51 protein-coding genes (2 of these 51 only partly in view) are annotated in these 56,794 nt (G+C 69.8%); 22 read left to right on the top strand and 29 right to left on the bottom strand.

Annotated features, from left to right (window positions below; all coding sequences use genetic code 11):
- The 3 genes in view from cobT to AC07U4_RS14955 are tightly spaced (each overlapping or abutting the next) and all read left to right on the top strand, a layout consistent with a single transcriptional unit that may run on beyond the window.
- Positions 1-574 carry the 3' portion of a nicotinate-nucleotide--dimethylbenzimidazole phosphoribosyltransferase gene (gene cobT, locus AC07U4_RS14965; RefSeq protein WP_495195942.1) on the top strand. The gene continues 443 nt to the left of window position 1, outside the view, so only the last 574 of its 1,017 coding nucleotides appear in the window; its start codon lies beyond the left edge, outside the window; its stop codon occupies positions 572-574.
- On the top strand, positions 574-1,338 hold the full coding sequence (locus AC07U4_RS14960; protein ID WP_495195941.1) for an adenosylcobinamide-GDP ribazoletransferase: 765 nt from the start codon (positions 574-576) through the stop codon (positions 1,336-1,338). The genes cobT and AC07U4_RS14960 overlap by 1 nt, the downstream gene beginning before the upstream one ends.
- A complete protein-coding gene (locus AC07U4_RS14955) occupies positions 1,335-1,904 on the top strand; it encodes a histidine phosphatase family protein (RefSeq protein WP_495195940.1) in 570 nt (189 codons plus the stop codon). Before AC07U4_RS14960 ends, AC07U4_RS14955 begins: the two co-directional genes overlap by 4 nt.
- On the opposite strand, the gene AC07U4_RS14950 is transcribed toward AC07U4_RS14955, so the two are convergent.
- From AC07U4_RS14950 to AC07U4_RS14940, 3 genes are all read right to left on the bottom strand, one after another.
- The gene (locus AC07U4_RS14950; RefSeq protein ID WP_495195939.1) at positions 1,887-3,866 is read right to left on the bottom strand and encodes an ATP-binding protein; all 1,980 of its coding nucleotides are present in this window, start codon (positions 3,864-3,866) and stop codon (positions 1,887-1,889) included. The two genes, AC07U4_RS14955 and AC07U4_RS14950, sit on opposite strands and share 18 nt — an antisense overlap.
- 2 nt (positions 3,867-3,868) lie before the next feature.
- Positions 3,869-5,368, bottom strand: a complete 1,500-nt coding sequence (locus AC07U4_RS14945) for an ATPase domain-containing protein (RefSeq protein ID WP_038665762.1) — start codon at positions 5,366-5,368, stop codon at positions 3,869-3,871.
- Between the two features lie 85 nt (positions 5,369-5,453).
- Positions 5,454-7,067, bottom strand: coding sequence for a M28 family peptidase (locus tag AC07U4_RS14940; protein WP_495195938.1), 1,614 nt, complete (start codon positions 7,065-7,067; stop codon positions 5,454-5,456).
- 270 nt (positions 7,068-7,337) lie between these two features.
- Between AC07U4_RS14940 and AC07U4_RS14935 the strand changes: the two genes are divergently transcribed.
- The gene (locus AC07U4_RS14935; protein WP_495195937.1) at positions 7,338-8,630 is read left to right on the top strand and encodes an Hsp70 family protein; all 1,293 of its coding nucleotides are present in this window, start codon (positions 7,338-7,340) and stop codon (positions 8,628-8,630) included.
- Positions 8,631-8,713: 83 nt separating this feature from the next.
- Positions 8,714-10,627 (top strand): CocE/NonD family hydrolase, encoded by a 1,914-nt coding sequence (locus AC07U4_RS14930; RefSeq protein WP_495195936.1) that lies wholly within the window; start codon positions 8,714-8,716, stop codon positions 10,625-10,627.
- 4 nt (positions 10,628-10,631) lie between these two features.
- Here AC07U4_RS14930 and AC07U4_RS14925 read toward each other — a convergent pair whose 3' ends face one another.
- From AC07U4_RS14925 to AC07U4_RS14910, 4 genes are all read right to left on the bottom strand, one after another.
- Entirely contained in the window at positions 10,632-12,179 is a 1,548-nt protein-coding gene (locus AC07U4_RS14925) for a sensor histidine kinase (protein WP_495195935.1), read from the bottom strand.
- Positions 12,176-12,889, bottom strand: coding sequence for a response regulator transcription factor (locus AC07U4_RS14920; protein WP_137899428.1), 714 nt, complete (start codon positions 12,887-12,889; stop codon positions 12,176-12,178). The genes AC07U4_RS14925 and AC07U4_RS14920 overlap by 4 nt, the downstream gene beginning before the upstream one ends.
- Positions 12,886-14,373, bottom strand: a complete 1,488-nt coding sequence (locus tag AC07U4_RS14915) for a DUF4153 domain-containing protein (protein ID WP_495195934.1) — start codon at positions 14,371-14,373, stop codon at positions 12,886-12,888. The genes AC07U4_RS14920 and AC07U4_RS14915 overlap by 4 nt, the downstream gene beginning before the upstream one ends.
- 103 nt (positions 14,374-14,476) lie before the next feature.
- Complete coding sequence (locus AC07U4_RS14910) at positions 14,477-15,337, bottom strand: oxygenase MpaB family protein (protein WP_495195933.1); 861 nt, start codon at positions 15,335-15,337, stop codon at positions 14,477-14,479.
- Between the two features lie 53 nt (positions 15,338-15,390).
- Here AC07U4_RS14910 and AC07U4_RS14905 point away from each other — a divergent pair, with 53 nt between their 5' ends.
- Positions 15,391-16,134, top strand: coding sequence for a class I SAM-dependent methyltransferase (locus tag AC07U4_RS14905; RefSeq protein WP_495181637.1), 744 nt, complete (start codon positions 15,391-15,393; stop codon positions 16,132-16,134).
- Between the two features lie 284 nt (positions 16,135-16,418).
- Complete coding sequence (locus tag AC07U4_RS14900) at positions 16,419-16,895, top strand: DUF1440 domain-containing protein (RefSeq protein WP_495195932.1); 477 nt, start codon at positions 16,419-16,421, stop codon at positions 16,893-16,895.
- Between the two features lie 272 nt (positions 16,896-17,167).
- Here the strand turns inward: AC07U4_RS14900 and AC07U4_RS14895 are convergent, their stop codons facing one another.
- From AC07U4_RS14895 to AC07U4_RS14860, 8 genes are all read right to left on the bottom strand, one after another.
- Positions 17,168-18,208 carry a sensor histidine kinase gene (locus AC07U4_RS14895; protein WP_495196181.1) on the bottom strand — a complete coding sequence of 347 codons (1,041 nt, stop codon included), beginning with the start codon at positions 18,206-18,208 and terminating at the stop codon, positions 17,168-17,170.
- A gap of 1 nt (position 18,209) precedes the next feature.
- Entirely contained in the window at positions 18,210-18,656 is a 447-nt protein-coding gene (locus AC07U4_RS14890; protein WP_137899422.1) for a response regulator, read from the bottom strand.
- Entirely contained in the window at positions 18,653-20,164 is a 1,512-nt protein-coding gene (locus AC07U4_RS14885) for a sensor histidine kinase (RefSeq protein WP_495195931.1), read from the bottom strand. Before AC07U4_RS14885 ends, AC07U4_RS14890 begins: the two co-directional genes overlap by 4 nt.
- A 186-nt stretch (positions 20,165-20,350) precedes the next feature.
- Entirely contained in the window at positions 20,351-21,109 is a 759-nt protein-coding gene (locus AC07U4_RS14880; protein ID WP_137899420.1) for an exonuclease domain-containing protein, read from the bottom strand.
- 91 nt (positions 21,110-21,200) lie between these two features.
- Positions 21,201-21,665: a PH domain-containing protein gene (locus AC07U4_RS14875; protein ID WP_495195930.1), complete on the bottom strand. Its 465-nt coding sequence runs from the start codon at positions 21,663-21,665 to the stop codon at positions 21,201-21,203.
- A 30-nt stretch (positions 21,666-21,695) separates the two neighbouring features.
- Entirely contained in the window at positions 21,696-23,063 is a 1,368-nt protein-coding gene (pgmG, locus tag AC07U4_RS14870; RefSeq protein ID WP_495195929.1) for a phosphoglucomutase/phosphomannomutase PgmG, read from the bottom strand.
- Positions 23,060-23,323, bottom strand: a complete 264-nt coding sequence (locus AC07U4_RS14865; RefSeq protein ID WP_137899417.1) for a J domain-containing protein — start codon at positions 23,321-23,323, stop codon at positions 23,060-23,062. The genes pgmG and AC07U4_RS14865 overlap by 4 nt, the downstream gene beginning before the upstream one ends.
- Positions 23,320-24,108: a division plane positioning ATPase MipZ gene (locus AC07U4_RS14860; RefSeq protein WP_038667853.1), complete on the bottom strand. Its 789-nt coding sequence runs from the start codon at positions 24,106-24,108 to the stop codon at positions 23,320-23,322. Before AC07U4_RS14860 ends, AC07U4_RS14865 begins: the two co-directional genes overlap by 4 nt.
- Positions 24,109-24,194: 86 nt before the next feature.
- On the opposite strand from AC07U4_RS14860, the gene panC reads away from it, so the two are divergent.
- From panC to AC07U4_RS14840, 4 genes are all read left to right on the top strand, one after another.
- A complete protein-coding gene (gene panC, locus AC07U4_RS14855; protein WP_495195928.1) occupies positions 24,195-25,040 on the top strand; it encodes a pantoate--beta-alanine ligase in 846 nt (281 codons plus the stop codon).
- A 78-nt stretch (positions 25,041-25,118) separates the two neighbouring features.
- A complete protein-coding gene (locus AC07U4_RS14850; RefSeq protein ID WP_038665808.1) occupies positions 25,119-25,415 on the top strand; it encodes an SEL1-like repeat protein in 297 nt (98 codons plus the stop codon).
- A 206-nt stretch (positions 25,416-25,621) separates the two neighbouring features.
- Positions 25,622-26,242 carry an OB-fold-containig protein gene (locus tag AC07U4_RS14845; protein ID WP_495195927.1) on the top strand — a complete coding sequence of 207 codons (621 nt, stop codon included), beginning with the start codon at positions 25,622-25,624 and terminating at the stop codon, positions 26,240-26,242.
- 25 nt (positions 26,243-26,267) lie between these two features.
- Positions 26,268-28,004, top strand: a complete 1,737-nt coding sequence (locus AC07U4_RS14840) for a flotillin family protein (protein WP_495195926.1) — start codon at positions 26,268-26,270, stop codon at positions 28,002-28,004.
- 13 nt (positions 28,005-28,017) lie between these two features.
- Here AC07U4_RS14840 and AC07U4_RS14835 read toward each other — a convergent pair whose 3' ends face one another.
- On the bottom strand, positions 28,018-29,028 hold the full coding sequence (locus tag AC07U4_RS14835) for an amidohydrolase family protein (RefSeq protein WP_137899414.1): 1,011 nt from the start codon (positions 29,026-29,028) through the stop codon (positions 28,018-28,020).
- 29 nt (positions 29,029-29,057) lie between these two features.
- Positions 29,058-30,104, bottom strand: a complete 1,047-nt coding sequence (locus tag AC07U4_RS14830) for a glycoside hydrolase family 5 protein (RefSeq protein WP_495195925.1) — start codon at positions 30,102-30,104, stop codon at positions 29,058-29,060.
- A 155-nt stretch (positions 30,105-30,259) separates the two neighbouring features.
- Here AC07U4_RS14830 and AC07U4_RS14825 point away from each other — a divergent pair, with 155 nt between their 5' ends.
- The gene (locus tag AC07U4_RS14825; protein WP_137899413.1) at positions 30,260-30,709 is read left to right on the top strand and encodes a DUF3617 domain-containing protein; all 450 of its coding nucleotides are present in this window, start codon (positions 30,260-30,262) and stop codon (positions 30,707-30,709) included.
- 43 nt (positions 30,710-30,752) lie between these two features.
- Here AC07U4_RS14825 and AC07U4_RS14820 read toward each other — a convergent pair whose 3' ends face one another.
- The 3 genes from AC07U4_RS14820 to recF form a co-directional block, all read right to left on the bottom strand.
- Complete coding sequence (locus tag AC07U4_RS14820) at positions 30,753-31,028, bottom strand: hypothetical protein (RefSeq protein WP_038665822.1); 276 nt, start codon at positions 31,026-31,028, stop codon at positions 30,753-30,755.
- Positions 31,029-31,319: 291 nt separating this feature from the next.
- Positions 31,320-33,845 carry a DNA topoisomerase (ATP-hydrolyzing) subunit B gene (gene gyrB, locus AC07U4_RS14815; protein WP_495195924.1) on the bottom strand — a complete coding sequence of 842 codons (2,526 nt, stop codon included), beginning with the start codon at positions 33,843-33,845 and terminating at the stop codon, positions 31,320-31,322.
- Positions 33,846-34,057: 212 nt separating this feature from the next.
- The gene (gene recF / locus AC07U4_RS14810; RefSeq protein WP_495195923.1) at positions 34,058-35,113 is read right to left on the bottom strand and encodes a DNA replication/repair protein RecF; all 1,056 of its coding nucleotides are present in this window, start codon (positions 35,111-35,113) and stop codon (positions 34,058-34,060) included.
- A gap of 116 nt (positions 35,114-35,229) precedes the next feature.
- Between recF and AC07U4_RS14805 the strand changes: the two genes are divergently transcribed.
- Positions 35,230-35,646 (top strand): response regulator, encoded by a 417-nt coding sequence (locus AC07U4_RS14805; RefSeq protein ID WP_495195922.1) that lies wholly within the window; start codon positions 35,230-35,232, stop codon positions 35,644-35,646.
- Positions 35,647-35,675: 29 nt separating this feature from the next.
- Positions 35,676-36,128 (top strand): hypothetical protein, encoded by a 453-nt coding sequence (locus AC07U4_RS14800; protein WP_137899539.1) that lies wholly within the window; start codon positions 35,676-35,678, stop codon positions 36,126-36,128.
- A 187-nt stretch (positions 36,129-36,315) separates the two neighbouring features.
- Here the strand turns inward: AC07U4_RS14800 and AC07U4_RS14795 are convergent, their stop codons facing one another.
- Positions 36,316-36,477: a hypothetical protein gene (locus AC07U4_RS14795; RefSeq protein ID WP_495195921.1), complete on the bottom strand. Its 162-nt coding sequence runs from the start codon at positions 36,475-36,477 to the stop codon at positions 36,316-36,318.
- A 131-nt stretch (positions 36,478-36,608) separates the two neighbouring features.
- On the opposite strand from AC07U4_RS14795, the gene AC07U4_RS14790 reads away from it, so the two are divergent.
- Both AC07U4_RS14790 and AC07U4_RS14785 read left to right on the top strand, forming a co-directional pair.
- Positions 36,609-37,010, top strand: coding sequence for a glycine zipper 2TM domain-containing protein (locus AC07U4_RS14790; RefSeq protein ID WP_038665833.1), 402 nt, complete (start codon positions 36,609-36,611; stop codon positions 37,008-37,010).
- Between the two features lie 95 nt (positions 37,011-37,105).
- The gene (locus AC07U4_RS14785) at positions 37,106-39,007 is read left to right on the top strand and encodes a S9 family peptidase (protein ID WP_495195920.1); all 1,902 of its coding nucleotides are present in this window, start codon (positions 37,106-37,108) and stop codon (positions 39,005-39,007) included.
- Positions 39,008-39,030: 23 nt separating this feature from the next.
- Here the strand turns inward: AC07U4_RS14785 and AC07U4_RS14780 are convergent, their stop codons facing one another.
- Together AC07U4_RS14780 and AC07U4_RS14775 are read right to left on the bottom strand one after the other, a co-directional pair.
- Positions 39,031-40,017, bottom strand: coding sequence for a cell wall hydrolase (locus tag AC07U4_RS14780; RefSeq protein WP_495195919.1), 987 nt, complete (start codon positions 40,015-40,017; stop codon positions 39,031-39,033).
- A 239-nt stretch (positions 40,018-40,256) separates the two neighbouring features.
- Entirely contained in the window at positions 40,257-43,094 is a 2,838-nt protein-coding gene (locus AC07U4_RS14775) for a M16 family metallopeptidase (protein ID WP_495195918.1), read from the bottom strand.
- 244 nt (positions 43,095-43,338) lie between these two features.
- Here AC07U4_RS14775 and AC07U4_RS14770 point away from each other — a divergent pair, with 244 nt between their 5' ends.
- From AC07U4_RS14770 to AC07U4_RS14755, 4 genes are all read left to right on the top strand, one after another.
- Entirely contained in the window at positions 43,339-44,616 is a 1,278-nt protein-coding gene (locus AC07U4_RS14770) for an MFS transporter (protein ID WP_495195917.1), read from the top strand.
- Positions 44,613-45,740 (top strand): metallophosphoesterase family protein, encoded by a 1,128-nt coding sequence (locus AC07U4_RS14765; protein ID WP_495195916.1) that lies wholly within the window; start codon positions 44,613-44,615, stop codon positions 45,738-45,740. The genes AC07U4_RS14770 and AC07U4_RS14765 overlap by 4 nt, the downstream gene beginning before the upstream one ends.
- 158 nt (positions 45,741-45,898) lie before the next feature.
- Positions 45,899-46,264: a hypothetical protein gene (locus tag AC07U4_RS14760; protein ID WP_495195915.1), complete on the top strand. Its 366-nt coding sequence runs from the start codon at positions 45,899-45,901 to the stop codon at positions 46,262-46,264.
- Between the two features lie 74 nt (positions 46,265-46,338).
- On the top strand, positions 46,339-47,829 hold the full coding sequence (locus AC07U4_RS14755; protein ID WP_495195914.1) for a PAS domain-containing protein: 1,491 nt from the start codon (positions 46,339-46,341) through the stop codon (positions 47,827-47,829).
- A gap of 27 nt (positions 47,830-47,856) precedes the next feature.
- On the opposite strand, the gene AC07U4_RS14750 is transcribed toward AC07U4_RS14755, so the two are convergent.
- The 5 genes from AC07U4_RS14750 to AC07U4_RS14730 form a co-directional block, all read right to left on the bottom strand.
- Positions 47,857-50,064, bottom strand: a complete 2,208-nt coding sequence (locus AC07U4_RS14750; protein ID WP_495195913.1) for a hybrid sensor histidine kinase/response regulator — start codon at positions 50,062-50,064, stop codon at positions 47,857-47,859.
- Between the two features lie 117 nt (positions 50,065-50,181).
- Positions 50,182-50,655, bottom strand: a complete 474-nt coding sequence (locus tag AC07U4_RS14745) for a hypothetical protein (RefSeq protein ID WP_495195912.1) — start codon at positions 50,653-50,655, stop codon at positions 50,182-50,184.
- A 100-nt stretch (positions 50,656-50,755) separates the two neighbouring features.
- On the bottom strand, positions 50,756-51,865 hold the full coding sequence (locus tag AC07U4_RS14740; RefSeq protein WP_495195911.1) for an acyltransferase family protein: 1,110 nt from the start codon (positions 51,863-51,865) through the stop codon (positions 50,756-50,758).
- Entirely contained in the window at positions 51,862-52,410 is a 549-nt protein-coding gene (locus AC07U4_RS14735; RefSeq protein WP_137899531.1) for a sugar O-acetyltransferase, read from the bottom strand. The genes AC07U4_RS14740 and AC07U4_RS14735 overlap by 4 nt, the downstream gene beginning before the upstream one ends.
- 4 nt (positions 52,411-52,414) lie before the next feature.
- On the bottom strand, positions 52,415-53,104 hold the full coding sequence (locus tag AC07U4_RS14730; protein ID WP_495195910.1) for a DUF1349 domain-containing protein: 690 nt from the start codon (positions 53,102-53,104) through the stop codon (positions 52,415-52,417).
- Between the two features lie 92 nt (positions 53,105-53,196).
- On the opposite strand from AC07U4_RS14730, the gene AC07U4_RS14725 reads away from it, so the two are divergent.
- Complete coding sequence (locus tag AC07U4_RS14725; RefSeq protein WP_212742992.1) at positions 53,197-53,748, top strand: TetR/AcrR family transcriptional regulator; 552 nt, start codon at positions 53,197-53,199, stop codon at positions 53,746-53,748.
- Between the two features lie 77 nt (positions 53,749-53,825).
- Entirely contained in the window at positions 53,826-55,007 is a 1,182-nt protein-coding gene (locus AC07U4_RS14720; protein WP_137899529.1) for an MFS transporter, read from the top strand.
- Here the strand turns inward: AC07U4_RS14720 and AC07U4_RS14715 are convergent.
- Positions 55,004-56,794, bottom strand: the 3' portion of a protein-coding gene (locus AC07U4_RS14715) for a DUF885 domain-containing protein (RefSeq protein ID WP_495195909.1). 45 nt of this gene lie beyond the right edge of the window; only the last 1,791 of its 1,836 coding nucleotides appear in the window; its start codon lies beyond the right edge, outside the window; it ends in the stop codon at positions 55,004-55,006. The two genes, AC07U4_RS14720 and AC07U4_RS14715, sit on opposite strands and share 4 nt — an antisense overlap.

The raw sequence follows: 56,794 nt of genomic DNA, 5'->3' as shown, positions 1-56,794 counted from the left end.
CGCGATCGACGACGGCGCGGCACTGCTGATCGCCGGCGAGATGGGGATCGGCAATACGACGCCCGCCGCGGCGCTCACCGTGCTGCTGACCGGACTTCCCGTGGCGGAGGCGGTCGGGCGGGGTGCCGGCGCCGATGCGGCGATCATCGCCAACAAGACGTGGATCGTCGCCGATGCGGTCGCGCGGGTTGCACCGGGGCTTGCCGGGGACCCGCTAGGGACGATCGCCGCGGTCGCCGGCTATGAGATCGCCGCGATGGCGGGCTTCTTCGCACGCGGCGCCGCACGCGGCGCGACGCTGCTGCTCGACGGCTATGTCGCCACGGCGGCGGCGCTGGTCGCAGAGCGGCTCGCACCCGGCAGCGTGCGCGCGATGATCGCCGGGCATCGCTCCGCCGAGCCGGGTCATGCCGCGGCGCTCGCGCATCTTGGGCTCGACCCGTTGCTCGATTGGGGCATGCGGCTGGGCGAGGGGAGTGGCGCACTCGTCGCGCTGCCGCTGCTTGATGCGGCGGCGGCGGTGCTGTGCGACGTCGCGCGGCTCGATGCGATCGGTGCCGAGCGGGCGGATTGATGGCGCGGGCGCCGCTCTGGGCACCGCCGTTGCTGGCGGTGCAGTTCCTCACCCGGCTGCCCGTACCCGCACTGGCGCGGCTGGACGCGGCGGCGGCGGCGGACGGGTTCGCCCGGGCGATGGCGTGGCTGCCGCTGGTCGGCGCGGTGATCGGGGGAGTGACCGCCGCAGTCTTCGTCGCGGCGCAGGCGGTGTGGCCACCGATGATCGCGGCGCTGCTCGCGCTGGCGGTCGAGGCGCTGCTGACCGGTGCCTTGCACGAGGATGCCGTCGCCGATTTCTGCGACGCCTTCGGCGGCAGCGCGCGCGGCGAGGCCGCGCTCGCGATCATGCGCGACAGCCGGATCGGCAGTTATGGTACGCTCGGCCTGGGGCTGATGGTCGGCTTGCGGCTGGCGGCGATCGTCGCGCTGCTGCCGATGCCGGCGGCGGCGGCGATCGTCGCAGCGGCGGCGGTGGGCCGGTTGTGGGCGGTGCTGCTCGCGGCGATCCTGCCACCGGTGGCGACGGGGACGGCGGCGCGGGCCGGCGGGGTGCCGCCGCGCCGGGCTCTCTCCGCGCTGGCGCTGACCGTGCCGGGCGTGCTGCCGTTGGCGTGGCTGAGCCCGTTGCCGCTGCTGGCCGCTGCCGTGATCGGCGTGGCGGTGCTGGGGTGGCTGGCGTGGTTCCTGCAGCGGCGGATCGGCGGTAGCACCGGCGATTGCCTCGGGTTCGCCGCCTACGCCGGTCAGGTGACGCTGCTGCTCGCGGTGGCGGCGGGATGAGCGCGCAGGTGCTGCTCGTCCGCCATCCGCCGGTGGCGAAGGCATGGGCGGGGCGGTGCTACGGTTGGTCCGACATGGGGTGGAGCCGCGACGGCGCGGCGCTGGCGCGACGACTGGCGACCGAACTCGCCGCCGAACCGTTCGCGACGATCGTCCATTCCGGCGCGATCCGCACGCGGCGGCTCGCCGGAATGGTCGGACGGCTGACGGGGCGGCCGGTACGGGAGGATCCCCGCTGGCTGGAGCGCGATTTCGGAACCTGGGAGGGGCGGCGCTGGGATGCGATCTGGCGCGAGACCGGCGACCTGATGGACCGGATGATGACGCATCCGCGCGACTTCCGCCCCGGTGGCGGCGAGACCGGGCTCGACCTCGCCCGCCGTGCCGGCGCCGCGTGGGACGCGCTGCCGCGCGCGGAGAACGTGCTGGTCATCAGCCATGGCGGACCGATCGCGGCGATCCGGACGCGGCTGGCCGGCCTGCCGCTCGAACGGATGATCGCGGCAGTGCCGCCGTGCGGCGCGATCGTCCGTCTGCCGCGCCTGGGGTCAGCGGACGACGCGTAACCCCTTGGCGGTCTTGGGCGGCTGGTGGAGCAGCGCATCGACGCGCGCGGCGAGATCGACCTGGCGGAACGGCTTGGCGAGCCGCGGCACGTCGCCGGGCACGTCGGCACCGGTCGCGGCATAGCCGGTGATCAGCAGCGCGGGCAGAGGGTGGCCGGTGGCGCGCAATTCGCTGATCAGCGCTGCGCCGGTGATCCCCGGCATCAGATAGTCGGTGACGAGCAGGTCGACGTCGACGCCGCCGCGGATCGCCGCCAGCGCCTGGCTGCCCGACGCTGCCTCGACGACCTGATAGCCGATGTCGCGCAGCATGTCGGCGGTGGCGAAGCGGACGATGTCCTCGTCGTCGACCAGCAGGATCTTGGCCGCGCGACGCGCGGTGACCGGCTCGTTACGGTGGTCGGCGACCACCGCGGGTTCCTCCTGTGTCGCCGGCAGCCATAGTTCGACGCGCGTGCCGCGGCCCGGCTCGCTCGACAGTGTCAGCGTCCCGCCCGATTGCGCGGCGAGGCCGTGGATCATCGAGAGGCCGAGTCCGGTGCCCTTGCCGACGCCCTTGGTCGAGAAGAACGGCTCGGTCGCGCGGGCCAGCGTCGCCTTGTCCATGCCGATGCCGGTATCGCTCGCCAAGATGCGGACGTAGCGGCCGGCGGACAGGCCGATGGCGTTGCGTTCGTCGACCGTGGCGCTGCCGACGGTGATGGTGAGCTGGCCACCGCCCGGCATCGCGTCGCGCGCATTGATTGCGAGGTTGAGCAGGGCGAGTTCGAGCTGGTTGGGATCGACCCGCGCCGACGGCAGATCGTCGGCGACCTCGATCGTCACCTTGATCGTCGGCCCGAGCGAACGGCGGATCAGATCGACCAGCCCCTCGATCAGCGCGCCGACGTCGACCGCCTTCGGCTGCAAGGCCTGACGTCGTGCGAAGGCGAGCAACCGCTGGGTCAGCGTCGCGGCACGCTCGGCCGCCTGCATCGCGCCGCTGACCATCCGTTGCGTGCGCTCGTCGTCCTTGTGCCGCCGCCGGACGAGATCGAGGCTGCCGACGATCGGGGTGAGCAGATTGTTGAAATCGTGCGCGACGCCGCCGGTGAGCTGGCCGATCGCATCCATCTTCTGCGCCTGCGCGAGCTGGGCGTCGGCCTCTTTCCGCGTGGTGATGTCGGCGACGACGCCGGTCAGCCGTTCGGGCGCCCCATCGGCATCGTAGCGCATCCGCCCCTTCTTGCTGATCCAGCGACGGCTGCCGTCGGCACCCTGGATCGCGCATTCGACATCGAGCGAGCCGGTCCGCGCCGCATCGGTCAGCGCTGCGGCGATCTCGTCGCGCTGTGCCGGGTCGACATGGCCGATCAGCCGCTCGACCGACCAATAGGATTGCGGTTCGCCATAGCCGAAGATCTCGTCGTGGCGCGGGCTGCGGCGGATATCGCCGCTGGCGACGTCGAGGTCCCAACTGCCCATGCCCGCCGCCTCGAGCGCGAATTCGAGGCTGTCGCGCGCCGCCTCGAGTTCGGCGGTACGCTGCGCCACCGCCGCCTCCAGCGTCGCGGCGGCGGTACGAAGCTCATATTGCCGCTGCCGCGCCTTGATCGCCGAGCGGACCGCGCCCAGCATCGCCTCGGCATGCAGCGGCCGTTCGAGCATCACGACATTGCCGAGTTCGTCGAGCCGCTGCGCCGCCGCCGCCGAGCGCGGCGCGCGGCCGCCGTTGGCGAGCATCACGAACGGCAGGTCGGACCAGGTCGGCTGCGCCGCGACCCAGGCGGCCAGCGCCGACCGGTCGCCGGCGACCAGCGCCTCCTCGGTGATCAACACCGCGGCGACGCCGCGCGCCAGTTCGGCGACGAGCGTCGCCAGATCGGGCACGATCTCCGCCGGGATCGCGCCACGCCGCAGCAGGTCGGCGGCGACGAACGCATCGCGCCCCCGCGGCGCGAGGATGAGGACGCGATCGTCCATCGTCATCCGCCACCGCCATCGGCCCGCGCGAGCAGCGCCTTGCTTTCGCCCGAGAAGCTCGGCGCGATGCCCAGCACGTTCTGGAACGACGCCAGCGGTTCGCCCAGATGGATGCCGCCGTCGCCGATGCGAAATTCCCTCATCGTACGCTCGTGGCGGGCGGTGCGCGTCTTGATGACCGAAATCGCCTGCCGCACCGCGCCGAACGCCTCGAAATAGCGGAGCTGGACCGCGGTGTCGGCGAGATAGCTGAGATCAATGTCGGCGCGCACGTCGCCGAGGATCCCGTGCATCCCGAGGATCAGCAGCGAGGCGACGCCGCGCTGGCCGAGATAGGTCAGCAGCTCGTGCATCTGGAGCATGAGGAACTGCTCGCTCGGCATCGATTGCAGATAGGCGTTGAGGCTGTCGATGACGATGATCCGTGCCGCATCGTCCTCGACGGCGGTGCGGACCGTCGCGGCGAATTCGCCCGGCGACAGTTCGGCTGGGTCGATCGCGCGCAGCGTCAGCTGGCCGTTGGCGAGATAGGGATGCAGGTCCATCCCCAATGCCTGCGACCGTGCGAGCAGCGTCGGCGTGCGCTCGTCGAACAGGAAATACGCAGCGTTCTCGCCACGGCGAAGCGCCGCGATCATGCATTGCACGGTCGTCGTCGTCTTGCCGACGCCGGCGGGGCCGGTGAACAGCGTCGCCGTGCCGCGGACGAGACCGCCGCCGAGCAGCGCGTCGAACGCCTCCGATCCCGTCGAAACGATCTCGAGGTCGTGCTCGGCCTGATAATCGGCCGCGGTCAGCCGGGTGTAGACCGTCAGGCCGCCACGCTCGATCTCGAAATCGTGATACCCCCCGCGGAAGCGCACGCCGCGCATTTTGACGACGTGCAGCCGTCGCCGCTGCGCACCGAATCCCGAGAGCGTCTGTTCGAGCGCAATCACGCCGTGCGCGATGCTATGCAATTGCAGGTCGTTGCCCGTCCCGCTCTTGTCGTCGAGGACGATCACCGTGCACTGGCGGGTCGAGAAGAAATGCTTCAGCGCCAGAATCTGGCGGCGATAGCGGATCGGACTCTGCGCGAGCAGACGCAGTTCGGACAGGCTGTCGATGACGACGCGCGCCGGGCGCAGTTCGTCGACCTTTGCCATGATCGCGCGCACCGTCTCGCCCAGCTCGACTTCGCTGGGGTGCAGCAGCGTCTGTTCCTGATCGTCGCCCAGACCATCGGCGGGTACCATCTCGAAGACGGTGATCGGATCGAGCGACCAGCCGTGCGTCTCGGCGACGGCGAGCAACTCTACCTTCGTCTCGGCAAGCGTGACGTACAGGCCGGCCTGACCGATCGCGGCGCCGGTGAGCAGGAAGCCGAGCCCCAGCGTCGTCTTGCCCGTTCCGGGCGTGCCCTCGACGAGATAGAGACGCTCGGGCGTCAGGCCGCCGTTGAGGACGTAATCGAGCCCCGAAATGCCGGTGGATGCCTGGGTCGATCGTATAGCCTGTGCCAATCCGGTCTCCGTAAGACGTTTCCGGATGACGACGGTCCCGGTGCTGATTCTCGTTAGGCGTTTCGGCGCCTAGCGCCTAGCCGCGTCACCGTCGTGCCGTATCGGTCTTAGCGCGCTCCGCGGCAAAGGGTTCCGTGGCGTTCCAGCCCGGCCACATCCGCCCGTCGGCGATCTCGCGGCCGAGCGCATAGGCGACGCTGCCTTCCTGCGCCGCACCGGTCATGTCCCAGCGCGCGTCATATTCGTCGCAGGTCTGGTGATAGCAGCGCGCGTTATAGGCGCTGCGCTTCGCCTCGCCCGCCGCCATGCCGCCGGCGAGGATGTCGCGGCCGGCGCGGAAATAGACGCCTGGCACGCCGTTGGCAGCGAAGGCATAATGGTCGGAGCGGTAATACCAGCCCGCTTCGGTATTCTCCTCGGGGTCGACGCGCAGGCCCTGTGCCGCGGCGACGCGGGCAAGATCGGCCTCCAGCGGCGTGCGGCCGACGCCGATCAGCTCGAGATTGCGGGTACGGCCGAGCACGACATGCGGGTCGAGGTTGAACTGCGCCGCGGTGGTCGCGAGCGGCAGCGCCGGGTGATCGGCATACCAGGTGGCGCCGAGCAGGCCCTTTTCCTCGGCGGTCCACAAAGCGAACACCACCGAGCGGCGCGGACGCGGTGCGGCGGCGAAGACGCGGGCGATGTCGAGCAAAGTCGCGGTGCCGGTGCCATTGTCGATCGCGCCGTTGCGGATGCGGTCGGCTGGCGGGTCGAAATCGTTCTCGCCATAGGCGTCCCAATGGGCGCCGTAGAGGATGCTGCCCGCGGCGGGATCGCTGCCGGGCAGGATGCCGACGATATTGTGGCTTTCGGTGCGATCGAGCCGCGTCGTCAGCGTCGCGCTGAACGTCGCACCCGGCAGGACGATGCCGGTGAAGTCGGCGTGCTGCGCGGCGCGCTTGGCGGCGGCATAGTCGAGCCCACCCTGCGCGAGCAGCCGGACGCCGATATCGTTGCGCAGCGTGCCGCGCAGGCCGAAGGCCGGCGGCAGGCTGCCGGTATCGAGCGCATAGCCCGGCACCGCATCGCCGTTCGCCAGTTGCAGCCACGGATAGCTTGACGGGAAGGTGTCGTGGATCTGCACGAAGGCGGCGGCGCCGCGCTTCTGCGCCTCGGCGAGCTTGGTGCGCGCGGCGGGGCTGGAGGCGCGGCCGCCGAAGCCGAGGTCGCGCCCCGCCTCGACATCGGGATCGCCGGCCAGCGCCACCACCAATTTGCCGCGCACGTCGAGGCCGCGATAGGGATCGTAGCCGAGTTTGGGCTCGACCACGCCATAGCCGACGAACACCACGGGTATGCGGTCGAGCCGCGTCTCGCCGACGATGCGCGAACTGGCGGAGATTTCGACGCCGGGCCGCAGGGAGAGGGCGGTGCCGCCGAGGTCGAGCGTCATCTCGGCGCGCTCGCGCGTCCACCGGAACAGGGGTACGCGCTGGCGATAGCCAGAGTCCCCGGCCGGCTTGAGGCCGAGTTTGGCGAAGCGTTTTTCGAGAAAATCGAGCGTGACTGGCTCGCCCGCCTGCGTCGGGCCGCGGCCGTGGAAACCGTCCGCGCCGAGCGTGCGGACGTCAGCCTTGATCCGCTCGGGCGAGAGGATCGGCGGCCGGGGATCGGTCGCGGCGACCAGCAACAGGGCGAGCGGGAGCAGGCGTTTCATGGGGGCGAAGGTGCCGCGCTTCGGGGCGGCGCACAAGCGGGGGTTGCGGAGGTTTCCGGGGTGACGTTCGACTTTCCTGCTCGTCACCCCGGACTCGTTCCGGGGTCCACTCTGCGGCGAGGAGGCCGGCTTGAGGGGATAGCGTGCCCTTGCGGCTGGGTGGACCCCGGAACAAGTCCGGGGTGACGGGTGGGTGGGGAGAGGTCCCGGGGTAACGGGGGTCGTTTCCGTACTTGCGGCCCGCCCGCACGCCATGACAAAGCCGCGCGGATGACCGCTTCGCTCCCCGCCCTCGGCCTCGACTTCGGCACCACCAACTCGGTCGCCGCGGTCGCGCGCGGCGACGCGGCTGAACTCGTCATGCTCGACGCGCCCGACGGCGCGCAGGCGGTGTTCCGCTCGGCGCTGTGCTTCTGGGAGGACGGCGACGTGCGCGGCGGACTCGCATCCGAGGCGGGGCCGTGGGCGATCCGCGAATATCTCGACTTCCCCGAGGGCAGCCGCTTCATCCAGTCGTTCAAGTCGGTCGCCGCCAGCGCCACCTTCGAACATGCCAACGTCTTCGAACGCCGGTTGCGCTTCGAGGATCTCGGGACGCTGTTCGTCGACAAGATGCGGGCCCGCGCGCGCGGCCGGCTCGACGGGCCGATGGCGCGGGTCGTCGTCGGCCGGCCGGTCGCCTATGCTGGCAGCCGCCCCGACGAGGCGCTGGCGCGCAGCCGCTACGATCTGGTGTTCGGCGCGCTCGGTGCCGAGGTCCATTACGTCTACGAGCCGCTCGGCGCCGCGTTCAGCTATGCGGCGCGGCTGACCGAGCGCGCGACGATCCTCGTCGCCGACTTTGGCGGCGGCACCAGCGACTTTTCGGTCGTGCGCGTCGACGTGCCGGGCGCGGCGCGGCGCTGCGTGCCGCTCGGCCATGCCGGCGTCGGCATCGCCGGCGACCGGTTCGACCAGCGGATCGTCGACCGGCTGGTGATGCCCTTGCTCGGCAAGGGCGGATCGTATCGCTCGTTCGACAAGGTGCTCGAGATCCCCGGCGGCTATTTCGCCGATTTCGCCGACTGGTCGCGGCTGGCGCTGATGCGCAACAAGCGCACGCTCGCCGAGCTGGAGAAGCTGCGCCGGTCGGCACTCGACCCCGAGGCGATCGGGCGGATGATCGCGGTGATCGAGCAGGAACTCGGCTACCGGCTCTACGACGCGGTCGGGCAGTTGAAGCGCGCCTTGTCGGAGAAGGACAGCGCGCGCTTCGTGTTCGAGGGCGCCGGACTCGGCATTGAGGCGGAGGTGACGCGCGACCAGTTCGAAGCGTGGATCGCGCCCGACATGCTGCGCATCGACGCCGCGGTCGACAGCGCGCTGGCCAGCGCCGGAGTCGAGGCGGCGGACATCGACCGCGTCTTCCTGACCGGCGGCACCTCGCTCACCCCGCGCATCCGCCGGCTGTTCGACGCGCGGTTCGGCGCCGAGCGGATCGCGACCGGCGGCGAACTCACCTCGATCGCGCACGGCCTCGCGCTGATCGGCCTGCAGGACGACATCGCCGCCTGGGCGAGCTGACGCGAGCCCGCCTGCGATATCGACCCTTGCCGTTCGCGTCCTGTCGCGCCTAGCATAGGTCACCCCTTCTGCCGGAGATTTCCATGCGCGCCATCCTGCTGTCCTCGCTTGCCCTGCTCTCGGTCGGCGTGCAGGCGCAGCAACAGCCGGCGGGCGATATTCCGGCGCAGTTCAAGCTGGTCGACACCGCCAACGATTACATCAAGCGCGAAGTGATGATCCCGATGCGCGACGGGACCAAGCTCTATACCGTGATCGTCATTCCTAGGAACGCGACCAACGCGCCGATCGTGCTGACCCGCACGCCCTATAACGCCAAGGCGCGCGCCAACCGCAGCGACAGCGCGTCGATGTTGGCGACTCTGCCGCTCGCCGACGAGATATTCGTCAAGGGCGGCTACATCCGCGTCTATCAGGACGTCCGCGGCAAATACGGGTCGGAAGGCGACTATGTCGTCACCCGCCCGGTGATCGGCCCGCTCAACCCGACCAAGGTCGATCACGTCACCGACGCCTACGACACGATCGACTGGCTGGTGAACAAGGCGAACCTGCCGCAGTCGAACGGCCGCGTCGGCATGATCGGCTCGTCCTACGAGGGCTTTACCGTGGTGATGGCGCTGCTCGCGCCGCATCCCGCGCTCAAGGTCGCGGCGCCGGAAAGCCCGATGATCGACGGCTGGATGGGCGACGACTGGTTCCATTACGGCGCCTTCCGCCTCGCCAATATTGCCTGGCTCGGCGGGCAGACCGGCTACAAGGGCAACGGCACCGTGCCGCCGACGGGAGGCTGGGACGATTACGACAATTTCCGCGAGGTCGGCTCGGCGGGCGACTGGGCGAAGAAGTCGGGCTACGACCAGCTCCCTTATTGGAAGCGGATGTCGCAGCATGCCGCCTATGACGACTTCTGGCAGGGACAGGCGCTCGACAAATTGCTCGCCGCCAATCCGTCGAACGTCCCCACGCTCTGGGAACAGGGATTGTGGGACCAGGAGGATATGTACGGCGCGATCACCGCTTGGGAGGCGCTGAAGGCGAAGGGCAAGGCGGGCAACAATTTCCTCGTTATGGGGCCGTGGCGGCACAGCCAGGTCAATCGCGATGGCCGCAGCCTCGGGCCGTTCCAGTGGGACGGCGACACCGCCGCGCAGTTCCGCGAGCAGATGGTGCTGCCGCTGTTCGACCAGTATCTCAAGGACGGTCCCGCCGCGAACCTGCCGCAGGCGGCGATCTACAATACCGGCGAGAACCATTGGGATCGCCTCGGCAACTGGCCGCTCGCCTGCGAGAGCGGCTGCGCGGCGCCGCTCAAGCCGATCTACCTCCAGGCGGATGGCGGGCTGGGCTTCGAGAAGGCGGCGGCGGGCGGGGACAGCTATGTCTCCGATCCTGCCAAGCCGGTCCCGCACCTGCCACGCCCGGTCAATTTCAAGGACGGGCGCTGGGGCGACTGGCTGGTCAGCGACCAGCGCGGGTCTGACGGGCGGCCCGACGTGATGACCTATACGACGCCGGTGCTGACCACGGCGATGCGCGTGTCGGGCGCGCCGATCGCCGATCTCTATGCGGCGACGACCGGCACCGACGGCGATTTCGTCGTCAAGGTGATCGACGTCTATCCGGCGGAGAATGCCACCGATCCGAAGATGGGCGGTTACCAGTTGCCGATCAGCCTCGACATCTTCCGTGGTCGCTATCGCGACAGCTTCGCGCAGCCGAGCGCGATTCCGGCCAACAAGGTGCAGCATTACCGCTTCCGCCTGCCGACGGTGAACCACGTGTTTCAGCCAGGACATCGCGTGATGGTGCAGGTGCAGTCGAGCCTGTTCCCGCTCTACGACCGCAACCCGCAGACCTATGTGCCCAACATCTTCTTCGCCAAGCCGGCGGACTACAAGAAGGCGACGGTGACATTGCGCCGCGGCGGTGCGACGCCGAGCGCGGTGCTGTTGCCCGTGGTGCCGGTGGCGCAGGCGCAGGCGCAGGCGCGGTAAGGGATTAGCGGCGCGCAAGCGGCAGCGTCACGACGAACACCGCGGCGGCGCCATCGGCGAGATCGATCGTGCCGCCGCCGGCTTCGAGGAGCGAGCGGGCGATGGCGAGGCCGAGACCGGTGCCGCCCTCGCTGCGGCGGGTGGTGAAGAAGGGTTCGAACAAGCGCGCGGTGTCGCCGGCCGAAACGCCGGGACCGTCGTCCGCCACCCGGAGCAGCACCGCCGCCGAAGTGACGGCGCCCGCCACCAGCGCCACCCCGGCGCCCGCCTGCCGGCTATTTTCGAACAGCGTCACCAGTGCATGCTCGATCGTGCTGGCGGGCAGCGCGACCGGCGGCGGCGCGGCGGCCCAGGTCACGGTGATGGCGAAGCCGTCGCTGCGACAGGCGTCCGCGGTCCGTGCCACCACCGGCACCGGATCGGTCGCTTCGTCGACGGGCGCGGCCATGTCGGCGCGCGCCAGTTCGAGCAGCCGCGTCACCAGCAGCGCCAGCCGCCCGGCATCGGCATCGGCATTGGCGAGGAAGCGATCGCGATCCGCCGGCGCCATCTCCGGATGGTCCTGCATCAGCTCGATCGCGCCGCGGATGCCGGCGAGCGGCGTCTTGAATTCGTGGCTGACCGCATAAGCGAAATCGCGCAGATAGCGCGAGCGGCGTTCGATCGCCGCGTTCATCGCGGCGAAATCGGCATAGAGGCCCTGGATCTCGATCGCCGCGGTCGACGGCACCTCGGGTATCGTGCCGCGCCCGCTCGCCACCGCGCGCGTCGCCTGGCCGAGCCGTTCGATCGGCCGGGTCACGCCGCGCGACAGGATGCCGCTGAGCACCACCAGCAGCGCGAGGATCGCGGCGATGCCGATCGCGATCTTGCCGCGATCCTCGTAGATACCGCGGAACAGCGCGCGCGCCGATCGCGACACCAGCAGCACGCCGACGACGCGACCGTTGACGAGGATCGGCCGGGCATGATGGACGCGGATCGCCGCGGCGCGCGACAGCCATTCGAAGCGATAGACCGCGCGATAGGCGCCGTTCCGCCGCAGCACCGTCGTCGGCCGCCCGGCGAGCGCGGCGGCGACCTCCGGCAGCGCCGCATAGCTGCCGCGCCCGCCCGCCGCGATCCGGCCGCGCTCGTCGAGCAGCAGGATGCCGGCGAGCGTCGTCATCTGCGTCGCGTGCAGGATCGGCAGCAGGCGCGGCACCGCGCGCGTGGCCGCCGCCGCGACCGGACCGGCCGGCGCCGGGGCAGGGCGTTCGGGCAGGATCGGCGTCTGGCTGAGGTCGACGCCGTCGCCCGGCGGCACGATCGTCCGCGGCGACAGCCGGCCGTCGCCGCCCGGCCATAGCGCCGCCGCTGCGGCGGCGAGTGCCGCGCTCTGTGCGACCAGCTCCGCCTCGGTCTGGCGCACCAGCGTGTTTTCGTAGACGCGCAGGAACACTGCGCCGAAACCGGGCAGCGCAGCGACGAGGAACAGCGTCGCGAACACGATGGTGCGCAGCCGCAACCGCGGCCAGCGGCGTTTCGCCCACGCCTTGACCCGGCCGATCACGCCGCCCCGCACGCGCCCAGCCGATAGCCGATGCCGGGGCGCGTCTCGATCAGGTCGGCGCAGCCGAGACGCGCGAATTTGTGGCGCAGGTTGCGGATATGGCTATCGATCGTCCGGTCGGTGATCGCGAAGCCGGGACCGTGCAGCCGGTCGATGATCGCGTCGCGGCTGAACACCTTGGCGGGCATCGAGACGAGCAGACGCAGAATCGAGAATTCGGTGACGGTCAGCGTGACCTCGCGCCCCTCCCACAAGGCGCGCCAGCCGTCGAGATCGAGCCGCAGCCGGCCATGCTCGAGACCGCGCCCGTCCTCGACCGCAGGCGGGCGCGCCGCGGTGCGGCGCAGGATCGCCATCACCCGCGCGACGACCTCGCGCGGCGAAAACGGTTTGACGACATAATCGTCGGCACCGAGTTCGATGCCGAGCACGCGGTCGATCTCATCGTCGCGGCTCGACAGGAACAGGATCGGCACGTCGCCGTCCGCGCGCAGCCGGCGGCAGACCTCAAGCCCGTCCATCCGCGGCATGTTGATGTCGAGGACGACGAGATCGGGGCCGTGCGTGCCGGCGAGCGCGAGTCCCGCCTCGCCGTCGGCTGCCTCGATCGTGTCGAGCCCCGCCTTCTGGAAGGCGAAGACCAGCAATTGGCGGATATGGGGATCGTCGTCGACGATCAGGACGGTGCGCGGCATCGGGCACAGGATCATCGTTGCGGGTCCTTAGTCAATCGGCCGTCGCAGCTTCGCGGCGCATAGTGCCGTGGTGCGTCGATGCCGGCGACCGCGGCGAGGCGGCGCGCGTTGCGGAAGGTCCAGCCGTGCCAGCTCGCCTGTTCCGCCGCGGTGCTCGTCTGGATCGTCCAGCGCAGGGTGGCGAGACGGTCGCGCAATGCCGGCGTGCCGGCGTGGCGTTCGAGCGTCGCCAGTGGCAGCAGCGCCGACGATCCCAACCGTTCGAGATAGCAGAGATCAAGCGGCGGCCCGGCGCGACCTCTGGCGAGCGCGACGCGGACGTTCCAGGCCGCGGCGGTCGCACCGAGGTCGACGACGGTACAGGCGGCGAGCACCAGTGCGGCGGCGAGCGCATTGGCGTTGATGAGCCACGCCGCCGAGCGCGCGGCGAGCAGCCGCCACAGGATCAGCGCCAGCCCGGTCGCGACCAACGCCATCCAGATCAACGCGGCGAGGCGCAGCACGGTCATCCCATAGGCATCGACGTAATCGGTCAACCGCAGCGCGCTCGACGCGACGAGCAGCAGATTTTGCGCGATCCACACACTCACCAGCCGGCGCACCAGCGGATGCGCGGCGCTGGCGCTGCCTGGGCGGAGCGTGACCAGCACGAATAGCGCGGCGAGCAATGCGGTGACGATCAGCGCATAGGCGCCGCGATGCGCATAGTCGGCCATCGTCACGCCGGCGGGCAGTGGCGCGCCGCTCCATAGAAAGGCGATATCGAGCGCGTTCTGGATCGCGAAGATCGCGTTGAACGTCGCCAGCGACAGGATCAGCGTGCCGATGCCGGTCTGCGGCAGGGCGGGGGCGCCGGCAGGCCCGTCCCAGGCGGTGACCGCGGGATGCGGACGCAGCGTCATCCACACCGGCAGCAGCACTGCGACGGCGAGCATGCCGCGCCAGATGACGGTTGCGGCATCGGGCAGCGCGATATCGGCGAAGGCCAGCGCGACGAGGGGATTGGCATTGGCGAAGAGGGCGATGAACAGCGCACCGCCCGCGATCGGCAGGGCCAGCGTCGCGGCGACGGCGCGCAGTTGCACCCCCGGCACGCTGCGGCGGACCTGAGCGCGGCCGACCCAACCGAAATCGCGGAGCGGGCCGACCAGCGCGGTGACGCCCAGCCAGACCAGCCGCACCGCCCAGGTCGCGGCATTGTCGAAGCGCCGCCGCGGCAGCAGCGCCGCGAGCGTGATCGCGACGAGGAACAGCAGCACCGCGAGTGGGCTGGGGTCGTCGATGATCGCAAGCACGAACGCCGCCGCGGCGGCCGCGGCGATGCTGGCGGCGCGGTCGCGGCGGACCGCGGGCCGCATCAGGCAGAGCGCTGCGACCCAGGCCAGCGCGGCGAGCGACAGCAGGATCGAGGCGTCGGCGATCACCGCCTCGACCAGTACGATCAGCGCGGCGGTGGTGGCGATCTTCGCCATGAGGGGGGTCGGTCGTAGTCGCGGCATGTCATCCTCCCGTTCGGAAGGACGGCTTGTCGGGCCGCGCGACGCTCGGGCGATGGTGCGACCGGTGGGCGGTCGGGGGAAAGTCCGTGCAGATCCGGTGCAGTCACCCCTGCGTCGTCGCGCGTTTGGCCGAGCCGTCGCGCAGCGCCCAGCGCAGCACCGAGGCGATGCCGGCGACGCCGGCGCGGACCGCGGGCTTGCCGAGCGGCGGGCGGTCGAGACCGTGCATCCGCGCCGCCCAGTCGGGGAGGAGGTCGATGCCGCCCTCCATCAGCACGGTCTGCGCAGGCGCCATCGCGCGGCTGGCGGGTTGCTGGCGGAGCAGCGCGCGCGAGACTTCGCGGGTGCGGTGGTCGACGCGTAGCTGCGGGCGGATCGCGAGGAGATAGGCGTCGAGCGCGGCGCGCGTCCTGGGTACGCCGGTCGCGCCGAGCCGCTCGGCGACGACGGCATATTCGGCGAGATAGCGGTCCTGCTCCGCGGCCGGGAAGGCGGGGTCGCGGTAGCGGCGGTGCGCGCTGAGGAAGCTCGCGACCTCGGCGACATGGACCCAGGTGAGCAGGTCGGGATCGTTGGCGCTGTAGGGCGTGCCGTCGGGCAGCGTGCCGGCGACGCGGTCGTGGATGCGCCGCACCTTGGCGATCAGCGCCTCGGCGGTGGCGGTCGAGCCGTAGGTGGTGCCGGAGATGAATTGCGCGGTGCGACGCAGCCGGCCGAGCATGTCGCGGCGGAAGTTGGAATGATCCCATACCCCCGCCAGCGCGCCCGGATGGAGCATCTGGAGCAGCAGCGCGGCGACACCGCCCGCCATCATCGCGGTGAAGTCGCCATGGACGACCCAGGCGGCCGAGCCGGGGCCGAACAGGCCGTCGTCGCCGGGCGGGCGGGTGAGATCGACCGCGCCGTCGCCAAAACCGACCAGCCGATGCACCTGAGTCTGGATCGTGTCGCGAAGATCGGCCATGCTGTCTCATCTAGTGCGGCCCGGCGGCCAAACCAGTGACGGGAGACGTAACGATGCGCCTGGCTCTTTCGATGTTCGCAGCGGCGGCACTGACCACCGCGGTGGTGGCGCAGGACAAGGCGGCGCCCGCCGGCCCGGCGATCACGCGTGCGCTCGCCGATCCCGCCCGCGCCGATCAGGCGGGCGACGATGCGCGCCGGCAGGCGGCGGCGGTACTCGCCTTTTCGGGCGTGAAGCCGGGCGACACGGTGGTCGATTACCTGCCCGGCGCAGGCTATTGGACGCGGATCTTCACCGGCGTGGTCGGGCCGAAGGGCAAGGTCTATGCGCTGTGGCCCGCCGCCGGCGCGAAATATGCCGAGAAGAGCCTGCCGGCGTTGCAGGCGCGCGGCCTCGCCAACGTCGTCGCACAGGTGCAGCCGACCAACCTGCCGACCACGCCGCAGCCGGTCGACCTGTTCTGGACGGTGCAGAATTATCACGACATCCCCAACAAGGGCGCGGGCGAGCCGGCGTTGCGCGCGTTCGACGCGGCGGTGTTCAAGCTGCTCAAGACGGGGGGCACCTATGTGGTGATCGACCATGCCGATGCGCCGGGCACCGCGATGTCGGGTACCGAGACGAAGCATCGGATCGATCCGGCGGCGGTGCGGCGGCAGGTCGAGGCGGCGGGGTTCCGCTTCGCCGGCGCGAGCAAGGTGCTGGCCAATCCGGCGGACGACCATAGCAAGAACGTGTTCGATCCGGCGGTGCGCGGCAAGACCGACCAGTTCGTGCTGAAGTTCCGGAAGCCGTAACCGCCCATAGTCTTCCCCGTCAGCGGGAGGGCTACCTCGGATGACCTTTCGCAGTGTTGCGGCGGCATTTATAGTCCCGTCATGCCGGACTTGATCCGGCATCCCGCTTCTTCGCGCCGTTGAAGAAGCGGGACCCCGGATCAAGTCCGGGGTGACGGAGCGGGTTTGGAAAGTCGTCCAAATCATACGGATGGTCATATGCGATGGCCCTGCCCGATAGGGGAATTGGGGGCCTTTTGTTCGGGTTGCGCGTTACCTCGCCGACTTTTCGGAAGGGAATGCCTGTGCCGTCGTTGACCAAGACCCTCGCCGCCGGAATCGCCGGTGGCCTCGTCGCCAGCCTGGCGATGAACCTGTTCCAGTCGGTGAGCGCGCCGGCGTTCGGGCAGACGGGGAGCAACGACGATCCCTCGACGGTCAAGGCGGCGGACAGCGTCAAGCAGGCCGTCACCGGCGATGCGGTGACGCAGAAGCATCGCGCGGCGGCGGGAAGCCTTGTCCATTACGCGACCGGCGCCGCGCTTGGTGCGGGCTATGCGCTGGCGGTGCGGCAATGGCCCGAGTCGAACGCCGGGTTCGGATCGGCATTCGGGGTCGGCGTCGCGACGATGCTCGACGACGTCGCGGTGCCGGCATTCGGCTGGGGCCCCGCACCGACCGAGACGCCGCCGGAAACGCATGCCTATGGGCTGGTCAGCCATGTGGTGTTCGGGCTGGTGCTGGAAGGCACCCGACGGGCGATCGTCGAGGCGCTCGACTGAGTCGAATTGCGGCAGGATTGCGGCAACGTGGACAAGATGGACACCTTAACGGAAACGATCCGGATCGATCGTTTCCGATTTGGTGGTGATTGGTCGGCGATGTGAGCGCAATCGTCGGTCATTCGGCGTCGTCCGCACCCTTCGCCGCCTTCGGCGTCTTTCCCTCTCCCGCATGGGAGAAGGAGTGAGGTGACGATCTACGATTCGGATGGCGTGTAGGACAGGGGTAGCTCGTTCGCCTTGTCGTTCAACGCGCTAGCTTATGCCGCGTCCTATACCGCGGCGCGCAGGGTGGCGCGGACGCCTTGGGGGCGGGGTTCGTATTCGACGATGGTCTGCAGGCTCTGCGCCATCGCGCGGATCAGCTTGGTGCCGAGGCCGGTGCCCTTCGGCGTCGCTTCGGCGGGCATGCCGCAGCCGTCGTCCTCGACCGACAGGCGGAACGCCTTTTCGCCGTCCGCGGACAGCATCACCCGGATCTCGCCGCCGGCGCCGGCGGGGTAGGCGTATTTGCAGGCGTTGGTGACGAGTTCGGTGACGATGACGCCGAGCGACACCGCCTTGTCGGTGGGCAGGCGGATCGGCTCGGCGGCGACGCGTAGCGCGTGCGGGGCGTCACCGCTGGTCAGCGTCTCGGCGAGTTCGGCGACGAGCGAGCCGAGATAGTCGCGCATGTCGACGCTCTCGACGTCATTGGCCGAATAGAGGCGGCGGTGGACCTGCGCGATCGCGCCGATCCGCCGTTGCGTATCGTCGAGCGCGGCGCGCGCGGTCGGATCGGCGAGCGCGCCCGCCTGCAACCGCACCATCGCCGAAACGAGCTGGAGCGAATTGGCGACGCGGTGATTGACCTCGCCGAGCAACGCCTCGAGCCGCGCGTTGCTGGCGCGCAGATCCTCCTCGGCGCGCGCCTTCTCGAGCGCCAGCCGGCTGCGGTCGAGCACCTGATCGAAACTGGCGGCGAGCAGATCGAAGAAATCGTCGCCGATCGTCTTGACGACGTAATCGGCGGCGCCCGCCTTGAGCGCGGCGACCGCGATCCGCCCCTCGTCCGAACCGGTGACGTAGACGACCGGCGGCATGACGGGGAGCGCGGCGAGCCGTTCGAGCGTCTCCAGACCGTCCATCCCCGGCATGTAATGATCGACCGCGATCAGATCGAACGGCTGCGACGCCGCAAGCACCAGCCCCTCGGCGCCGCCCTCCGCAGTGGTGACGCGATAGCCTCGCCGCGCCAGCCCGCGCGCGGCGAGGCGGCGGATGCCGTCGTCGTCGTCGATATAGAGTACGCTGGGGTTGGCGGCTTCGGCCAGATCAGTGTTCCTCGACCGCGGGAACCTGGATCACCGACAGGAACAGGCCGAGCTGGCGGATCGCCTGCGCGAAGCTTTCGTAATTGACCGGCTTGGTGATGTAGACGTTGCAGCCGAGATCGTAGCAGCGCTGGATCTCGATCTTGTCGTCGGTGGTGGTCAGCACGACGACGGGGGTGCGCTTCAGCGGGCTGCCTTCCGCCTTGATCCGCTGGAGGATGTCGGTGCCGCTCATGTCGGGCAAATTGAGATCGAGCAGGATCAGCGCCGGCGCGCCCTTGGCGGGACCGTCGTCCGCCTCGAACAGATGGTGGAGCGCCTGGGTGCCGTCGGTGAAGTGCTTGATATCGTTGAGGATGCCGGCGCGACGGATATTCTTCTCGATCAGCCGGGCATGGCCTTCGTCGTCCTCGATCATCACGATGCCGACGGATTGATGGGCGTTCATGCTGCGCTGTCCTGACTGACGTAGGTCTTGGGAAGATTGAGGCGGAAGGTGGAGCCGCGGCCCGGTTCGCTCTCCACGTCGATCGTGCCGCCGAGACGATAGGCGAGCGCCCGGACGTGCGCCAGCCCGATCCCCTCGCCGGGCTGGTCCTGCTGGCCCGAGCGGCGGAACAGGTCGAAGATGCGCTGGTGATCGCGCGGGTCGATGCCGCGGCCGTTGTCGGCGACCGACAGGATGACGCGGTCGCGCCGCGCCTCGCCGGCGACGGTGATGACGCCGGGACGGCCGGGCTGGAGATATTTGGTGGCGTTCTCGATCAGGTTCGACAGGATCTGTTCGAGCGCGACGCGGTCGGTGACGACCGGCGGGATCGGGCGGCGCACGCTGAAGCTGATGCCGCGCTCGTCGAGCAGGTGGCGGATCGAACCGGCGACGGTGTCGGCGATCGCGCCGGGGTCGATCGTCTCGGGTGCGATGACGCGGCGGCCCTCGCGCGATAGTTTGAGGATGGCGTTGATCAGCCGGTCCATCTTCTGCGTCGAGGTGCGGATGAAGCCGATCGATTCGGGCAGATCCTCGCGCACCGCGAGCCGCGCCTCCTCGCTGACGATATGCGGCGCCTCCGCCTCGGCGCGGTCGACCAGTTCGGTGAGCGGGGCGGTGGCGGCGGCGAGTTCGGCGGTGAAGCCCATCACGTTGACCAACGGCGAGCGCAGGTCGTGGCTGACGATATAGGCGAAACGCTGGATCTCTTCGTTGGCGCGGCTGAGATCGGCGGTTCGCTCGTGGACGGTCTCTTCGAGATGCTCGTTGAACTCGCGCAGCGAATCGCGCGAGCGGGCGAGATCGCGGGTATAGCCGAGCACGGTGAGCAGCGAGGCGAGCGCGACGAGGGCGAGCAGCACCGCGGCGAGCGCGAGGATGCCGTAGAAGATGCGTACGCTGCGCTGCTGCGCGGCGTCGCGCTCGGCGAGCAGACGGCGTTCGGTCACCGCCATCCGTTCGAATGCGTCGCGGATCGCGGTGAGGCGGCGGACGCTCGCCTCGGTACGGAACAGCGTGACCGCGGTGTCGGCGCGGCCGGCGTCGATCAGCGCGATCGTGCGCGCGCGCTGGGTGAGCAGCGCCTGGATCTCGCCGCGGAGCTGCCCGAGCGTCGCGATCTGCGCCGGATTGTCGCGGGTGAGGCTTTGCAGATAGCCGAGCGCGGTGGGGGTCGCCGCCGACCAGCGATGATAGGCGTCACGATATTCGGGGTTGCCGGTGAGCAGATAGCCGCGCCGCGACGCCTCGCCCTGTTCGATCAGGCGACGCGCGTTGCTGACCGCCAGTTCGACCTCATAGGTGTGGTTGACGGAGCGGGTGTGGCTCTCGTTCTGCCCCGTCGCCCAGCCGGCGCCGATCCCCGCCGCGACGAGCGCGAGGAAGCCGAGCGCCATGAACGTGACGAGCAGGCGGCCGATACGGCCCTCGGACACGACGAACGGATTGCGGACTTTTCTGATCACGCGCGCGGCTTTACGCGAGCCGATGTCGTTACGCCAGCGATGCTGTCGGGGTGGGGCGCGTGGCGATACCGGCTGCCCATCCCGTTCGCCCTGAGCCTGTCGAAGGGCCGTGAGTCTCATCTGCCCCCTTCGACAGGCTCAGGGCGAACGGCGGGAGGTGTCTGCCTGCGTGCGGGGTAGCGAGGCCTACAGCAGCAATTCCTGCGTGGTGGCGCGGCCGACGGCGCCGCCACCGCTGCGGCGGTCCATCTCGGCATTGGCGGTGAAGCGGATGTCGGGGTCGCGATCGGCCATGAACGCCATCAGGCTCTCGTGGTCGAGCTCGCTCCACGCCTTGCCGCGGTGCGGGCCGTAGCGGACGCGCGGGATCAGGCCCGGCGTGCGCGACCAGTCGAGCAATTGCGCGACGCTCGCCTCGTTGAGCTGGTCGCGCAGATGATGCGCGGTGACATAGGCGTCGGGAAAGGCGCGGTGGACGGGCAGGCCGCGGTCATGATCGAGCCCGTCGGGCTTGCGCCAGTAGCGCAGCACCTGGTTGGAGAAGCTCGGCGAATCGGGCCAGAGGCGCAGCGCGCATTTCCAGGTGCAGATCCACTCCTGACCATGGGTCAGGTTGGGGGTGCAGAATTGCTGCTCGAAATCGGCGCGGTGCGCGGCGAGCGCGAGGCGGCGCGGATAGGGATCGAGCACGCGGCGGGCGACATCGTGCCACCACGGTGCCTCGGCGACATGCTCGTCGAGGATATGGTGGATCGCCTGGGTGATCGGCGGGATGGCGCGACCGGGGTTGACCAGGATCGCGCCGCCTTCGCCTTCCAATTCCCAGCGGCCGTCCGGCTGGAGCGCGACGTCCTGCCAGCCGATCTCGCACACGCCATGCGCGGGCGGCGCGCTGCCGGTGGTTTCGAGGTCGATGACGCGGATGATCTGGGGGGTGGGTCGCATTATGCCCCAAATGGGCGCTTGCGGGCGATTATGCCAGTGCGAAGGGGGCGGCCCTGCCGTTCGTCGTCGGGATGACGAATGTGGGTGGGCCTTACCGATACTCGTCGTCGTCGATGTCCATCTCGCGCACCCCGCGCAGGCGGCGGGCGCGGTCGACGAGCTTGCGCAGGCCTTCGCGGCGCTCGCGTGCGGCGGGGATGTCGCGCAGCACGAATTGCGCGTTGCCGGTGGTGCGGTCCGACGAGGTGATGGTGATCGTGCCGATGTCGGTGATCTGGTTGACCAGCGAATAGTCGACGCGCACGTCCTTGACCCGGTACAGTTCGATCTCGTCGATCGACTTCATGACGAGGCCGCGCTTCACGATCAGCCGCTGGTCGGTGATCTCATAGGACGCCGACAGATTCTGTAGCCAGCGCACCGCGATGACGATCAGGCCGACGCCGATCGCACAGCCGAGGATGGTCAGCCAGCCGGTGAAGCTGCCGAACAGCCAGCGATTGGTGCTCGAGCGGAAATTGTCGACCGGCCGTTCCGTGCTGTAGGTCCCCACCATAAGCCGACCCTATCCGGCGCGCCGCGGCTGTCAATCGCGCGTGACGCCGCACGCCGCCAGCGCCGCGTCGATCTCGGCGAGCAGCGCGTCGAGCGCGGTCTGATCGGCGGCTTCGGCGCGGGCGGTGAGCACGTCCTGCGTGTTCGAGGCGCGCAGCAGCCACCAGCCCTGCGGCGTCGTCACGCGGACGCCGTCGATCGCGATCACCGGCGTGCCGGCGGCTTCGAGGCGGGTGCGCACCTCGTCGATCACCGCGAACTTGCGCGCGGGATCGACCGGGAAGCGCAGGTCGGGAGTGTTGACGAGCGGCGGCATCGCGTCGCGCAATTGGGTGAGCGAGCGGCCGGACAGATGCACCGCGCGGATCAACTGCACCGCGGCGTGGAGCGCATCGTCGAAGCCGTACCAATCGTGCGCGAAGAAGATATGGCCGCTGAGCTCGCCGGCGATCGGCGCGTGGTGCGCGAGCATCGCCTCCTTCATCAGGCTGTGGCCCGTCGCGCCCATCACCGGCGTACCGCCGAGTTCGGCGATGCGGTCGAAGACGAATTGCGAGGATTTGACGTCGGCGACGACGGTCGCGCCGGGCAGATCGGCGAGCACCGGCGCGATCAGCAGGCTGAGCAACTGGTCGCCCCACAACACGCGGCCCGCGCCGTCGACCGCACCGATGCGGTCACCGTCGCCGTCGAAGGCGATGCCGAAATCGAGTCCCTCGCGGCGGACCAGCGCCTTGAGATCGTCGAGATTATGCTCCTCGGTCGGGTCGGGGTGGTGGTTGGGGAAGCGGCCGTCGACCTCGGTGTAGAGCAGATGATGCTCGCCGGGGAGCTGCGCGGTCAGCGCCTCGACCGCGGGGCCAGCGGCGCCGTTGCCGCAGTCCCAGCCGATCCGGTAGCTGCCGCCGCCGTGGCCGGCGAGGAGCCGCGCGACATAGGCGTCGAGCACGTCGGCGTCGGTGATGGTGCCGGCACCCGCGCTCCACGCGCCCGCGGCGGCGAGGCGGGCGAGATCCTGCACGTCGGCGCCGTAGAAGGAGCGGTGGCCGAGCACCATCTTGAAGCCGTTGTCGTCGCGCGGATTGTGGCTGCCGGTGACGTGGATGCCGGCGTCGACGCCGAGCGTTGCCTCGGCGAAATAGAGCATCGGCGTCGGGCCGATGCCGATCCGCACCACATCGACGCCGCCCGCGGTAAGGCCGGCGACCAGCGCCGCCTCGAGCTCGGGCGAGGACAGGCGGCCATCGCGGCCGACCGCGACGCGGTGGCCGCCGGCGGCGCGGACGCGGGTGGCGAAGCTGCGGCCGATCGCCGTGGCGTCGGGGGTGCCGAGATTGCGGCCGACGGTGCCGCGCACGTCATATTCCCGCAGGATCGCGGGCGACAGGACGTGGCTCATCCGCCGCGGCGCAGCGCGCCGAGCAGCAGGTCGCGCGCCGCGTTGATCTCGGTGCTCGCCGCCGCCGAGCCGCCGCGATCGGGATGCGATTCGGCGAGCAGGCGGCGATGCGCGGCGCGGATCTCGCTTTCGTCGGCGCCGGCGCGCAGGCCGAGCACCCGGTGCGCGCGCTGCGTGTCGGTGAGCGTCGCGCGTTTGGGGGCGGGGCGGAGATAATGCCAGGCGAACCAGATCAACGCGATCGCGAGCAGCCACTTCATGCGGCGAACTGCGGCGCGGCGGGCTCGGGCAATTGGAGGGCGCTCATCATCTCGCGCAATTCCTGCCGCGAGGCGACGTGGCCGAGGCCCATCGCGCCGAATTCCTTCGAGTCGATCATCGTCAGCCCGGCGGGGAACAATTCGCGATAGATGACGCGTTCGCCAAGGCCGGGGATGATGCGGAAGCCGACGCGCTTGGCGAGCTGGCCGAGCGCATCCGACACGCGCCGCATGTTGCGCGCCTCGATATGCTGGAGGCGGTTGCGCAGCACGACCCAGTCGATCTGGGTGCCGTCGGCGCGGGCGCGCTGCTTGCGCGCGTCCCAGATCAGCTCCGAATAGAAACTGGGGCGGGTGACGTTGAACGTCTCGGGATCGACCTGGCCGATCAGGTCGAAATCGACGAAACTGTCGTTCATCGGCGTGACCAGGGTGTTGGACAGCGCCGCGGCGGTGCGCGCGAAATAATCGTCGCGACCGGGCGTGTCGATGATCAGGAAGTCGGCGCCCTCCGACAGGCGCTGCCACGTCTCCTCGAACACCGACTCGCTCTCGCCGTCGTGCGTCGCGTGGATCGGCATGGGCAGGTCGCTGCCGGTCCGCTTGATCGTCGCGGCGCGGTTCTCGAGATAGCGGCCGACGGTGCGCTGGCGATGGTCGAGGTCGAAACAGGCGACCTTGGCGCCCTTGGCGGCGAGCGCGATGGCGACGTGCACCGCCGTCGTCGACTTGCCGGTGCCGCCTTTTTCATTGGCGAAGACGATGACGTGTGGCCCTGCGGGCACGGTTCGTTCCTTATCGATGCTGGCGGGTTGCTCGGTCACGACGCTCTTCATAGAAGCCGCGCGCTCATTGTTCGAGGGATTAAACGGTGCTGACGGTTCGAGACCTGGACGGGCTGCGCGCGGCGGTCGCCGCATTCCGCGCCGACGGCGCGACGATCGCGCTGGTGCCGACGATGGGCGCGCTGCACGCCGGCCATATGGCGCTGGTCGAGGCGGCCCGCCGGCCGGGCACCAAGGTGATCGCGTCGATCTTCGTCAACCCCAGGCAATTCGGCCCGAACGAGGACCTCGCCCGCTATCCGCGGCGCGAGGCGGCCGATGCGCGCCTGCTCGCCGAGGGTGGCTGCGACCTGCTGTGGCTGCCGCCGGTCGAGGTGATGTATCCGGCGGGCTTCGCGACCAACGTCGGCGTGACCGGGGTCAGCGACGGCTTCGACGGCGCGGCGCGGCCGGGCCATTTCGACGGCGTCGCCACGGTCGTCACCAAATTGTTCAACCAGACCGGTGCCGACATCGCCTATTTCGGCGAGAAGGACTTCCAGCAGCTGGCCGTGATCCGCCGCGTCGTCGCCGACCTCGACATGGCGATCGAGATCGTCGGGGTGCCGACGCAGCGCGACGACGACGGCCTCGCGCTGTCGTCGCGCAACATCTACCTCGACGACGAGCAGCGCGCCAAGGCGGTGGCGCTGCCGCGCGCACTCGGCGTCGCGGCGCGGGCGGTGGGGCGCGGCGACGACGTCGAGACCGCGCTCGCCGAGGCGCGGGCGACGCTGATCGCGGCGGGGTTCGCGATCGATTACGTCGCGCTCGCCGATGCCGAGACGCTGGCCGAGTCGCCCGCGGCGGATCGGCCGCGCCGGCTGCTCGCCGCGGCGCGGATGGGCGCGACGCGGCTGATCGACAATGTCGCGATCGAGCCGATTGGCTAAAAAGCGCAGTTGCCGAGCCGTTAACCAATTGTCAGGACGAATCACGGATGGTGCCCTCATGAGCAATGGGGGCAAACCATGGGCAACAGTTTCAAGAGCGCGCAAATCCTCATAGACAGCCGTATCGCCGACGCGATGCGCGGCCGGCCGGAGGCATTGTTCGACCTCGGCGTCTGCTACCAGACCGGCACCGCCGGCGCGGGCGTCGACCTGATCGAGGCACATAAATGGTTTAACCTCGCCGCGGTGGCGGGCTTCAGCGAAGCCGCTTATGCGCGCGCCGAGGTCGCCGACAACATGACCGCGCGCGAGATCGCGCTGGCGCAACGCCAGGCGCGCAACTGGCTGGGCATGACGCAGCGGCAGGCGGCGTAACCGACTCCGGGTGCGAGACCGCCCGCCCGACGGGCGGCGCCGGCCCGTTGAAGGCGTTCGCGTCGCGAACGTCCCTGCGCGGTGTCAGCCTCGTGTCGGGGACGGCGATCGCACGGCGCGCCGAAACCGGAGCAGGCGACGTTTCGTAACGAAACCTTGTCATCCGGCTGCTATCCTTGGACGATGCAGCACCAGAGCCGCGGCCCATGTTCGCCATTTTCCTGACCCCTGCCTATGCGCCGTTCGCGATCGCATTCGTGGTGATGATCGGTATCGGTCTGATCGAGGCGATCGGCCTGGGTCTTGGCCATCTCGATGTGCATGCCGACCTGCACGCCGAGACGGACGGCGGCGGCGTGCTCGACTGGCTGGGGCTTGGCCATGAACTGCCGATCCTGATCTGGCTGACGTCGCTGCTCGGCTGCTTCACACTTGCCGGCATCGCCATCCAGCAGGGTGCGACGTTGGTGACGGGCAGCCCGCTCGGCTGGGGCGTGGCCTCTGGCGCCGCACTGTTCGTTGGCGCCATGCTCAACACGCTGGCGGCCAACGGTCTCGCCCGCGTGATGCCGGGTTTCGAAAGCAGCGTGATCTCGACCGACGACTTGCTCCGCCGCCGCGGCACGATCCTGGAAGGCGTCGCGCGCCGCGGATCGCCGGCGCGCGCGAAGGTCGTCGATCAACACGGGCAGGCGCATTTCATCATGGTCGAGCCGCATGACGACAAGGACGCGATCGCCGCCGGCGAGACCGCGCTGATCGTCCGCCGCGACGGCACGATGTTCTATGCGCTGCCAGACACCAACGTGCTTCTGCAGCCGATCTGACCAACGCCTAACCGGGGAGGGGCTCATGCCCGCACAGCTACTGAACGTCCTGATCTACGCCGGCATCGTGCTGTTCGCGCTCGTCGTGATCGGTGTCATCCTGACCCGGCTTTACCGTCGCGCGACCAAGGACGTCGCATTGATCCGCACCGGCTTCGGCGGCGAGAAGGTCGTGCTCAACGGCGGCATCATGGTGATCCCCGTCCTGCACGAACTGATGCAGGTCCGGCTGACGACGGTGAAGCTGGAGGTGTCGCGCCTCAACAAGGATGCGCTGATCACGCTCGACAAACTGCGTGTCGATGTCGTCGGCCTGTTCCACATCAAGGTGAAGCCCGACGCGGAGTCGATCGCCGCGGCGGCGCAGACGCTCGGCGACTCGGTCAACAACCCCGATGCGGTGAAATCGCTCCTCGACGGCAAGCTGGTGTCGGCGTTGCGGTCGGTCGCGGCGACGATGACGATGGAGCACCTGCACGCCAATCGCGCCGACTTCATCCAGAAGGTGCAGGAAGCGCTGATGACCGATTTGGATATGAACGGCTTCCAGCTCGAATCGGTCAGTATCACGCATTTCGATCAGACCGCGTTCGAGCATTTCAACGAGAACAACGCCTTCGATGCCGAGGGGTTGACCGTGCTCACGCGGACCATCGAAGAGCGCAAGAAGATCCGCAACGACATCGTCGCCACCAATCGCGTCGAGATCGAACAGCGCAACCTCGATGCGAACAACCAGTCGCTCGAGATCGCGCAGGCCGCGGAACAGGCGCGGCTGACGCAGGAGCAGACGCTCTCCGCCCGACGCGCCGAGCAGGCGACGGCGATCGCCACCGCCGAAGCCGAGCAGACCCGGCTGGCCGAGATCGCACGCATCACCGCCAGCCAGGCGAAGACCGTCGCGCAGACCGAAGCGGACAAGGTGATCCAGACCGCGACGATCGCCCGAGACGGTGCGATCCAGACGGCGACGATCGAGCGCGACCGGACGATCGAGATCGCCCGGATCACCACCGCAGTACAGACCGCGCAGAAGTCCGAGGAGGAATCGACCGCGACCGCTGCCGCGAACGAAGCGCGTGCGCTCGCCGTACGCGCCGAGGAAAGCGTCGCCACCGCCAAGGCGACGGAGATCGCCAACCGCAACAAGAACGTCGCGGTGATCGCCGCCACCCAGCGCGCGCAGGAGGAAGCGGTCGGCATCACCGTCGCCGCGACCGCCGAGAAGGAGGCCGCCGAGGCGCGCGCCAGTGCGCTCCGCACGGAGGCGACCGCCGAAGCCGATGCGGAAAAGGCGCGTGCGGAAGGACGCGAGGCGGCGTTCAAGGTCGATGCCGCCGGTCAGGCTTCGCTGAACGAGGCGACCAATCTGCTGAGCGATGCGCAAACCGCACTACTGATCCGCCGCGCGATGCTCGACGCGCTGCCGGCGATCATCGCCGCGGCAAGCAAGCCGATCGAGAACATCGACAAGATCAGCATCGTCGATGCTCGCGGGCTGCATGGCGACGGCAGCGGTGCCGGCGACGGCGCAGCGGGCGGGGGGCAGGGCAATCTCGCCGATGCCGCGGTCGCCGCGGCGATGCGCTATCGCGTCGGCGGGCCGCTGATCGACGGTTTGATGGCCGAACTCGGCATGACCGGCAATTCGTTGAACGGCATGCTGGCCGGAAGCAATGGTGACGGCGCGGCGTCGCGCAGCCCCGCGACCGAAGGCCGTCCGGCGACGTTGAACGGCGGTTCGGGCGGCGTGCCGGTCTGAGCGGGGTTGCCGCTCACGGCGCGTGCCGGCCCGCCTGCTGCCCGGCGGCATGCGTCAGACGGTCCCAATTGCCGTGGGCGAATGCCTGCCGTGCGGCATCGTCGAGCCCGACCGTGTCGAGGAAATGGCGGGGCGCACCGCCTTCCTTATATTGATACGGGAAATCGGTGGAGAACAGCAGGCGCTCGGGACCGACGATCTCGAGGCAGCGGTGGAGATAGGTCTCGCTCCACATGCCGCTGCCGGTGACGTACAAATTGGTGCGGGCATAGTCCGACAAGGACCGTTGCAGATCGAGTGCGCGCGCGAAGACCGCCGATGTCCGCTCCAGATAGAAAAGCACCACCTCGCCCCAATGGCCGAGGATGATCTGCAAGTCGGGCAGCGCATCGAACACGCCGGCCGCGGCGAGACGCAGCCATTGCAGGCCCGCTTCATAATGCCAGCCGAGGCCGAATGCCGCCAAAGCGAGGTCGGCGGTTTCGCCGATCCCCGAATAATTGGCCTGACGCACCTCCGCCAGCGGGGTCTGCGGATGGATGAACAGCGGCACCTGCAGCTCTGCCGCCTTGGCGAGCAGCGGGCGCAGCGCGGGATGATCGAGATGCCGCTCGCGCGTGCGGCCGCAGAGCAGCGCGCCCTTCAATCCGAGGTCGCGGACCGCGCGCTCGAGTTCGCGCGGGGCGGCGTCCGTGTCCGGCGTCGGCACGGCGGCCAGGCCCTGAAAGCGGTCGGGATGGCGGGTACAGGTTTCGGCGATCAGGTCGTTGACCCTCTGCGCCGTTTCGACCGCGGCGGCAGGGGTGAGATTGTGCAGCCCGGGCGTGGTCAGCGAGAGCACCTGTACGTCGACGCCCTGCTCGTCCATCAGTGCGATCCGGCCGTCGCCGAGATCCGCGAGGCGGCGGCCGTTTTCGCCGCCATCGGCGAAGGCCGAGACCGGATCGTGCGGCGGCGGCGCGGCGTCCCAGGCGTCGCGGACGAATGGGGGCAGGATATGCTCTTCGATCGCGATCAGGCGCATGGGCAATCTCCCGGCAGGGTCAGCCTCGCTCAACGAGGCGCCGCGGCATTCGTTGCTGCCGGCACGAGCGCCTGCCGGATCGGCTCCACCCAGCGGTCGCGGTCGATGTCGTACAGGATGAAGTCGCTGTCGAACTGCCAATAGGCCCAGGGGAAGCCGTGCGCCTCCGCTTCGCGGCGGACGGTCGCGGTGTAGCGCGCGCGGGCCGCCATCGGCGTGCCGCTTTTCTCATAGGCGCCGAATTCGCCCATCAATACCGGGCGATCGTTCGCCTTCGACCATGCGCCGACGGTGTCGTAATCGGCCTTGATCCGCTGTTCGTCCGCGGCGGTGAAGGGCACGTTCTTCACGGCGGTCAGCTCGGGCGCCCAGGGCGCGCCCTGATGGGTGAAGCGGAACGGCTCGTAGGAGTGGAAGGTGACGAGGATGTTGCGGTCGGCCGCGGGCAGCTCGAGCCTGGGCAGTTCCTCGAGATTGTTCCAGCGGCTCGGGCCGATCACCAGCGTGCGGTCGGGGTTCGTGCGGCGAACGAGGGGGATGAGCGTGCGTAGCATCGCATTCCAGCGCGCGGCGTCGAGCGGCGCGTGCGGTTCGTTGAGCAATTCGAACAGCACGGACGGCGGCGCGTCGCGATAGCGTTCACCGATCTGCGTCCAGAAGGCGACCAATTTGGGTTCGCACGCGTCCGGCGCTTTGGAACAGGCGTTGAAATCGTGTTCGTCGATGATGACGCCCAGCCCCGCGGCGCTCGCCTCGCGGACCATGCGGTCGAGCGTCGCGAGCCATTGCGGGTCGAGCCGGTTCTGCGCGTCCATATGGCCGAACGACTGGAGGACGATCCGGACGAAATCGAAGCCGCCCTGCCGGATGATCCGGAAGTGGCGCGTCTTGAACCGCGCCTTGGCCGCGTCGCGCCATAGCGGGTCGTAGCCGAGGATGTTGACGCCGCGGTGCAGGCGCGCCGCGGTGCGCCACGCGGGACCGGTCCCCGTCGTTGCGGCGGGCGCGGATTGCGCGGTCGCCTGACCCGCCGCGATCGCCGGAGCGACCGTGGGCGTGGTGAGGATCAGGGCCAATGTCAGTAACTTACATGTGAACCGCACGGCGCTGATCCTTCGGCAAAGCGAGAATAGGATCGGTAGACGATCCGGCGGAAGCTGTCCTCTTATTCGATGCGGCGGGCGGTGGTCGGCCGCTTGCGCCGGTGGCGGGCAGACGCCATGGCCTGTGGATGCGCAGCCTGACCCCGTTCGCCCTTCTGCTTCTCCTGCCCGCGGCAGGTGCGACTCAATCGCTCGCGCAGGAGCGCTGGGACGTCACGTCGACGGTGGTCGATCTGACCGTGCCCGGTGCACCCGGTTTCCTGCTGCGGATGGCCAAGGGCAAATCGCGGGCGGAGCATAAGTGTGTCGCGCCCGGACAGAGCGTCGCGGCGTTGCTGGCACCCGATCCGAAAGCGCGATGCCGGGTCGACCGGCAGCAGATCGCCGATGGCCGCTACACGCAGGCGCTGACCTGTCCGCAGAAGAACGGTGCGCCGATGCAGGTCAGCCGCGCCGGAACCTATACCGCGGGTGGCTTCGTCGGCCGCGCCGAGATGACCGGTCAGACGGCCAAGGGCAGAATGAACGTCGTCCTCGATCAGCGGGCGGCCCGGGTCGCCGGCAGCTGCAAGGGCTGACGACGGGGCAGGCCGTCCCGTAGCGTCGGTCGCCCCGGCGGGATCACCGATCGTCGGGGATGTCGGCGATCTCGTTGTCGGACAGGCCGGCGCTTTCGTCGCGCAGGAAGCGCAGCAGTTCCGCCACCTCGGGCGGCCCGAAGCGGAGGCCGAGGTCGTCCATCTGGATGAAGATCGCCTGCTGCCTGTCCGGTGACATTGCCGCGACGACATCGACGCAATCCGCCAGCGTGCCCTGGCCCACGACGTCCGACATCGCCTCGGTATCGCCTTCGATAGCGTAGATCGTCGCGGGTTCGCTTAACGGATAGGTTGTCATCGCTGCTCCAGTCGGTCGCTGTCGGGACGATAACGTGCGGGAGCTGGAATGGACGCAGGCGCTGCGCCGCGTTTGAAGAAGACTATGAGCGGGGCAAGTCTCGTCGTCACACGGTCTGGAACGTGCTGACGCGAAACGACCCGTTGGTGCTGAGCTTGTCGAAGCACCGTGAGTCTCACCGCCCCCTTCGACGCCGCCTGCGGCGTCGCTCAGGACAGGCTTCGACAGGCTCAGGGCGAACGGTCAGGAGGTGGTCAGTCTCCTGCCGACATAATCAAGGAGCAGCTCCGTCTACACGTCCAGATTGGCGACGTTCAGCGCGTTGTCCTGGATGAATTCGCGGCGGGGTTCGACGACTTCGCCCATCAGCTGGGTGAAGATCACGTCGGCGGCCGAGACGTCTTCCGAGGTGACGCGCAGCATCGTGCGGTTCGACGGATCGAGCGTGGTTTCCCACAATTGGTCGGCGTTCATCTCGCCGAGCCCCTTGTAGCGCTGGATCGCCAGACCCTTGCGGCCCGCGGCGAGGATCGCGTCGAGCAGTTGCGACGGCCGCGCGACGAGACTTTCGCCGCGCGAGACGGTGGTGGTGACGCTGCCGATCTGGCCGGCATTCTCCTCGGTTTCTTCGCCGCCGTCCGCGGCCGGCTCCGGGTCCGCCGCGGTCGCGGCGAGGCCCTTGAGCGGGATCAGCTTGCCCGCCGCGACGAAGCTTTCCGCCTGTTCGGCCGCAAGGCCGTGCAGCTTGCGCGCCTCGGCGCTGGCGAGGAAGGTCGCCTCGACGATGTGATGGTCGGTGACGCCGCGCCACAGCCGTTCGAAGTGGATGCCGCCGTCCTCGGTCAGCCGCGCGGTCCAGCGTGCCTCCTCGTCGCCCGATTCGAGCCGGCGGACGACCTCGGCGACCGTCGCCGCGCGCTGGTCGCGGCTGAAGCTGGGGTCGAGCGCGCCGGCGAGCGCCAGCACCTCGATGATCACCGGGTCGTAGCGCCGCGGCACGTAGCGCATCAGCGTGCGCATGCGGCGGGCATGATCGAGCAGGCTCTTGAGATCGGCGCCCGAGCGCGTGCCGCTCGGCGCGTCGAACACCATCGACGAAACGCCGGCGTCGACGAGATATTCGTCGAGCGCGGCATCGTCCTTGAGATAGACCTCCGACCGGCCCTTGGTCGCCTTGTAGAGCGGCGGCTGCGCGATGAAGAGGTGACCGCGGGTGATCAGCTCGGGCATCTGGCGGTAGAAGAAGGTCAGCAGCAAGGTGCGGATATGCGCGCCGTCGACGTCGGCGTCGGTCATGATGACGATCTTGTGGTAGCGCAATTTGTCGGCGTTGAAGTCGTCGCGGCCGATGCCGGTGCCCATCGCCTGGATCAGCGTGCCGATCTCGCGACTGGCAATCATCCGGTCGAAACGTGCGCGTTCGGTGTTGAGGATCTTGCCGCGCAGCGGGAGGATCGCCTGGAAGTGGCGATCGCGGCCCTGCTTGGCCGAGCCGCCGGCCGAATCGCCCTCGACGAGGAACAGCTCGGACTTGGCCGGGTCCTTCTCCTGGCAGTCGGCGAGCTTGCCGGGCAGCGAGGCGATGTCCATCACGCCCTTGCGCCGGGTCAGCTCGCGCGCCTTCTTGGCGGCCTCGCGCGCGGCGGCGGCGTCGATGATCTTGCCGACGATCGAGCGGCCGTGGGCGGGGTTTTCTTCCAGCCATTCGGCGAGCTTGTCGGCCATCAGCGATTCGAGCGGTTGGCGCACCTCGGACGAGACGAGCTTGTCCTTGGTCTGGCTGCTGAACTTGGGATCGGGCAGCTTGACCGAGACGATCGCGGTCAGCCCCTCGCGCATGTCGTCGCCGGTGAGCGTCACCTTCTCCTTCTTCAGCATCCCCGACTTTTCCGCATAATTGTTGAGCGTGCGGGTCAGCGCGGCGCGGAAGGCGGCGAGGTGGGTGCCGCCGTCGCGCTGCGGGATGTTGTTGGTGAAGGCGAGGACGTTCTCGTAATAGGAATCATTCCATTCGAGCGCGACGTCGATGCCGACCTCGTCGCGCTGGCCGTGGATCGCGATCGGTTCGGGGAAGAGCGGCGTCTTGGCGCGGTCGAGCCACTTCACGAACGCGGCGATGCCGCCCTCGTAATAGAGCTCCACCGTCTTCGGCTCGTCGTGGCGCGCGTCGGTGAGGAACAGGCGGACGCCCGAATTGAGGAAGGCCAGCTCGCGATAGCGATGCTCGAGCTTCTCGAAGTCGAATTCGGTGATCTTGAACGTGGCGGGCGAAGGCAGGAAGGTGACGCGCGTCCCTTTCTGGCCGGGCGCGGCGGGGCCGATGACCTTGAGCGGCGCGACCGCGTCGCCGAACGCGAAGCGCATGTAATGCTCCTCGCCGTCGCGCCAGATGGTGAGGTCGAGGAATTCGCTGAGCGCGTTGACGACCGAGACGCCGACGCCGTGCAGGCCGCCCGACACCTTGTATGCATTGTCGTCGCTGGTATTCTCGAACTTGCCGCCGGCGTGGAGCTGGGTCATGATGACCTCGGCCGCGGAGACGCCTTCCTCGGGGTGGATGCCGGTCGGGATGCCGCGACCGTTGTCGGTGACGCTGACCGAGCCGTCGGCGTTGAGCTGGATGTCGATCCGGTCGCAATGGCCGGCGAGCGCTTCGTCGATCGCATTGTCGCTGACCTCGAACACCATATGGTGAAGGCCCGATCCGTCGTCGGTGTCGCCGATATACATGCCCGGCCGCTTGCGCACCGCGTCGAGGCCCTTCAGCACCTTGATCGACGAGGCGCCGTATTCGTTCGCATTCTGGGGTTCTGCCATAGCGAGGATATAGGGATTGCGGGGGCGGAACGAAAGCGAAATGGGCGGGTGGGGGTGGGCGCCCAATTCCTCCCTCGCTTTAGCGGGGGAGGGGGACCGCCGGCCGAAGGCCGGTGGTGGAGGGGGCGTTTCCGCATAAGGTGAGCTTACCGTATCCTCCCCCTCCGTCACGCCCTCCGGGCGCGCCACCTCCCCCTGGCGGGGGAGGAATTCTACCCCAGTTCCACGCGCGTCGCGTCGCTCGCGATCGCGGCGAACAGCGCCGGCTCGGTGCCGGTCATCCACACTTGGCCGTGGCCCGACAGTCGCTCGAACAGCGCGGCGCGGCGGACGGGATCGAGATGCGCGGCGATCTCGTCGAGGAGGAGGATCGGGGCGTGGCCGGTGCGCTGCGCGACGAGTTCGGCATGGGCGAGGACGATGCCGAGCAGCAGCGCCTTCTGCTCGCCGGTCGAGGCGAGCGCCGCCGGCTGCGCCTTGCCGAGATGCGTCACGGCGAGGTCGGCGCGGTGCGGGCCGGCGAGCGCGCGGCCGGCGGCGGCGTCGCGCGACCGGCCGTGGCGCAGCGCGTCGAGCAATTGCGCGCCATCGCCGCGCCAGCCCTCCAGCGCCACCGCAGCACGCGCGAACGGGCCGTCGGGCTGGTCCGCGAGCCGCTCGCCGAGCAGCGTGACGGTGGTGCGCCGCGCGGTCTCGATCGCGCCGCCATGGTCGGCCATCTGCGTCTCCAGCGCGGTCAGCCAATCGGGGTCGGCGGGCATGTCGGCGGCGAGCAGGCGGTTGCGCGCCCGCATCGCCGCTTCGTAGCGCGCGGCATGATGCGCATGGGCGGGGAGCAGCGCCAACGTCAGCCGGTCGAGGAAGCGGCGGCGCTCGCCCGCGGGCTCGACGAACAACCGGTCCATCGCCGGGGTCAGCCACAGCACGGTCAGCCATTCGGCGAGCGTGTTGGCGGTGGCGGTGGCGCCCTGAATGCGCAACTGGCGGCGTTCGGGCGCTGCGGCGAGCGCGCCGGTTGCGATCTCGACGTCGCCGCCGGGCGCGGCGAGCGTCGCGGCGATGCCGAAGCCGCCCGCGCCGCCCTGCCGCTGCATGTCGGCGAGCGGCGCACGGCGCAACCCGCGGCCGGGCGATAGCAGCGACACCGCCTCGAGCACGTTGGTCTTGCCCGCGCCATTCTCACCGGTGAGCACGACGAAGCCGGGGCCGGGGGCGAGCGCCAGGCCCGCATGGTTGCGGTAATCGGTCAGGACCAGGCGCGACAGCATCGTCCGCCCGCCTATAGCAAAGCGGCGATGCGGCAAATCGCCGTCATCGGCCGCGTATGCCGGCGTATCCGTTTGATCGGCAAGGAACGGATGCGACATGGGCCGGTTGCGACGGCATGACCGACACCCCTTCCGCCGCGCCGCTCGCCGGTCGGCACATCCTGATCGTCGAGGACGAATGGCTGCTCGCCGATCATCTCGACGGGATCGTCACCGAGGCCGGCGGCACGGTACTGGGTCCGTTCGCCACCGCCGACCAGGCACTGGCGGCGCTCGCCGGCGACGCGCCGCGGCCGGATGCGGCGACGCTCAACGTCGTGCTGCTGGATCATATGTCGTTCGACGTCGCCGACCGGCTCGGCGCGCTGGCGATTCCCTATACCTTCCTGTCCGCCAATCGGCCGTACACCTTGCCCGAGCGGTTCCGGACGACACCGCTGCTCGGCAAGCCGTTCGGCGATTGGCAGGTGGTCGCGGCGCTGGTCGCGCTGCTGGATCAGGCGGAACCCGCCCGGACCCACACCGTTGGATGAGCGAACAGCAGCAACCGGGATTCTTTGCGATGGATTACAAGAAGATCGGCTTCGGCCTCGGCGCCTTCGCGGCAGGTGCGGCGGCGTGGACCGCGGCGACGGCGGCATTCGGCCCCAAACCCGGCTCGCGCCCGCGCCGGCTGGCGGACGACGCGGGCGTTGGCGCGGTGCCGGGCGACAGCACGACCAGCCCGATCGCGCCGCGGCCGGCGACGATGGCCGCCGCGCCGGTCGGCATGGCCGAGACCGAAAAGCATTTCGAGGAGCAGCCGGGCAATCCGGCGGCCGAACACGTGCCGACCGATCTGATGGGCGACGCGCATCCCGGCAACGACAGCCGTGCGGTCGAGGCGTTCCGTCCCGACCCCACCGCGGTGCCGACCGAGGAGGAGCGGGAGGCATTGCGGCCGGCGACCGGCCCGGCGCCGACGCTGGTCGCCGATCGCGGCAGCGGGTTCAGCGAGGCGACCGGCGCCGCCTGAGTCATCCGGTGCTCCTGCGGAAGCAGGAGCACCGGCGTTCCGGACGTCATCAGGCGTTGTTCTGCTTGGCCCTGGGCTCCTGCCCTCGCAGGAGCACTGTGCTGCGCGAACGATAGCCGAGGCGGCCCTTCACCTGATTGAGCCCCGGTGTTCACCGGATATACGCTTGCAGGCGTCTGCTACGCGGTCAGTCGTTGCCGAGCAGCGAGGATTTGCGGGGGATCGTCTCGCCCTGCGGCTGATCCTTGTTGAGCGTGTCGCTCGGGCGACGGGCGTCGCCGCCGCGTTGATGCTCGGTGGACAAATTGGGCTTGGACGTTTCGGTGGTCTGCTTGGTGTCGTCGGTCATCGTCGCTTCCTCTCGCGACCTCAACCGCCGGGTCGCGCGCTGCGTTCCGCCGACGACGGCTTGATCCAGGTTGCAACCAAAACGGTGCAGGGGACATTCTTCCTTTCATCTGAAGCAAATGGGAGGATGTCATGCGGATACCCTTGTTGGCGGCGACGATCGCCGCGACCGCGCTTGCGGGATGCTCGACGTCGGGCACGGACGGTCGCTATCGGGGCTACAGCCGGTACGACTACAACCGGGTCGACCCGGCGTACGGCGGCTATTACGCCGACCGTTATTATGCCGACGGTCCGCGCTATCGCGAGCGCCGCCTGTCGTCGCGCGACCGGATCTATCGCGGCGAGAACGGCCAATATTATTGCCGCCGCAACGACGGGACGACCGGGCTGATCGTCGGCGGCCTCGCCGGCGGCGTGCTCGGCAACATCATCGCGCCGGGCAATTCGGGCCTGCTCGGCACGTTGCTGGGCGGCGCGGCGGGTGCGGCGGTGGGACGGTCGGTCGATCGCAACAACGTACGCTGCCGATAACGCGACGCGGCGGAGCGCGGCGATCCGCGTTCCGCTTGCGGCGCCGCGGCGAGGCGCTAAGCGTCAGGAATAGTGCCTGACCCGCCGGAGTTCCGATGCGCCTGATCCTCGCCGCCGCCCTGCTCGCTTCCACGTCGCCCGCCGCTGCGCAGGCGCTGCATCAATATGGCGCGCTGGCGATCTCGCCGACCGGCGACCGGGTCGCGGCGGTCGAGAGCGCCGGCGGTCATGGCGTGGTGACGGTGCGCGGCACCGCCGACGGCCGCGTGCTGAGGACGATCGATCCGTGCAAGACGTGCACGTATTCCGGGCTGACCTTCGCGCCCAATGGCGATCTCGTCTTCCTCGTCCGCGACACCGCCGCGGTGCGGTTGAGCTATGCCGATGCGACGACGACGCGGACGATCGCGACGATCCCCGGCATCGCGCAGACGCCGCGCGTCTCGCCCGACGGCACGCGGATCGCGCTGCTGGTGACGCTGGGCGCCGCCAAGGAATCGGGCGCGACGCAGGCGGGCGTGCGGATGATCGGCGAGATCGGCGAGAAGAACGACGAGCAACGGCTCGCGGTGTTCGACATCGGCAAGCTGGCGAAGACGGTGACGCCGCTGTCGCCCGCCGGGCGCTACGTCTACGAATATGACTGGACCCCGGACGGGCGCGGCTTCGTCGCGACCACCGCGCTCGGCAATGGCGACAACAATTGGTGGGTGGCGACGCTGGATGCGATCGACGCGCGGACTGGGGCGGTGCGCCCGATAGCCAAGCCGGCGACGCAGCTCAACCAGCCGCGCGTCTCGCCGGACGGGCGGACGGTCGCCTATGTCGGCGGCTTGATGAGCGATTTCGGCTCGATCGGCGGCGACGTCTTCACCGTGCCGCTCGCCGGCGGCACGCCGCGCAACATCACCGCCGGCGCCAAGTCTACGGTCACCACCATCGACTGGACCGCGGGCGGGCTGCGCACCGTGACGCTGGCCGGGGACCGCATCCAGTTCGGCACGCTGACGCCGGGCCAGCCGGTCGCGCCGGGCTTCGCCAAGCCGGCGAGCAGCGCGGCGGGCGACGGCCGCGCGGTCTTCTCCGCCGACGGCCGTATCGCCGCGGCGGTGGTGCAGGATTACGAGCACGCGCCGGCGATCTATGCCGGGCCGGTAGCGGCGCAGGCGAACGGCGTGCGGCAGATCACCCACGACAACGACGCCGCCCCGGCGCTGGCGAGCGCGCGCAGCATCGCCTGGCAGAACGAAGGCTATGACGTGCAGGGCTGGCTGCTCGCGCCGCGCACCGCGCCCGCCGGCAAGGCGCCGATGATCACGATGGTGCACGGCGGCCCGTCGGCGGCGTCGATGCCGGGCTATGTCTCGGCGGGGTCGATGAACGGCGCGCTGCTGAAGGCGGGCTATTACGTCTTCCTGCCCAATCCGCGCGGCAGCTTCGGCCAGGGCGAGGCGTTCACCGCCGCCAACAAGCGCGACTTCGGCGGCGGCGACCTGCGCGACATCCTCGCCGGGATCGATGCGGTCGAGCGCGTCGCGCCGGTCGACGATGCGCGGCTGGGGCTCGGCGGGTGCAGCTATGGCGGGTTCATGGCGATGTGGACCAACACCCAGACCAACCGGTTCAAGGCGATCGTCGCCGGCGCCGGCCTGTCGAACTGGGTGAGCTATTACGGTACCAACGGCATCGACCAATGGCTGCTGCCGTTCTTCGGCAAGACGATGTACGACGACATCAAGGCCTATGAGGACGTGTCGGCGGTCTATCAGGCGAAGAAGGCGAAGACGCCGACCTTCATCTACGTCGGCGAGCGCGATATCGAGGTGCCGCCGACCCAGTCGATCGAATGGTGGCACGCGCTGAAGGATCGCGGCGTTCCGGTCAGCCTGGTGATCTATCCCGACGCGGGCCATTGCGTGACCGCGCCGGAGCAGGCGAGCGACGTGCGCGCGCGCGCGATCGCGTGGTTCGATACATATGTGAAGGCGGCGAAATAGGGGCTGCGCCTCCGGGCGCGCGCCTAGAACAGCGGCTTGCCCGAATCCTTCCATTTGTCGAGCACGGTCGCGGCGGGCGGCAGCATGTCGGGCGGCGGCGTGGCGGCGGGTTGCGCCGCGCCCGGCGCGACCGGGAGCGGCGCGGCGGCGGCGATCAGCGATGGCGGCGGCACGATCGGCGGCGCGGCGAGGCGCAGATGCGGGCCGGGCACCGGCTCGCCGCCGCGATAGCTCCGGGCGAAGGCGGCGCGGGTGCCCCAGAAGCCCTTCCAGCGGTGGAACAGATGCGCGCCGACGACGTCGGTCATCACCATCGCCCGGTTCCACGCCGGGGTCACCGCATAGGTATGGTAATGCGTGGCGAGGCCGACCGGCGCATAGACATAGCCGGCGAGCGCCATCGCCGCATGCCGCGCCGCGCGCGCCCAGGCGGCGCGCGCCGGCACCCGCGCCATCGCGCCGTCGCAGGCGAAGCTGAACTGGCAACCGGCGCGCTCGGAGCCCTGATAGACGACGCCGCACACCGTCGGCGGGAAGGCGGGGTGGCGGGCGCGGTTGAGGATCACCTGCGCGACGGCGGACTGGCCGGCGTCGGATTCGGACGCCGCCTCGTAATAGATTGCCGCGGTGAGGCATTCGAGCGCGCGCGACCGGTCGAAGCCGGTCGCCGCGCTGGTCGAGAAGGGCGCGGCGCCGCTGCCGCTGCGCAGCGCCGCCGCGAGGACGGCGGCCGAGACGGGCAGCGCGGGCAGAGCGGTGGTGCCGGTGACGCCTTCCGCCGGCGCGGCGCTCTCGCCCGCGGCGGGCGTGGTGGCGGCGGCGTAGAGCAGCGCGGCGCCGGGGAAATGATCCTCCGCCTCGTAACCGGCGGGCGCGGGCAGCGGCGGCGCGGCGACGCCATGCGCGGCGATCGCACGCCACGCCGCCTGCGCCGCCAGCAGCACGGCGAGCGCGAGGCATAGCGCGACCAGCGCCAGCCACAGGCGCGTCATCGTCCGGATCGTCCTCATCGGCACCCGCATTACGCCCCAATAGCTTACATCGGGTTTCGCGTCCGCGGGGATTGCGGATGCATCACGCGCATCGGTGGTCACGGGCGGTGACGACGATAAATCCTCCCGTCACCCCGGGCTCGACCCGGGGTCCCGCTTTTTCCTCATCGGTACCCGTAAAGGACGTAGCGGGACCCCGGATCACGTCCGGGGTGACGGCGGAATGGCGCTTGCGGGGGCGCCTCCGTCGAGCCCCGTTACTTCAGCGTCGGGCTGTCGAGGTTGAGTTGCGCTTCGGTCAGCGTCTGCGTGTCGGGGCGCGCGGCTTTCAGCGGCGTGAGGAACTGCTTCGCGTCGCCGACGATCGCGACGCTTGCCGCCTTGGGATCGAGCAGCGCCGACGCCGCCGACTGGACCGCGGCGGGGGTCACCGCCTCGACCTTGCCGGTATAGGCCTGCAATTCCGTGAGCGGCACGTCGTCGAGGACATAGCTGCCGAGGATGCCGGCGATGCCGCCGGTCGTCTCGACGGTGCGGCCGAAATTGCCGACCAGCACCGCCTTGCGCGTCGCCAGTTCCGCCTCGGGCACCGGCGCCGCACCCATCCGCGCCATCTCGGCGGTGATCAGCGTCACTACCTCCGCCGCGGTCGGGTTCTTGGTCTGGGTGCGCGCGGTGAACTCGCCGGCGAGGCGGCCGCCGCCGACCCCGCTCGACGCGCCGTAAGCGAGGCCGCGCTTGATCCGCACCTCCTGGTTAAGCCGCGACGAGAAGCCGCCGCCGAGCACGGTGTTGGCGACCGCCAACGGATAATAGCGCGGGTCGGCGCGCGGGATCGCCGGCCGCTCGACGACGACGCCCGCCTGACCGGCGCCGGGCATGTCGACGACGATCGTGCGCGGCGCCGGGAAGGCGGCGACGGCGACCGGCGCGGCCGGCGCGCCGGCGGGGGCACGCCACTGGCCGAGCTGCGCCTCGGCGAGCGCCTTGGCCTGTGCCGGGGTGACGTCGCCGACGAGGATCAGCGTCGCCTGATCGGGGCGCCACGTGCGCGCATAAGCGGCGGTGACGTCGCCGCGGGTGATCGCCTTGAGCGATTTCGGCGTGCCGCCGCCCGGCGCGCCGAACGGCGAGGCGCCGAAGGTGGCGCGGTCGGCGACCATCGCGGCGAGCTGCGCCGGGTCCTTGACCGCGACGGTGACCGCATCGACCTGCTGCGCGCGGGCACGGTCGAGTTCGTCGGGCGCGAACACCGGGTGCGTCGCGACATCGGCGAGGATCGTCATCGCCGGGGCGAGCTGGTCCGACTTGACCGTCACCGAGACGGTGCCGCCCTCCTGATCCGAGCCGGCACCGATCGATCCGCCGAGGCTTTCGACCTGCCGCGCGATCTCGGTCGCCGAGCGGGTGGTGGTGCCCTTGGTCATCAGGCTGGCGGCAAGACTGCTGACGCCCGAGCGGTCGACCGGATCGAGCACCTCGCCGCCGGTCGCGACGAGATAGGCGGTGGCGATCGGCAGCTCGTGACGCGCGACGGTGATGACGCGCAGGCCGTTGGCGAGCCGCGTCTCGACCGGCTGCGGCAGGTTCGCCTTGACCGGCGCGGCGGGGGCGGGCGGCTGGATGCGCTCGCTCTCGGGCGCGGGGGTGACGATCGCGATCTGCGCCGGCGGGGTGAGCGGCGCGGTCTGCACCGTCGGGGCGATCGCGATCGTGTCGCCGCTCCGGCCGGCGGGCTTGGCGGTGTCGGGCAGGTAGCGGATCGTCGCCGACTGGGCGTCGCCGAGATATTTGCGCGCGACGCGCTGGACGTCGGCGGCGCTGACCCGGGCGATCTCGGCGAGCTGACGGTCGGCGGCGCGGGGATCGCCGTCGATGATCACCGACGAGGCGAGGATGCGTGCCTTGCCCTCGGCGGTCTCGCGGCTGCGAATCGCCGAGGTCAGGATCTCGTTCTTCGCCTCGGCGAGTTCGGCGGCGGTGACCGGCGCATCGCGGAAGCGCGCAATCTCGCGCTTGAGCGCGCTTTCGCCCTGCTCGACCGTCTTGCCGCCGGCGAGGATCGCATAAGCGATCAGATTGCCGGTACCCTGCTTGCTGTCGAGGAAGGACGAGGCGTCCTGCGCGAGCTGGTCGCGGTAGACGAGGCTTTCGTAAAGCCGGCTGCTCTCGCCGGTCGACAGGATCGTCTGGAGCACGGTGAGCGCCGGGATGTCGGCATCGCGGTCGGCGGGGACGTGCCAGCTCATCAGCACCGCGGGCAGCGGCGTATTGGGTTCGTAGACGGTGTAGTCGACCGCCTTGGTGCGCGGCGGCTCCTGCACCGCGACGCGCGGAATGGTCGCGGCGGGCTTGGCGATCTTGCTGAAATATTGGTCGATCCACGCATTCAGCTGCGCCGGATCGAAATTGCCCGAGACGACGAGGATCGCATTGTCGGGCCGGTAATAGGTCGCGTGGAAGGCGCGGACGTCGTCGATCGACGCGGCTTCGAGATTCTCGATGCTGCCGATTGTCGAGCGCGCATAGGGATGCGTGGTATAGGCCGCGGCCGACAGATAGGTGGAGAACAGCTTGCCATAGGGCCTCGCGAGCGTCGACTGGCGCAGCTCCTCCTTCACCACGTCGCGTTCGGAGGCGAAGCTCTTCGGCTCGACGACGAGGCTCGCCATCCGGTCGGCCTCGGCGAACAGCAGCCGTTGCAGGTGGTTGGCGGGAATGACCTCGAAATAATTGGTGTAATCGTCGTTGGTTGAGGCGTTGTTGTAGCCGCCGACGTCCTCGGTCAGCCGGTCCATCTGTTCGGAGACGAGGTTGCGCGTCGCCTTGAACATCAGATGTTCGAACATGTGCGCGAAGCCCGAGCGGCCGCGCGGATCGTCCTTCGAGCCGACGTCGTACCAGACCTGCACCGCGACGTTGGGCGTGCCGGTGTCGCGCAATGCATAGACGCGCAGGCCGTTGGCCAGCGTCCGCTCGGTGAAGGCGATCGGCTTGACCGACGCGGTGTTGGCGCGCGGTGTCGCGGTCTGGGCGGTGGCGGCGAGGGGCAGGAGCGCGGCCCCGAGCAACAGGGCGGCACGAACGAGGCGCATGGATCGGGGCTCCGGCTGGGCAGATAGGATGGCGGCGAGTTGAGCCGCAGCCGGGAGCGGTGTCAATCGCGCAGGCTTCCATCATGGCCGAAGCGAGATGACGCCGAATTCATCTAATGGGTAAATTGTTGATCTTGCTTTGCTATACTTGCCGCTTCCGGGATTGGCCGCAATGGGGGTGGCGGGGCGATGGGTCTAAATCGGCTCGTTCGGGTTTAGCGCCACGAACCGAAGGACGTGGGTCATGGCATCGAGCGCAATTCCCGTTTCGCGATCCGCATCGTCCGACGAGACGGGGCGCGCCAGGACGGCGTTGCAGGCGCTCAACTTCTTCATGGCGGACATGCAGGCGGGAATCGGGCCGTTCCTCGGCGTGTTCCTACAGCAGCGCGGCTGGACCGCGGGACCGATCGGCACGGTGATGTCGGCGGGCGGGGTCGCCGGCATGGTGATGACCGTGCCGGCCGGCGCGTTCATCGACCATACCGAGAAGAAGCGGTTGGTGGTGATCGTCACCGGCATCTGCACGGTGATGGCGTCGTTCCTGATCCTGCTGTCGCAATCGGGCTGGGTGGTGACGGTGAGCCAGGTGGCGACCGCGATCGCCGGCGCGGCGATCGGGCCGGCGGTGACCGGGATGACGCTGGGGGTGGTGCGCCAGCGCGGCTTTAACGCGCAGAACGGCCGCAACCAGGCGTGGAACCATGCCGGCAACATGATCGGCGCCGGCCTGTCGGGCTTTCTCGGCTGGAAGTTCGGCATGCCGGCGATCTTCTACCTCGCCGCGGCATTTGGCGTGCTGGCGATCCTCAGCGTGCTGATGATCCCCGAACGGGCGATCGACCATCGCGCCGCGCGCGGTCTGGAAGGGGGCAAAGAGGATGATGCGGACGGCGGCGGGCAGGCGGAGGGGTTCAAGACGCTGCTGCGCAACAAGCCGATGCTGATCCTCGCCGCGGCGCTCGCCTGTTTCCACCTCGGCAACGGCGCGATGCTGCCGCTCTACAGCCTCGCGGTGGTCGGCGCGGGAAAGGGCAATGCGGCGCTGTTCACGGCGACCACGGTCGTCGTCGCGCAGGCGGTGATGATCGCCGCGGCGCTGATCGCGATGAAGATGTCGGCCGGCAAGGGCTATTGGCTGGTGCTGCTGATCTCGTTCGCGGCGCTGCCGCTGCGCGGGTTCCTCGCGGGGACGTTCATCGAACATTGGGGCGTGTGGCCGGTGCAGGCGCTCGACGGCATCGGTGCCGGCTTGCAGAGCGTCGCGGTGCCCGGCCTCGTCGCCTGCCTGCTCGACGGCACCGGCCGGGTCAACGTCGGCCAGGGCGCGGTGATGACGATCCAGGGCCTCGGCGCGTCGCTGAGCCCGGCGATCGGCGGCTGGATCGCGCAGGCGTTCGGCTATCACGCCGCCTTCCTGATCCTCGGCAGCTTCGCGCTGGTCAGTCTGGCGCTGTGGATCGGCTTCGCCGGCCTGTTGAGGCCGGCATGCGAAGGCAAACGGGCGGAGAACAAGGCATGAAGACGATCACCTGGGTCCATGTCGGCGACCTGCACGCCGATCCCGCCGACGGCTGGCTGGGGATCGACCGGCTGGCGGAAATCGTCGCCGATCTCGCCGCGGTGCGCGAGGGGATCGACTTCGTCTTCGTGCCGGGCGACAACGCCAATCACGCCACCGCCGAGCAATATGACCGCATCCGGGCCGCGCTCGCGCCGCTGGCGCTGCCGGTGTTCACCATCCCGGGCGATCACGATTTCGAGGACGGCACGCTCGCCGCCTTCCGGGCCGGCACGCCCGAGGCGATGCGGCCGTTCGAACGGGTGATCGGCGGCCATCGCTGCCTGTTCCTCGATATCGTCAGCGCCGGAAGCGGCGGGCCGGACTTCCGCATCGGCGCCGGCCAGCGCCGCCGGATCGACGCCGCGCTCGCCGCCAGCGACGACGAGGGGCTGACGCCATTGGTCTTCATGCACGCCTACCCCGGCGACCTCGCCGACGGGGGCGAGGCGCTGGCCACGGCCTTCGCCGACGCCGGTGTCGCCTTCGTCGATACCGGCCATACGCATTACAACGAACTGCTCAACGACGGCCGCGTCGTCTATGGCGCGACCCGCTCGACCGCGCAGATCGAGGAGGACGGGGGCGCCGCGGGCTATGCGATCGTCAGCGTCCATGACGGCGTGCCGAGCTGGACCTTCCGGCCGATCGGCGATGCCGCGCCCGGCTGGCCGCACGTCCAGATCCTGTCGCCGGCCGACGTCCGGCTGCTGACCCGACCGCACGATCCGCGTCATGTGCCGGCGCCGGGCCGGATCGCGGTGACCGCGCGCGTGCTGGGACCGGAGGCCGCGCCGCCGGTGGTGGAGGCGGATGGCATCGCGACGCCGATGCAGCCGGTGCCCGGCCAGCCCGCGACCTGGACGGCGGTGGTGACGATCGGGCAGCCCGGCCTCCACCCGCTGCGGGTGCGCAGCGGCGCGGCGAGCGACACGATCGACATCCTGGTGCGCGATCGCGAGGACCGCCCCAAGCGCGGCCGCCCGGTGGTGCCCGGCCATGCGGTCCATACGATCGGCGCCTGGCCGTCGCGGCACATCCTCGGCGCGCAGCTCGGCCCCAACCGCAACGGCGGCGGCTGGTGAGCGCGCGACCGGCGCCGGACTAGGTCAAAAGCACCATGGCCTAGTGCAGCAATACCGGGGGCTTGGCCCGGATTTCGGAGACATTTCGGTCGACTTGGCGGCGGCGATCCCGGACAAGCAGCCACCGACACAAGGGTGCGGTGACAGGGGATATCTTGATGGCCGACCGTCTCTTCTTCCGCCCGCCGGTCTGCGTCGCGACCGCATTTGCCGCGTTGCTGGGCGGCTGCGTCGATCTCTCGGCGCGGATCGCCACCGCGATGGAGGGGTACGGGTTCCAGCCCGCCCAGTCGCAATGCGTCGGCGACCGGCTGGAGGCGAACCTGTCGATCGGCCAGTTGCAGCAGCTCGCGCGCGCGGCGCGCGCGGCGCGGCAGGGCGACGCCAGCCCCGGGCGGCTGACCATCGGCGACTTCGTGCGCGTCGCGGGGCAGGTGAAGGACCCCAAGGTGCCGATCGAGGTCGGCAAGGCGGCCGCGGGCTGCGGCGTCCTCGCCGATGCGGCCGCGGCGGTGCCGCTCTGAACCCGCGATAAGCCCCATCCCGGAGCTTTCGCGATATTGCTGAAATGCTTACCTTGAGATAGCGCTGGTCAGGCTTGGATCGTTTCTCTTTCTCTCCCGATCCGGTCGTACCGGTGGTCGCTGCCCCGGCGGTGCGACGGTCGATCGATGCGTTCGGCGCGCGGCTGGACGCTGCGGACCCGGTCGTCATCGGGTTCCGCGACGCGACGCTGCCGATGGCGGTCAGCGACCCGACGCTGCCCGACGATCCGATCATCTACGTCAATGCTGCGTTCGAGCGGCTGACGGGTTATGCCGCCGATGAGATCGTCGGGCGTAACTGTCGGTTCCTGCAGGGCCCGGCGACCGATCGCGACGACGTCGCCCGGCTGCGCGAGGCGATCGCGGCGCGGCGGCGGATCGAGATCGACCTGCTCAATCACCGCCGCGACGGCACCGCTTTCTGGAACCGGCTGACCGTCGCGCCGGTGTTCGGCGACGATGGCGCGCTGACCTATTTCGTCGCCTCGCAGACCGACGTGACGCTGGAACGGCACCGGCTGGTCGAGCTGATCGCGGACCGCGACGCGCTGCAGGTCGAGGTCGCGGTGCAGGAGGCGGCGCTGGCCGAGCGCGAGTTGCAGTTGCAGCTCGCGCTGCGCGCGGGCGGGCTGGGCTATTGGAGCTTCGATGTCGCGTCGCGGGTGCTGGAGGCTTCGCCCGGCTGCAAGGCGATCTTCGGCCGCGCGCCGGACGAACCGTTCAGCTATGCCGATTTCGCCGCCGCTGTGCATCCCGAGGACATGGCGACGGTCGCCGCGGCGATCGACGAGACGATCGCCGGCGTGGCTGATTGCGCGCACGATTACCGCATCGTCACGCCCGGCGGCGAGCTGCGCTGGGTGCAGACGCGCGGCGAGGTGACGCGTCGCGCCGGCGCGGCGCCGACGACGATGATCGGCTTCTCGACCGACATCAGCGCGCGCAAATTCGCCGAGGAGCATCGCGCGGTGCTGGCGCAGGAGCTGACGCACCGGGTGAAGAACACGCTGGCGACGGTGAGCGCGGTGGTCAGCCAGACGCTGCGCAACGCCGGCTCGATCGCCGAGGCGCAGGAGGCGATCGGTGGGCGGATCGCCAGCCTCGGCACGGCGCACGACCTGCTGATCCGCGACGAGGTGGAGGGCGCGGCGCTCGGCGAGGTCGCCGAAGGCGTGCTGACGCCCTTCATGGACCGTGCCGGCCGCGTCTTCTCGATCGAGGGGCCGGAGGTGCGGCTGTCGCCCGCGATCACGCTGGCGATGTCGATGGCGCTGCACGAACTGGCGACCAATGCGGCCAAATATGGCGCGCTGTCGGTGGCGGGCGGGCATGTCGCGGTGCGCTGGCAGCATGTCGATGCCGGCGACCCGCATCGCATCCGTTTCTCCTGGGTGGAGAGCGGCGGCCCGCCGGTGGCGCCGCCGACGCGTACCGGCTTCGGTACGCGGATGATCTCGCGCGTGCTCGCGCAGCACGTGCGCGGGCAGGCCTCGATCGACTATCCGCCCGAAGGCGTGCGCTTCGTCATCGATGCGGTGATCTGAGGGCGGAGACCGGCCGCCGACGCCGCATCAGCCGCTGCGGAGCGGGGCGAGGCGCTGGAAGGCGGCGCTGAGCGCGTCGATCGAATAGGGTTTGTGCAGCAGTTCGAACTCGCCGGCGCCGTGCTTGGACAGGATCTCGCTATAGCCGCTGGTCAGGATGATCGGCAGCGCCGGCAGGCGGGTGCGGATCAGCTGCGCCAGCTCGATGCCGTTCATCCCCGGCATCATCACGTCGGAGAAGACGACGTCGAACCCGTCGCCATCCCCCTCCAGCCGGCCGAGCGCCTCCTTGGCGTTGCGCGCGAGCACGATGTCGTGGCCGAGGTCGCTGAGCGCGGCGGTGGCGAAGGTGCCGACCTCGGGATTGTCCTCGACCACCAGGATGCGCAGCGACGCGGCGGTCGCGGCAACAGGCGGCGCAGGCGGCGGCGCGGCGGCGGGCGCGGCGCGTTCGCGCGGCAGGAACAAGGTAAAGGTCGCGCCCTCGCCGACGCGGCTGGTCGCCAGGACGTCGCCGCCCGATTGCTTGGCGAAGCCGAACACCTGTGAAAGGCCGAGACCGGTGCCGTGACCGACGCCCTTGGAGGTGAAGAACGGTTCGAAGATCCGATCGATATGGTCGGGCGGGATGCCGGTGCCGGTGTCGGTGATCGACACTTTGAGGAAGTCGCCCCGGCGCGCGCTATGGCCGCGTACCGGCGGGATGCAGTCACAGGTGTCGACCGCGATCGTCAGCCGGCCCTCCTCGCCCATCGCGTCGCGCGCATTGACCGCCATGTTGACGATCGCGGTCTCGAACTGGCTGACGTCGGCATGCGCGAAACAGGCTGCGTCGGGCAGATCGAGGTCGACGGTGATCAGCGCGCCGGCCAGCATCTCCATCATGTCGGTCAGCCCGCGGATCGTATCGCCGACGTCGAACACCTGCGGGGTCAGCGACGAACGCCGGGCGAAGGCGAGCAACTGGCCGGTCAGCGTGCTCGCCCGGTCGGCGGTCTGGGCGATCGCCTCGATATAGCGGTCGCGCCGTTCCGCGCTCAGTCCCGGCCGGCGCAGCAGCTCGGTCGAGCCGCGGATCACGGTCAGCAAATTGTTGAAATCATGCGCGATGCCGCCGGTGAGCTGGCCGAGCGTCTCCATCTTCTGCGCCTGGCGCAGCGCATCGTGCGCGCGGGTCAGCGCCTCGCTGCGTTCGGCGACGCGGCGTTCGAGCGTGTCGTTGACCTCCTGCACCGCGGCGAACAGCCGCGCATTGTCGATCGCGATCGCCGCCTGCGCGGCGATGCCGACGAGCAGCCGCTCGTGACGGGCGTGGAAGCGGCCGGGTTCGGGATGGCCGAACAGCAGTCCGCCGAGCACCTCGCCCGAGCGCGACGCGACCGGCGCGGCCAGATAGCTGCGCACCGGCAGATGGCCTTCGGGCAGGCCGCGGTGCGGGGCGTTGTGGCCGTAGCGCGGGTCCGACTGGATGTCGTCGGAGCGCAGCACCCCTTCGTTGCGGAAGGTCGGCGTGAACACCGCGGTCGCGCGCGGCTTGCCGAACCCCTCGAATGCGGCGCGGCTGGCGCCGGACAAGGTGAACAGATGGAGCCGTTCGCCGTCGTCGTCGCGCTGGTTGTGGAAATAGGCGCCGAACTGGGCGCCGGTCAGCGTCACGCCGGCATCGGTGACCATCTGCACGAGCGGTTCGAGGTCGAGTTCGGCGGCGAGCGCGGTGCCGATGCGGTTCAGCGTCTCAAGACTGTGCGTCTCGGCGATCAGCTCCTGCTCCAGCGCCACCGCCTGCGTCACCTCGATGACGACGGCGAGGACGCCGCCCGCGGTGCCGGCCGGATCGAACACCGGTGCGTAGGTCAGGTCGAAGAACACCTCGGCCGGGAAACCGTCGCGGTGGACGGTGATCCGCTGGCGCGAGAAGCTCAGCGGCTCGCCCGCGAGGCCGGCGCGCAGCACGCGGCGGTTGAAGTCCGCCGCCTCGGGCCAGGCCTGTGTGATTGGCTGGCCGAGGATGGCGGGATGGTAGCGGCCGGCGATGACGGCGTATCGATCGTTGTAGATCAGCCGGCCCTCGTCGCCCCATAGCAGCGCCATCGGCAGCGGCGATTGCAGGACGATCTCGGTGACCGTCTTGAGGTGCGGCGGCCAGCGATCGCGTGGCCCCAGCGGCGTCGCCGCCCAGTCGTGGGCGGCGACCAGCGCCGCCATCTCACCGCCACGACTGGGAAAATCCGTCAATTCTCGGGCCTTGTCATGGTCGCATCACCGACCAGAACCGGCGAGCGGCCGAACTGATCCCGATCAATGTGCGCCCATGCCGCAGGTCGTCGCAAACCGGGACGGTACGGGTCGTGTTCAGCCGGCACCGGGTTTGCGCTGTTCGGCCTCGTAATCGGCGTCGGTGCCGATCTTGCCGCTCGTCTCCGCCTCGGCAACGCCGTCGGTGGCGGTCGCCGTGACCGGGCCGTCGGTGCCGGCGACCGCATGATTCCGGCGGTCGGCGGTCGGCACTGCGTCGCCGCCACCGTCGGTCGCGTCGGCGCCCTCGCGCGAACCGGTCGCGGCGTTGGCGACGCTGGCGTCGTCGTCGCCAGCCTGGCCGCTGCCGTGATAGGCGATCTCCGTCTGGCCGCCGTGGCCCATGAAGCCGCCGCCCTCGGGCGTCTTGCCGGTGTGCGGATTGGGATAGGCGCCGCCGCTGCTCTCGCCGCCGGCGCTGCGGCCGTGGATCTCGCGCTCGCCGCCGCCGGGGACGCCCGAGACGCCGTCGGGCGCGCCTTTGCTGGCCGGGTTGCCGCTGACCGGATTGGGGACCTTGTCGTCGCTCATCATGTCATCCTTGGTCGTGGCCGCGGTTGCAGCCTCTATATCCAAGCGATGCGGGTCCGCGATCGTTCCTCGCTTGAGGTGCGATTGACCGGCGTCGGCGTCACGCCGCGGGTAGGCGGCGGTTCAGGCGGGTACGGATCGGCACGTCCCAGCGCGCATGCGCGAGGCCGGCGAACAACATGGCGAAGACGAACAATGCGGCCGCGACCGTCGCGGTCAGCCAGCCCGGTCCCTGCCGCCCGGCGATCCAGTTCATGTAGAGATACACGAACGGATAATGGGTGATGTAGATCGGGTAGGAGAGGCGCCCCGCCAGCTTGCAGAGCACGACGACGCGCGGGCCGCCGTGCGAATGGCGGCCGGCGACGATGATCGCAGGGAACAGGATCAGCACGCAGGTGGCTTCGTAGAGGCCGTTGAGCTTGAGCGTGCCGATGGCGGGGAAAACCGGCGCGGCGAAGGCGAGCGCAAGCACGATGCTGAGCGTGACGAAGCCGAGCCGCAGTCGCGGCAACCGATCGCCGAGCCGGTAGAGCAGCAGCCCGGTGACGAAGGGATAGGTCAGGCGGACCGGGGCACCCCAGAAATTGGCGAGCCCCCAGCCGGTGTCGTAGGAGCCCAGCGTCAGCGCGGTAGCCGTGGAGGCGATGGCGGCGAATAGGGCGACGCCGGCGAGCGCGCGCAGGCCGAGCCGGCGCAGCAGCAGCGCGTAAGCGAGATTGGCGATATATTCCTGGAAGAGCGTCCAGGCCGGCGCGTTGAGCGGGTGGCTGTCGCCGAGCCGGTTGGCGAGCGGCAGCGACGGCAGCGCGAGCAGGCCGGCGGCGAAGGCGAGCGCGATCAGTCCGGCGGACGCATCCTGCTTGTCCCCCGCGAACGGATCGAAGAGGTAGCTGACCAGCCCCAGCACCGTACCCAGTATGACGAGCGGATGCAGCCGGACGAGACGCCGCGCCAGAAAGCCGCGCGTCGTCATCCGCGGCCAGCGATCGTCATAGGCGTAACCGATGACGAAGCCGGACAGCGCGAAGAAGAAGTCTACCGCCAGATAGGCGTGGGGCAGCGCCAGCTTCGATGCGTCGAACAGTACCGCGATCCCCTGGATGTGGAAGGCGACCACGAGCAGCGCGGCGGTGCCGCGCAGGCCGTCGAGCACCTCGAAATGCGTCTTGCCGACGCTGGTGCGGTCGGGCGCCGGCATCGCGGTCATGCGCGCAGCACGCGGGCGGGGTTGCCGGCGACGGTGGCGCCGGCGGGCACGTCGCGGGTAACGACGCTGCCCGCGCCGACGATCGCATCGTCGCCGATCGTCACGCCGGGCAGGATCAGCGCGCCGCCGCCGATCCAGACGTTGGCGCCGATGCGGATCGGCCGGCCGAATTCGAGCATCGCCGCGCGCGCCGCGGGGTCGCGCGGATGATCGGCGGTGAGGATCTGGACGCCCGGTCCAATCTGCGTCCCCGCACCGATCTCCACCGCGACCACGTCGAGAATGACGCAGCCGAAGTTGAGGAACACGCCGTCGCCGAGCCGGATATTGTCGCCATAATCGCAATGGAAGGGCGAGCGCACGGTGACGCCGCGGCCGACCGCACCGAGCCCTTCGACGAGCAAAGCGTGGCGCCTGGCCGGGCTCGCCGCGGCGGCGGCATTGTAGCGCGCCATCCATCGCGCGGCGCGCGCGGCGTCGGCGGCGATCTCGGGATCGTCGGCGGTGTAGAGATCGCCCGCCAGCATCTTCTCTTTCTCGGTCATCGCCTCAGCTCAGATCGTGGAGGTCTTTGCCGAGCGGCGCGGTGATGCGCAGATCGGAGAAGCGCACGCCGAGCCCGCTGCGCTCGGGCGTACAGGCCATCGGTCCGACCCGGTAGGAGGAGGCGACGGGAAAGGGGGCGAGGCGGACCAGCGGCCAGGTCCTGCCGTCGGCGGAGACCTGCAACCGCAGCACTCCCTTGGCCACCGTCGCCCGCATCCAGAAGTCGGACGCGTCGCCGGTGTAGCGGCCGGTCGCCCAGTCCGAGCGGCCGTCGGTCAGCACGCTGCTCAGCATCGCCGCGCCGTCCGACAATTCGATTCCCGCCTTGACCCAGCGGCGTTCGTCGACGCGGATCATGATGCCGGCCTGATCGTAGAGCTGCCGATAATTGCCGCGAATGCGCAATTGCGCGGTGAAGGCGGCGGGGGTGGGGAAACCGAGGAAATGACCACTGTCACGGGTGAAGCCATAATGCGTCTCGCGCCAGAAATCGGTGGCGCGATCGGTGACGATGCTCAGGTCGCCGGCGGCATCGGCGTGCCATTGCTTGGGCGGATTGAGCCAGCGCCCGTCGCGGCGGCCGAGCACCGGCGCATCCGCCGCCTGACCGAGTGCCGCACCGGCGGTTGCGGGCAGCGCCAGTGCCGCGGCACCGCCGAGCACGGTACGACGGGAGAAGGGCGGTTGGGACATGATCGGCGGCCTTTCTTGCGGTACGGCGGCGTCGGCCGCAGCGGATGCGCGTATATGTACAAATGTACACATGAATGGCAAAGGAAGAATACGTGATATCCGGCGAACCCAAGCGGAACGACCCCGATCGCCGGCAGCGGATCGTCGATGCGACGCTGGAGGTGATCGCGCAGCATGGTGTCGCGGCGACGACGCACCGGCGGATCGCCGCGGCGGCGGCGGTGCCGCTGGGATCAGTGACCTATTATTTCGCGTCGCTGGAGGCGCTGCTGACCACCGCCTTCCTGCAACTGGCGGCGGAATCGTCGGCGGCATTCGCGGCCCGGTTGGCGGAGGCGCAGGATCGCGACGGCGCGCGTGCGGCGATCGTCGACATCATCGCCGAATCGATCTGGGCGGAACCGCGCACGTTGCTGCTCAGCTACGAACTCTATGCCTTCGCCGCGCGCCACCCGCCGGTGACCGCGGTGATGCAGCGATGGATGGACGACAGCCGCGCGGCGCTGGAACGCTTCTTCGATCCGCTGACCGCGCGCGCGCTGGATGCGCTGGTCGAGGGGATCGGCATCCACAATTCGATCGACCGCCAGCCGCTGCAACGCGACGCGATCCGCGAGATCGTCGATCGGGTGGCCGGCGCCTGATCCACCATTTCTACGATCGGGCGCGGGCCTGGCGATCGGCGCGCGACGCGAGGCGCGGGAGGCGTTAGGCGGCGGCGATGACCGACCAGACCGACCATGCCGGGATCAGCCCGGGGCTCACCGCGATCTTCTCGCTCGCCTGCGGCCTGATGGTCGCCAACCTCTATTACGCGCAGGCGCTCATCGGCGAGATCGCGCCGGCGCTGGGGCTGCACGGTGGCGTCGCCGGACTCGTCGTCACGCTGACCCAGCTCGGCTATGGTGCCGGGCTGTTCTTCGTCGTCTCGCTCGCCGACCGGGTCGAGAACAAGCGGCTGATCCTGCTGCTCACCGTCGGCGCCTGCCTCGGGCTGGTCGGGATCTGGACCGCGACGGGGGCGACGGGCTTTCTGATCTTCTCGTTCCTCACCGGCTTCTGCTCGGTTGGCGCGCAGATCATGGTGCCGCTCGCCGCGCATCTCGCCCCCGAACGGCGCCGCGGCCAGGTGGTCGGCAACATCATGGGCGGGCTGATCACCGGCATCATGCTCGCCCGGCCACTGGCCAACGGGCTCGCCGCGGTGGCGGGGTGGCGTGCGATCTTCGGATTGTCGGCGATCGGCATGGCGCTGCTCGCTTTGCTCATCGCGCGCACCGTGCCGCAGCGGCGGCCCAAGCCCGATCTGGGCTATGGCGCGCTCCTGCGGTCGGGCCTGTCGCTGCTCGTCCGCACGCCCGCGATCCGCCGCCGTACCGCCTATCAGGCGACGATGTTCGCCGCGTTCAACCTGTTCTGGACGACGGTGCCGCTGCTGCTCGCGCAGCGTTTCGGCCTCGGCCAGATGGGGATCGCGCTGTTCGCGCTCGCCGGGGCGGGCGGGGCGCTGGCGGCGCCGATCGCTGGGCGGCTCGGCGACCGCGGCCATGTCCGCGCCGGCACCGCGGGCGCGCTGGCGGCGGCGATCCTCGCCTTCCTGCTCGCCGGCTGGGCCGGGGCGGCGCATGCGCTGATCCTGCTCGCGGTCGCGGCGGTGGTGCTCGACGCGGCGACGCAGATGAACCAGGTGCTCGGCCAGCGCGTGCTCTTCTCGATCGCGCCCGAGGCGCGCGGGCGGATCAATTCGGTCTATATGACGATGGTCTTTCTTGCCGGTGCGCTCGGCTCGACGCTGGCGACGATCAGCTACGACCGCGGTGGCTGGACCGCGACCGCCGCCGTCGGCGCGGTGCTGACGACGGCGGTGTTCCTGCTGTTCCTGACCGAACGCCGCGCCGCCTAGCGTTTCGCGGCGATGTAGCGCGTCACCTGTTCGTCGAGCAGGTCGAGCGGCAGCGCGCCCTGGTCGAGCACGGCTTCGTGGAAGTCGCGGATGTCGAACTTCGCCCCCAGCGCGCGCTGTGCCCGCGCCCGTGCCTCGCTGATCCGCAGCTGGCCGACCATGTAGCTGGTCGCCTGGCCGGGCCAGTTGAAATAGCGATCGACCTCGCGCGCGATGTCCGTGTCGGAGACCGAGCTGTTGGCGCGGAAATAGGCGATCGCCTTGTCGCGATCCCAGCGCTGCGCGTGGATGCCGGTGTCGAGCACCAGCCGGATCGCCCGCCACATCTGCAGCGACAGCATGCCGAACCGGGCATAGGGATCCTTGTAGAGCCCCATCTCGTCGGCGAGCCGCTCGGCATAGAGGCCCCAACCTTCCGCATAGGCACCGTAGCGGCCGTATTTGCGGAACTTGGGGATGCCGGTCAGCTCCTGCTGGCGCGCGATCTGGAAATGGTGGCCGGGCGCGCCCTCATGCGCGGCGATGCCGGCGACCTGCACCTTCTGCGTCTGCGTCATGTCGATCAGATTGACGTAATATATGCCCGGCCGCGATCCGTCCGCCGAGGGTGAATCGTAGAAGGCGGTCGATGCGGTCCGCTCGCGCCATGGCTCGACCGCGCGAACCTCCAGCGGCGCCTTGGGCAGGACGCGGAAATAGCGGGGTGCCGCCGCCATCGCCCCGGCGATCACCGCGCGCGCATCGCCCAGATACGCCTGCCGCCCCGCCGCGGTGTTGGGATATTTGAACTGCGGATCGGTGCGGATCTTGTCGAAGAACTGGTCGAGCGTGCCGGTGAAGCCGACCTCGCGCTTGATCCCCTCCATCTCCTGCCGGATCGTCGCGACCTGGCGCAGCCCGAGCGCGTGGATCTGCTCGGCGGTGAGATCGGTGGTGGTCGCGGTCTTGAGGCGGTCGGCATAATAGGCCGCGCCGTCGGGCAGGCTCCACGCGCCGAAATTGCCCTTGGACATCGGCTCGACCGCGTCGAGCGCGGCGAACAGCACGTCGTAGCCGCGGCGGAACGGACCGGTCAGCGCTGCGGACGCCTCGGCGACGAGCTGCGTCCGGGTCGCCGGTGGCACGTCGAGCGCGGTCACCTTCTTGCGGAAATCGGCGAGCAGCGTCGAATCGGGGCCGGCGTCGAAGGGCGCACCGGTGACGACGGCGCGCGCGTCGGACCGGGCGGGGGCGAAATTGACCTTGTTGGGGACGATGCCCGCCGCCGCCTGTTCGCGCATCGTCGCGGCGACCTCGCGCATCACCCGCTCGGTGTCGCGCAAGCGGGCGATATAGGCGCGGGCGTCGGCGAGCGTGTCGATCCGGTGATTGTTGATCAGCAGCACCGGAATGTCGCCGGCCGGGCTGCCGGTGGTCGAGACCGGGAAGCGCAGCTTACGGAAGCGGAGCGATTCGCGCCCGCGCGTCACCTCATATTCGAACAAGCGATAGCTGACCCGCGCGCTATCGCCGAGCTGGTCGGGGCGGAAACGCGCGTGCATGTCCTGCAACTGGCGTTCGGCCAGCGCCTGATCGGCGCGCGCGCCGGCATCGGTGTAGTCGTCGAGCCGGTCCTCGTGCGTCTTGAGGCCGAGCTGGGTCAGCGCCTCCGGATTGCGATCGAGCTGTTCGTCGAAGGCGCGATCGAGGAATTGCAGCAGCGCCGCGTCCTGCGTGGCGGTCGCTGCGGAACGGGGCGGGCCGGCTTTGGGCGGGGCGGCCTGGGGCGGGGCGGCGTCGGCCTGGAC

The organism is Sphingomonas sp. GW821-FHT02B09, from assembly GCF_059421875.1.
This window is presented reverse-complemented; position numbering and strand designations above follow the sequence as displayed.

Coding starts and splice junctions, on each gene's coding strand:
- AC07U4_RS14890 (WP_137899422.1), bottom strand. CDS start 18,656: ATGAACGCCCATCAATCCGTCGGCATCGTGATGATCGAGGACGACGAA.
- AC07U4_RS14875 (WP_495195930.1), bottom strand. CDS start 21,665: ATGGTGGGGACCTACAGCACGGAACGGCCGGTCGACAATTTCCGCTCG.
- AC07U4_RS14785 (WP_495195920.1), top strand. CDS start 37,106: ATGCGCCTGATCCTCGCCGCCGCCCTGCTCGCTTCCACGTCGCCCGCC.
- AC07U4_RS14825 (WP_137899413.1), top strand. CDS start 30,260: ATGCGCAGCCTGACCCCGTTCGCCCTTCTGCTTCTCCTGCCCGCGGCA.
- AC07U4_RS14720 (WP_137899529.1), top strand. CDS start 53,826: ATGACCGACCAGACCGACCATGCCGGGATCAGCCCGGGGCTCACCGCG.
- AC07U4_RS14790 (WP_038665833.1), top strand. CDS start 36,609: ATGCGGATACCCTTGTTGGCGGCGACGATCGCCGCGACCGCGCTTGCG.
- recF (WP_495195923.1), bottom strand. CDS start 35,113: ATGCTGTCGCGCCTGGTCCTGACCGATTACCGCAACCATGCGGGCCTG.
- AC07U4_RS14930 (WP_495195936.1), top strand. CDS start 8,714: ATGCGCGCCATCCTGCTGTCCTCGCTTGCCCTGCTCTCGGTCGGCGTG.
- AC07U4_RS14935 (WP_495195937.1), top strand. CDS start 7,338: ATGACCGCTTCGCTCCCCGCCCTCGGCCTCGACTTCGGCACCACCAAC.
- AC07U4_RS14835 (WP_137899414.1), bottom strand. CDS start 29,028: ATGCGCCTGATCGCGATCGAAGAGCATATCCTGCCCCCATTCGTCCGC.
- AC07U4_RS14740 (WP_495195911.1), bottom strand. CDS start 51,865: ATGACCGCGATGCCGGCGCCCGACCGCACCAGCGTCGGCAAGACGCAT.
- gyrB (WP_495195924.1), bottom strand. CDS start 33,845: ATGGCAGAACCCCAGAATGCGAACGAATACGGCGCCTCGTCGATCAAG.
- AC07U4_RS14765 (WP_495195916.1), top strand. CDS start 44,613: ATGAAGACGATCACCTGGGTCCATGTCGGCGACCTGCACGCCGATCCC.
- AC07U4_RS14770 (WP_495195917.1), top strand. CDS start 43,339: ATGGCATCGAGCGCAATTCCCGTTTCGCGATCCGCATCGTCCGACGAG.
- AC07U4_RS14840 (WP_495195926.1), top strand. CDS start 26,268: ATGCCCGCACAGCTACTGAACGTCCTGATCTACGCCGGCATCGTGCTG.
- pgmG (WP_495195929.1), bottom strand. CDS start 23,063: ATGAGCCACGTCCTGTCGCCCGCGATCCTGCGGGAATATGACGTGCGC.
- AC07U4_RS14955 (WP_495195940.1), top strand. CDS start 1,335: ATGAGCGCGCAGGTGCTGCTCGTCCGCCATCCGCCGGTGGCGAAGGCA.
- AC07U4_RS14805 (WP_495195922.1), top strand. CDS start 35,230: ATGACCGACACCCCTTCCGCCGCGCCGCTCGCCGGTCGGCACATCCTG.
- AC07U4_RS14940 (WP_495195938.1), bottom strand. CDS start 7,067: ATGAAACGCCTGCTCCCGCTCGCCCTGTTGCTGGTCGCCGCGACCGAT.
- AC07U4_RS14730 (WP_495195910.1), bottom strand. CDS start 53,104: ATGTCCCAACCGCCCTTCTCCCGTCGTACCGTGCTCGGCGGTGCCGCG.
- AC07U4_RS14850 (WP_038665808.1), top strand. CDS start 25,119: ATGGGCAACAGTTTCAAGAGCGCGCAAATCCTCATAGACAGCCGTATC.
- AC07U4_RS14915 (WP_495195934.1), bottom strand. CDS start 14,373: ATGCCGCGACTACGACCGACCCCCCTCATGGCGAAGATCGCCACCACC.
- AC07U4_RS14780 (WP_495195919.1), bottom strand. CDS start 40,017: ATGAGGACGATCCGGACGATGACGCGCCTGTGGCTGGCGCTGGTCGCG.
- AC07U4_RS14950 (WP_495195939.1), bottom strand. CDS start 3,866: ATGGACGATCGCGTCCTCATCCTCGCGCCGCGGGGGCGCGATGCGTTC.
- AC07U4_RS14795 (WP_495195921.1), bottom strand. CDS start 36,477: ATGACCGACGACACCAAGCAGACCACCGAAACGTCCAAGCCCAATTTG.
- AC07U4_RS14735 (WP_137899531.1), bottom strand. CDS start 52,410: ATGACCGAGAAAGAGAAGATGCTGGCGGGCGATCTCTACACCGCCGAC.
- AC07U4_RS14800 (WP_137899539.1), top strand. CDS start 35,676: ATGGATTACAAGAAGATCGGCTTCGGCCTCGGCGCCTTCGCGGCAGGT.
- AC07U4_RS14820 (WP_038665822.1), bottom strand. CDS start 31,028: ATGACAACCTATCCGTTAAGCGAACCCGCGACGATCTACGCTATCGAA.
- AC07U4_RS14960 (WP_495195941.1), top strand. CDS start 574: ATGGCGCGGGCGCCGCTCTGGGCACCGCCGTTGCTGGCGGTGCAGTTC.
- AC07U4_RS14845 (WP_495195927.1), top strand. CDS start 25,622: ATGTTCGCCATTTTCCTGACCCCTGCCTATGCGCCGTTCGCGATCGCA.
- AC07U4_RS14905 (WP_495181637.1), top strand. CDS start 15,391: ATGCGCCTGGCTCTTTCGATGTTCGCAGCGGCGGCACTGACCACCGCG.
- AC07U4_RS14760 (WP_495195915.1), top strand. CDS start 45,899: ATGGCCGACCGTCTCTTCTTCCGCCCGCCGGTCTGCGTCGCGACCGCA.
- AC07U4_RS14910 (WP_495195933.1), bottom strand. CDS start 15,337: ATGGCCGATCTTCGCGACACGATCCAGACTCAGGTGCATCGGCTGGTC.
- AC07U4_RS14920 (WP_137899428.1), bottom strand. CDS start 12,889: ATGATCCTGTGCCCGATGCCGCGCACCGTCCTGATCGTCGACGACGAT.
- AC07U4_RS14745 (WP_495195912.1), bottom strand. CDS start 50,655: ATGAGCGACGACAAGGTCCCCAATCCGGTCAGCGGCAACCCGGCCAGC.
- AC07U4_RS14775 (WP_495195918.1), bottom strand. CDS start 43,094: ATGCGCCTCGTTCGTGCCGCCCTGTTGCTCGGGGCCGCGCTCCTGCCC.
- AC07U4_RS14880 (WP_137899420.1), bottom strand. CDS start 21,109: ATGCGACCCACCCCCCAGATCATCCGCGTCATCGACCTCGAAACCACC.
- AC07U4_RS14865 (WP_137899417.1), bottom strand. CDS start 23,323: ATGAAGTGGCTGCTCGCGATCGCGTTGATCTGGTTCGCCTGGCATTAT.